This window comes from Mesobacillus sp. ABV4_180 (assembly GCF_056158485.1).
In genome coordinates this window covers 2047009-2102868 of the sequence record NZ_JBSWTJ010000001.1, presented here as the reverse complement: position 1 = coordinate 2102868, position 55860 = coordinate 2047009, and the positions used below count along the sequence as shown (strand labels likewise).

Annotated in this window: 66 protein-coding genes, 4 pseudogenes and 1 other annotated feature (2 of these 71 cut by a window edge); of the genes and pseudogenes, 19 read left to right on the top strand and 51 right to left on the bottom strand. The window is 38.9% G+C overall.

The features are described from left to right. Nucleotides 1-155, bottom strand: partial view of an ABC transporter ATP-binding protein gene (locus ACXAEA_RS10760; protein ID WP_475095875.1) — the start only. 787 nt of this gene lie to the left of the window's left edge; only the first 155 of its 942 coding nucleotides appear in the window; it begins with the start codon at nucleotides 153-155; its stop codon lies off the left edge, out of view. Between the two features lie 227 nt (nucleotides 156-382). Here ACXAEA_RS10760 and ACXAEA_RS10755 point away from each other — a divergent pair, with 227 nt between their 5' ends. Next, the gene (locus ACXAEA_RS10755; protein ID WP_475095874.1) at nucleotides 383-535 is read left to right on the top strand and encodes a YpzG family protein; all 153 of its coding nucleotides are present in this window, start codon (nucleotides 383-385) and stop codon (nucleotides 533-535) included. Between the two features lie 58 nt (nucleotides 536-593). On the opposite strand, the gene ACXAEA_RS10750 is transcribed toward ACXAEA_RS10755, so the two are convergent. The 6 genes and pseudogenes from ACXAEA_RS10750 to ACXAEA_RS10725 all read right to left on the bottom strand — a co-directional run bounded on the left by ACXAEA_RS10750 (nucleotide 594) and on the right by ACXAEA_RS10725 (nucleotide 5278). After that, entirely contained in the window at nucleotides 594-1421 is an 828-nt protein-coding gene (locus ACXAEA_RS10750; protein ID WP_475095873.1) for an undecaprenyl-diphosphate phosphatase, read from the bottom strand. 93 nt (nucleotides 1422-1514) lie between these two features. Further along, a complete protein-coding gene (locus ACXAEA_RS10745; RefSeq protein ID WP_475095872.1) occupies nucleotides 1515-1991 on the bottom strand; it encodes a GtrA family protein in 477 nt (158 codons plus the stop codon). Then, on the bottom strand, nucleotides 1945-2982 hold the full coding sequence (locus ACXAEA_RS10740) for a glycosyltransferase family 2 protein (protein ID WP_475095871.1): 1038 nt from the start codon (nucleotides 2980-2982) through the stop codon (nucleotides 1945-1947). Before ACXAEA_RS10740 ends, ACXAEA_RS10745 begins: the two co-directional genes overlap by 47 nt. An 18-nt stretch (nucleotides 2983-3000) precedes the next feature. Then, nucleotides 3001-4242, bottom strand: coding sequence for a DUF6044 family protein (locus ACXAEA_RS10735; protein ID WP_475095870.1), 1242 nt, complete (start codon nucleotides 4240-4242; stop codon nucleotides 3001-3003). 80 nt (nucleotides 4243-4322) lie between these two features. Next, a pseudogene (locus tag ACXAEA_RS10730) lies at nucleotides 4323-4622 on the bottom strand (DUF6044 family protein); the annotation flags it as partial. 119 nt (nucleotides 4623-4741) lie between these two features. Continuing rightward, on the bottom strand, nucleotides 4742-5278 hold the full coding sequence (locus tag ACXAEA_RS10725; protein WP_475098116.1) for a CBO0543 family protein: 537 nt from the start codon (nucleotides 5276-5278) through the stop codon (nucleotides 4742-4744). A 188-nt stretch (nucleotides 5279-5466) separates the two neighbouring features. Between ACXAEA_RS10725 and ACXAEA_RS10720 the strand changes: the two genes are divergently transcribed. Next, the gene (locus ACXAEA_RS10720; protein WP_475095869.1) at nucleotides 5467-6414 is read left to right on the top strand and encodes a magnesium transporter CorA family protein; all 948 of its coding nucleotides are present in this window, start codon (nucleotides 5467-5469) and stop codon (nucleotides 6412-6414) included. 111 nt (nucleotides 6415-6525) lie between these two features. Here ACXAEA_RS10720 and ACXAEA_RS10715 read toward each other — a convergent pair whose 3' ends face one another. Next, on the bottom strand, nucleotides 6526-7770 hold the full coding sequence (locus tag ACXAEA_RS10715) for an MFS transporter (protein ID WP_475095868.1): 1245 nt from the start codon (nucleotides 7768-7770) through the stop codon (nucleotides 6526-6528). Nucleotides 7771-8096: 326 nt separating this feature from the next. On the opposite strand from ACXAEA_RS10715, the gene ACXAEA_RS10710 reads away from it, so the two are divergent. Next, nucleotides 8097-9839 (top strand): AAA family ATPase, encoded by a 1743-nt coding sequence (locus ACXAEA_RS10710; RefSeq protein WP_475095867.1) that lies wholly within the window; start codon nucleotides 8097-8099, stop codon nucleotides 9837-9839. 41 nt (nucleotides 9840-9880) lie between these two features. Here ACXAEA_RS10710 and ACXAEA_RS10705 read toward each other — a convergent pair whose 3' ends face one another. The 3 genes from ACXAEA_RS10705 to ACXAEA_RS10695 form a co-directional block, all read right to left on the bottom strand. Further along, complete coding sequence (locus tag ACXAEA_RS10705; RefSeq protein WP_475095866.1) at nucleotides 9881-10708, bottom strand: STAS domain-containing protein; 828 nt, start codon at nucleotides 10706-10708, stop codon at nucleotides 9881-9883. 109 nt (nucleotides 10709-10817) lie between these two features. After that, a complete protein-coding gene (locus ACXAEA_RS10700; RefSeq protein WP_475098115.1) occupies nucleotides 10818-11096 on the bottom strand; it encodes a YkvA family protein in 279 nt (92 codons plus the stop codon). Between the two features lie 178 nt (nucleotides 11097-11274). Next, complete coding sequence (locus ACXAEA_RS10695; RefSeq protein ID WP_475098114.1) at nucleotides 11275-12039, bottom strand: MerR family transcriptional regulator; 765 nt, start codon at nucleotides 12037-12039, stop codon at nucleotides 11275-11277. Nucleotides 12040-12226: 187 nt separating this feature from the next. Between ACXAEA_RS10695 and ACXAEA_RS10690 the strand changes: the two genes are divergently transcribed. Beyond that, nucleotides 12227-12871: an alpha/beta family hydrolase gene (locus ACXAEA_RS10690; RefSeq protein WP_475095865.1), complete on the top strand. Its 645-nt coding sequence runs from the start codon at nucleotides 12227-12229 to the stop codon at nucleotides 12869-12871. 43 nt (nucleotides 12872-12914) lie between these two features. Here the strand turns inward: ACXAEA_RS10690 and ACXAEA_RS10685 are convergent, their stop codons facing one another. From ACXAEA_RS10685 to ACXAEA_RS10645, 9 genes and pseudogenes are all read right to left on the bottom strand, one after another. Further along, a complete protein-coding gene (locus ACXAEA_RS10685; protein WP_475095864.1) occupies nucleotides 12915-15203 on the bottom strand; it encodes an ATP-dependent DNA helicase in 2289 nt (762 codons plus the stop codon). Nucleotides 15204-15315: 112 nt separating this feature from the next. Next, complete coding sequence (locus ACXAEA_RS10680) at nucleotides 15316-15444, bottom strand: hypothetical protein (protein WP_475095863.1); 129 nt, start codon at nucleotides 15442-15444, stop codon at nucleotides 15316-15318. A 275-nt stretch (nucleotides 15445-15719) separates the two neighbouring features. Then, nucleotides 15720-16730 carry a tetratricopeptide repeat protein gene (locus ACXAEA_RS10675; protein WP_475098113.1) on the bottom strand — a complete coding sequence of 337 codons (1011 nt, stop codon included), beginning with the start codon at nucleotides 16728-16730 and terminating at the stop codon, nucleotides 15720-15722. A 48-nt stretch (nucleotides 16731-16778) separates the two neighbouring features. Beyond that, nucleotides 16779-16940, bottom strand: a pseudogene (locus ACXAEA_RS10670) (helix-turn-helix domain-containing protein); the annotation flags it as partial. 171 nt (nucleotides 16941-17111) lie between these two features. Beyond that, nucleotides 17112-18392, bottom strand: a complete 1281-nt coding sequence (locus ACXAEA_RS10665; protein WP_475095862.1) for a S8 family peptidase — start codon at nucleotides 18390-18392, stop codon at nucleotides 17112-17114. Nucleotides 18393-18806: 414 nt separating this feature from the next. After that, nucleotides 18807-19358: an STAS domain-containing protein gene (locus ACXAEA_RS10660; RefSeq protein ID WP_475095861.1), complete on the bottom strand. Its 552-nt coding sequence runs from the start codon at nucleotides 19356-19358 to the stop codon at nucleotides 18807-18809. 181 nt (nucleotides 19359-19539) lie between these two features. After that, on the bottom strand, nucleotides 19540-20202 hold the full coding sequence (locus tag ACXAEA_RS10655; RefSeq protein ID WP_475095860.1) for a cobalamin B12-binding domain-containing protein: 663 nt from the start codon (nucleotides 20200-20202) through the stop codon (nucleotides 19540-19542). Nucleotides 20203-20223: 21 nt separating this feature from the next. Then, a complete protein-coding gene (locus tag ACXAEA_RS10650; RefSeq protein ID WP_475095859.1) occupies nucleotides 20224-20583 on the bottom strand; it encodes a hypothetical protein in 360 nt (119 codons plus the stop codon). Further along, nucleotides 20580-20885, bottom strand: coding sequence for an antibiotic biosynthesis monooxygenase family protein (locus ACXAEA_RS10645; RefSeq protein ID WP_475095857.1), 306 nt, complete (start codon nucleotides 20883-20885; stop codon nucleotides 20580-20582). Before ACXAEA_RS10645 ends, ACXAEA_RS10650 begins: the two co-directional genes overlap by 4 nt. 169 nt (nucleotides 20886-21054) lie before the next feature. Here ACXAEA_RS10645 and ACXAEA_RS10640 point away from each other — a divergent pair, with 169 nt between their 5' ends. Beyond that, on the top strand, nucleotides 21055-21840 hold the full coding sequence (locus tag ACXAEA_RS10640) for a GNAT family N-acetyltransferase (protein ID WP_475095856.1): 786 nt from the start codon (nucleotides 21055-21057) through the stop codon (nucleotides 21838-21840). 93 nt (nucleotides 21841-21933) lie between these two features. Here the strand turns inward: ACXAEA_RS10640 and ACXAEA_RS10635 are convergent, their stop codons facing one another. Beyond that, nucleotides 21934-22959 carry a threonine aldolase family protein gene (locus tag ACXAEA_RS10635; protein ID WP_475095855.1) on the bottom strand — a complete coding sequence of 342 codons (1026 nt, stop codon included), beginning with the start codon at nucleotides 22957-22959 and terminating at the stop codon, nucleotides 21934-21936. 135 nt (nucleotides 22960-23094) lie between these two features. Here ACXAEA_RS10635 and ACXAEA_RS10630 point away from each other — a divergent pair, with 135 nt between their 5' ends. Further along, nucleotides 23095-23520: a CBS domain-containing protein gene (locus ACXAEA_RS10630; protein WP_475095854.1), complete on the top strand. Its 426-nt coding sequence runs from the start codon at nucleotides 23095-23097 to the stop codon at nucleotides 23518-23520. A gap of 50 nt (nucleotides 23521-23570) precedes the next feature. On the opposite strand, the gene ACXAEA_RS10625 is transcribed toward ACXAEA_RS10630, so the two are convergent. The 4 genes from ACXAEA_RS10625 to ACXAEA_RS10610 all read right to left on the bottom strand — a co-directional run bounded on the left by ACXAEA_RS10625 (nucleotide 23571) and on the right by ACXAEA_RS10610 (nucleotide 26165). Next, a complete protein-coding gene (locus ACXAEA_RS10625; RefSeq protein ID WP_475095853.1) occupies nucleotides 23571-24029 on the bottom strand; it encodes an STAS domain-containing protein in 459 nt (152 codons plus the stop codon). Nucleotides 24030-24169: 140 nt separating this feature from the next. After that, the gene (locus ACXAEA_RS10620) at nucleotides 24170-24307 is read right to left on the bottom strand and encodes a hypothetical protein (protein ID WP_475095852.1); all 138 of its coding nucleotides are present in this window, start codon (nucleotides 24305-24307) and stop codon (nucleotides 24170-24172) included. Between the two features lie 968 nt (nucleotides 24308-25275). Then, nucleotides 25276-25884: a hypothetical protein gene (locus ACXAEA_RS10615; protein WP_475095851.1), complete on the bottom strand. Its 609-nt coding sequence runs from the start codon at nucleotides 25882-25884 to the stop codon at nucleotides 25276-25278. A gap of 131 nt (nucleotides 25885-26015) precedes the next feature. Further along, nucleotides 26016-26165: a hypothetical protein gene (locus ACXAEA_RS10610; protein ID WP_475095850.1), complete on the bottom strand. Its 150-nt coding sequence runs from the start codon at nucleotides 26163-26165 to the stop codon at nucleotides 26016-26018. Between the two features lie 281 nt (nucleotides 26166-26446). Here ACXAEA_RS10610 and ACXAEA_RS10605 point away from each other — a divergent pair, with 281 nt between their 5' ends. Beyond that, nucleotides 26447-26581: a BA3454 family stress response protein gene (locus ACXAEA_RS10605; protein ID WP_475095849.1), complete on the top strand. Its 135-nt coding sequence runs from the start codon at nucleotides 26447-26449 to the stop codon at nucleotides 26579-26581. A gap of 97 nt (nucleotides 26582-26678) precedes the next feature. Here ACXAEA_RS10605 and gloA2 read toward each other — a convergent pair whose 3' ends face one another. The 9 genes from gloA2 to ACXAEA_RS10560 all read right to left on the bottom strand — a co-directional run bounded on the left by gloA2 (nucleotide 26679) and on the right by ACXAEA_RS10560 (nucleotide 31940). Next, a complete protein-coding gene (gene gloA2, locus ACXAEA_RS10600) occupies nucleotides 26679-27065 on the bottom strand; it encodes an SMU1112c/YaeR family gloxylase I-like metalloprotein (protein WP_475095848.1) in 387 nt (128 codons plus the stop codon). A 5-nt stretch (nucleotides 27066-27070) separates the two neighbouring features. Beyond that, complete coding sequence (locus tag ACXAEA_RS10595) at nucleotides 27071-27472, bottom strand: anti-sigma regulatory factor (RefSeq protein WP_475095847.1); 402 nt, start codon at nucleotides 27470-27472, stop codon at nucleotides 27071-27073. 4 nt (nucleotides 27473-27476) lie between these two features. After that, nucleotides 27477-27833, bottom strand: a complete 357-nt coding sequence (locus ACXAEA_RS10590; RefSeq protein WP_475095846.1) for an STAS domain-containing protein — start codon at nucleotides 27831-27833, stop codon at nucleotides 27477-27479. 252 nt (nucleotides 27834-28085) lie between these two features. After that, entirely contained in the window at nucleotides 28086-29102 is a 1017-nt protein-coding gene (locus ACXAEA_RS10585; protein WP_475095845.1) for a C40 family peptidase, read from the bottom strand. Nucleotides 29103-29474: 372 nt separating this feature from the next. Beyond that, on the bottom strand, nucleotides 29475-29903 hold the full coding sequence (locus ACXAEA_RS10580; protein WP_475095844.1) for a hypothetical protein: 429 nt from the start codon (nucleotides 29901-29903) through the stop codon (nucleotides 29475-29477). Nucleotides 29904-30012: 109 nt separating this feature from the next. Further along, a complete protein-coding gene (locus tag ACXAEA_RS10575; RefSeq protein WP_475095843.1) occupies nucleotides 30013-30873 on the bottom strand; it encodes a DUF421 domain-containing protein in 861 nt (286 codons plus the stop codon). A 12-nt stretch (nucleotides 30874-30885) separates the two neighbouring features. Then, a complete protein-coding gene (locus tag ACXAEA_RS10570; RefSeq protein ID WP_475095842.1) occupies nucleotides 30886-31089 on the bottom strand; it encodes a DUF1657 domain-containing protein in 204 nt (67 codons plus the stop codon). A 55-nt stretch (nucleotides 31090-31144) separates the two neighbouring features. Next, nucleotides 31145-31348: a DUF1657 domain-containing protein gene (locus tag ACXAEA_RS10565; protein ID WP_475095841.1), complete on the bottom strand. Its 204-nt coding sequence runs from the start codon at nucleotides 31346-31348 to the stop codon at nucleotides 31145-31147. A gap of 121 nt (nucleotides 31349-31469) precedes the next feature. Beyond that, nucleotides 31470-31940 carry a hypothetical protein gene (locus ACXAEA_RS10560; protein WP_475095840.1) on the bottom strand — a complete coding sequence of 157 codons (471 nt, stop codon included), beginning with the start codon at nucleotides 31938-31940 and terminating at the stop codon, nucleotides 31470-31472. A gap of 261 nt (nucleotides 31941-32201) precedes the next feature. Here ACXAEA_RS10560 and ACXAEA_RS10555 point away from each other — a divergent pair, with 261 nt between their 5' ends. Both ACXAEA_RS10555 and ACXAEA_RS10550 read left to right on the top strand, forming a co-directional pair. Next, nucleotides 32202-33362: a TIGR04053 family radical SAM/SPASM domain-containing protein gene (locus ACXAEA_RS10555; protein WP_475095839.1), complete on the top strand. Its 1161-nt coding sequence runs from the start codon at nucleotides 32202-32204 to the stop codon at nucleotides 33360-33362. A gap of 140 nt (nucleotides 33363-33502) precedes the next feature. Then, nucleotides 33503-33799, top strand: a complete 297-nt coding sequence (locus tag ACXAEA_RS10550; RefSeq protein ID WP_475095838.1) for a HesB/YadR/YfhF family protein — start codon at nucleotides 33503-33505, stop codon at nucleotides 33797-33799. 44 nt (nucleotides 33800-33843) lie between these two features. Here ACXAEA_RS10550 and argS read toward each other — a convergent pair whose 3' ends face one another. From argS to ACXAEA_RS10530, 4 genes are all read right to left on the bottom strand, one after another. Continuing rightward, a complete protein-coding gene (gene argS, locus ACXAEA_RS10545) occupies nucleotides 33844-35541 on the bottom strand; it encodes an arginine--tRNA ligase (protein ID WP_475095837.1) in 1698 nt (565 codons plus the stop codon). Nucleotides 35542-35584: 43 nt separating this feature from the next. Further along, nucleotides 35585-35798: a binding site (T-box leader), on the bottom strand. A 41-nt stretch (nucleotides 35799-35839) separates the two neighbouring features. Continuing rightward, nucleotides 35840-36313 carry a GNAT family N-acetyltransferase gene (locus ACXAEA_RS10540; RefSeq protein WP_475095836.1) on the bottom strand — a complete coding sequence of 158 codons (474 nt, stop codon included), beginning with the start codon at nucleotides 36311-36313 and terminating at the stop codon, nucleotides 35840-35842. 111 nt (nucleotides 36314-36424) lie between these two features. Further along, the gene (locus ACXAEA_RS10535) at nucleotides 36425-37330 is read right to left on the bottom strand and encodes a hypothetical protein (protein WP_475095835.1); all 906 of its coding nucleotides are present in this window, start codon (nucleotides 37328-37330) and stop codon (nucleotides 36425-36427) included. After that, nucleotides 37314-37859 (bottom strand): RNA polymerase sigma factor, encoded by a 546-nt coding sequence (locus ACXAEA_RS10530; protein WP_475095834.1) that lies wholly within the window; start codon nucleotides 37857-37859, stop codon nucleotides 37314-37316. Before ACXAEA_RS10530 ends, ACXAEA_RS10535 begins: the two co-directional genes overlap by 17 nt. Before the next feature lie 237 nt (nucleotides 37860-38096). Between ACXAEA_RS10530 and ACXAEA_RS10525 the strand changes: the two genes are divergently transcribed. From ACXAEA_RS10525 to ACXAEA_RS10515, 3 genes are all read left to right on the top strand, one after another. Beyond that, nucleotides 38097-38234 (top strand): hypothetical protein, encoded by a 138-nt coding sequence (locus ACXAEA_RS10525; protein ID WP_475095833.1) that lies wholly within the window; start codon nucleotides 38097-38099, stop codon nucleotides 38232-38234. A gap of 158 nt (nucleotides 38235-38392) precedes the next feature. Beyond that, nucleotides 38393-38836, top strand: a complete 444-nt coding sequence (locus tag ACXAEA_RS10520) for a hypothetical protein (RefSeq protein WP_475095832.1) — start codon at nucleotides 38393-38395, stop codon at nucleotides 38834-38836. Between the two features lie 329 nt (nucleotides 38837-39165). After that, the gene (locus tag ACXAEA_RS10515) at nucleotides 39166-39423 is read left to right on the top strand and encodes a hypothetical protein (RefSeq protein WP_475095831.1); all 258 of its coding nucleotides are present in this window, start codon (nucleotides 39166-39168) and stop codon (nucleotides 39421-39423) included. Between the two features lie 112 nt (nucleotides 39424-39535). Here ACXAEA_RS10515 and ACXAEA_RS10510 read toward each other — a convergent pair whose 3' ends face one another. Next, entirely contained in the window at nucleotides 39536-39769 is a 234-nt protein-coding gene (locus ACXAEA_RS10510; RefSeq protein ID WP_475095830.1) for a hypothetical protein, read from the bottom strand. Nucleotides 39770-40337: 568 nt separating this feature from the next. On the opposite strand from ACXAEA_RS10510, the gene ACXAEA_RS10505 reads away from it, so the two are divergent. Next, nucleotides 40338-40544, top strand: coding sequence for a YbbN family protein (locus tag ACXAEA_RS10505; protein WP_475095829.1), 207 nt, complete (start codon nucleotides 40338-40340; stop codon nucleotides 40542-40544). 64 nt (nucleotides 40545-40608) lie between these two features. On the opposite strand, the gene ACXAEA_RS10500 is transcribed toward ACXAEA_RS10505, so the two are convergent. The 3 genes from ACXAEA_RS10500 to ACXAEA_RS10490 all read right to left on the bottom strand — a co-directional run bounded on the left by ACXAEA_RS10500 (nucleotide 40609) and on the right by ACXAEA_RS10490 (nucleotide 42333). Then, nucleotides 40609-40782, bottom strand: a complete 174-nt coding sequence (locus ACXAEA_RS10500) for a hypothetical protein (protein ID WP_475095828.1) — start codon at nucleotides 40780-40782, stop codon at nucleotides 40609-40611. Between the two features lie 27 nt (nucleotides 40783-40809). Next, nucleotides 40810-41628 carry an MBL fold metallo-hydrolase gene (locus ACXAEA_RS10495; RefSeq protein WP_475095827.1) on the bottom strand — a complete coding sequence of 273 codons (819 nt, stop codon included), beginning with the start codon at nucleotides 41626-41628 and terminating at the stop codon, nucleotides 40810-40812. Between the two features lie 105 nt (nucleotides 41629-41733). Then, nucleotides 41734-42333 carry a YdcF family protein gene (locus tag ACXAEA_RS10490; RefSeq protein ID WP_475095826.1) on the bottom strand — a complete coding sequence of 200 codons (600 nt, stop codon included), beginning with the start codon at nucleotides 42331-42333 and terminating at the stop codon, nucleotides 41734-41736. A gap of 157 nt (nucleotides 42334-42490) precedes the next feature. Between ACXAEA_RS10490 and ACXAEA_RS10485 the strand changes: the two genes are divergently transcribed. After that, on the top strand, nucleotides 42491-43030 hold the full coding sequence (locus tag ACXAEA_RS10485; RefSeq protein WP_475095825.1) for a DUF3231 family protein: 540 nt from the start codon (nucleotides 42491-42493) through the stop codon (nucleotides 43028-43030). A gap of 101 nt (nucleotides 43031-43131) precedes the next feature. Here ACXAEA_RS10485 and ACXAEA_RS10480 read toward each other — a convergent pair. The 3 genes and pseudogenes from ACXAEA_RS10480 to ACXAEA_RS10470 form a co-directional block, all read right to left on the bottom strand. Beyond that, nucleotides 43132-44219 (bottom strand): annotated as a pseudogene (locus tag ACXAEA_RS10480) (transposase). 82 nt (nucleotides 44220-44301) lie between these two features. Beyond that, nucleotides 44302-45165, bottom strand: a complete 864-nt coding sequence (locus ACXAEA_RS10475; RefSeq protein ID WP_475095824.1) for a YihY/virulence factor BrkB family protein — start codon at nucleotides 45163-45165, stop codon at nucleotides 44302-44304. 198 nt (nucleotides 45166-45363) lie between these two features. After that, nucleotides 45364-46119, bottom strand: a complete 756-nt coding sequence (locus ACXAEA_RS10470; protein ID WP_475095823.1) for a TraR/DksA C4-type zinc finger protein — start codon at nucleotides 46117-46119, stop codon at nucleotides 45364-45366. 152 nt (nucleotides 46120-46271) lie between these two features. Between ACXAEA_RS10470 and ACXAEA_RS10465 the strand changes: the two genes are divergently transcribed. Continuing rightward, nucleotides 46272-47051 carry a hypothetical protein gene (locus tag ACXAEA_RS10465; protein ID WP_475095822.1) on the top strand — a complete coding sequence of 260 codons (780 nt, stop codon included), beginning with the start codon at nucleotides 46272-46274 and terminating at the stop codon, nucleotides 47049-47051. Between the two features lie 42 nt (nucleotides 47052-47093). Here the strand turns inward: ACXAEA_RS10465 and ACXAEA_RS10460 are convergent, their stop codons facing one another. The 4 genes and pseudogenes from ACXAEA_RS10460 to ACXAEA_RS10445 all read right to left on the bottom strand — a co-directional run bounded on the left by ACXAEA_RS10460 (nucleotide 47094) and on the right by ACXAEA_RS10445 (nucleotide 52621). Continuing rightward, nucleotides 47094-47858, bottom strand: a complete 765-nt coding sequence (locus tag ACXAEA_RS10460; protein ID WP_475095821.1) for a 3D domain-containing protein — start codon at nucleotides 47856-47858, stop codon at nucleotides 47094-47096. Nucleotides 47859-48155: 297 nt separating this feature from the next. Continuing rightward, the gene (gene fdhF / locus ACXAEA_RS10455) at nucleotides 48156-50033 is read right to left on the bottom strand and encodes a formate dehydrogenase subunit alpha (RefSeq protein WP_475098112.1); all 1878 of its coding nucleotides are present in this window, start codon (nucleotides 50031-50033) and stop codon (nucleotides 48156-48158) included. Between the two features lie 24 nt (nucleotides 50034-50057). Beyond that, a pseudogene (locus tag ACXAEA_RS10450) lies at nucleotides 50058-50216 on the bottom strand (hypothetical protein); the annotation flags it as partial. A 248-nt stretch (nucleotides 50217-50464) separates the two neighbouring features. After that, a complete protein-coding gene (locus ACXAEA_RS10445; RefSeq protein ID WP_475095820.1) occupies nucleotides 50465-52621 on the bottom strand; it encodes a PAS domain S-box protein in 2157 nt (718 codons plus the stop codon). Between the two features lie 308 nt (nucleotides 52622-52929). Between ACXAEA_RS10445 and yhfH the strand changes: the two genes are divergently transcribed. From yhfH to ACXAEA_RS10425, 4 genes are all read left to right on the top strand, one after another. Continuing rightward, entirely contained in the window at nucleotides 52930-53064 is a 135-nt protein-coding gene (gene yhfH / locus ACXAEA_RS10440) for a protein YhfH (RefSeq protein ID WP_475098111.1), read from the top strand. Nucleotides 53065-53169: 105 nt separating this feature from the next. Then, on the top strand, nucleotides 53170-54045 hold the full coding sequence (locus ACXAEA_RS10435; RefSeq protein WP_475095819.1) for a phosphotransferase family protein: 876 nt from the start codon (nucleotides 53170-53172) through the stop codon (nucleotides 54043-54045). 746 nt (nucleotides 54046-54791) lie between these two features. Continuing rightward, complete coding sequence (locus ACXAEA_RS10430) at nucleotides 54792-54962, top strand: hypothetical protein (protein ID WP_475095818.1); 171 nt, start codon at nucleotides 54792-54794, stop codon at nucleotides 54960-54962. Nucleotides 54963-54986: 24 nt separating this feature from the next. Beyond that, on the top strand, nucleotides 54987-55229 hold the full coding sequence (locus ACXAEA_RS10425) for a transcriptional regulator SplA domain-containing protein (RefSeq protein WP_475098110.1): 243 nt from the start codon (nucleotides 54987-54989) through the stop codon (nucleotides 55227-55229). A gap of 292 nt (nucleotides 55230-55521) precedes the next feature. Here ACXAEA_RS10425 and ACXAEA_RS10420 read toward each other — a convergent pair whose 3' ends face one another. Further along, nucleotides 55522-55725 carry a YozQ family protein gene (locus tag ACXAEA_RS10420; protein ID WP_475095817.1) on the bottom strand — a complete coding sequence of 68 codons (204 nt, stop codon included), beginning with the start codon at nucleotides 55723-55725 and terminating at the stop codon, nucleotides 55522-55524. A gap of 134 nt (nucleotides 55726-55859) precedes the next feature. After that, nucleotide 55860 carries a 1-nt sliver of an MFS transporter gene (locus ACXAEA_RS10415; protein ID WP_475095816.1) on the bottom strand. 1175 nt of this gene lie beyond the right edge of the window, so only 1 of the gene's 1176 nt is visible here; the start codon falls outside the window, past its right edge — the gene reads right to left on this strand; its stop codon straddles the right edge of the window (only 1 of its three bases is visible, at nucleotide 55860).

Sequence of the window (55860 nt, the reverse complement as noted above, 5' to 3'; positions counted from 1 at the left end):
ACAATCATCCGGATAATCGTTGTTTTACCAGCTCCATTCGGTCCGAGAAGGCCAAAAATCTCTCCTCGTTCCACTTCAAAACTGACATCATCAACAATCGTCTTCTTGCCTATTGTTTTTGTTAATGATTTTACCTCAAGGGCAAATTGCGACATAGTATCTCCTCATTTCCAAAAAAAATTGAATTTATACTTTATCATCCAAACAATAATACGATGGAAATTGTAAAAAGTTACAAAAAAAGCAAAAAAAATATTTATCAAACAGATTATCGATGGATGAAGACCTAATGTGTATATTGCCCATCGATAATACAAACTCTATAAGTGATGTTCATTTTTGAATATCAGTCGTTTCAAAAATCCCATCCTGAGGTGATTGTATGAGTTACAAAGATCAGCTGGATCCTCACTCAGAGCTTTTCCACCACACTTGGGCAAGGCGTAAGCATGCTAACTCACAAGTGAATGGTCAGACACAAGTGACCAAAAATACCATACTTGCGAGAGGTAACGCAAAAGCACACCGCTGGTAGAGGATATTTGCAAACGTAAAAAAAGGAAAAGGCTGTGATTGCCTTTTCCTTTTTCCATTTAGATGAATATAAAATAAATCAAGCCTGCCAACACAATCCGATAAATTGCAAATGGAACCAATTTAATTTTATTGATTAACTTTAAGAAGAATTTGATGAAAACCAATGCGAAAACAAATGCACTCACAAATCCTACTGCGAAAAATGGCAGAGCATCGATCGTAAAATACTCCCAATTTTTCAATAAGGAGATACCACTGGCTCCCAACATGATTGGAACGGCCATGATAAATGTAAAATCAGATGCTGCTCGGTGGCTCATGCTGAGCAAAACGCCCCCGGCAATTGTGGAGCCTGAACGTGAAAAACCTGGCCACAAGCCTAAGCATTGGAACAGCCCAACACCAAAAGCTTGTTTAAAAGTAATTTGGTCAACATCATTTGTTTTAATATTTTTCGGTTGAAGACGGTCGGCTACAATCAATAGAATCGCGCCTACAACCAAACCAATGATTACCGTTTCAACAGAAAATAAATGTTCATCGATGTAATCCTCGAACAAAACACCGGTAATACCAGCGGGAATCAAGCCGACAATCACCTTTGGCAGGCTCAATCTTCCAGTGGAATCCCCGAACGATTCTTTTTTAGTTAATCCCAGCAGGTTCATGAATCTGTCTTTAAAAACAATGACTACTGCCAAAATCGAGCCAAGCTGGATGACCACCTTAAAGGTATTAGCTACAGGTGCTGTAAATAATTCCTTAGAGTGAAGCAGAAGGTCATCCACAATAATCATATGGCCGGTAGAAGAAACCGGTGCAAATTCTGTTAACCCTTCTACTAGACCAAGAATAAATGCTACGAACAACTCCCAAAAATTCATGTATCTATTACTCCTCTGTAATTAAAATTGCATAGTGCCTCATTTCTTTTTATACTTTTTTGCCATTTTAGTCAACCAAAAAAGGAACAACTGCTAAGTTGTCCCTCTTTTAAATACAAACCATTTTTGTCCCATATAGTTCGTAAGTGTATATATTCCTGTTCCAAAAAGGATAGCTAGTGAATCCTTATTAATTGGCACTAGCGTGACAATTGAATCTGCCAGCAGGCGACTTAACGAATAAGAGAACAAATAACACGAAATAATGACTGCAGCGAACCTCGGAGCACTATGTTTTACAGATACATTGCTTTTAAAGGTAAAAAGCCTGTTCATACTAAAACTGACAACAGCGCCCACAGCATTTCCGATCGAAGTTGCCAGCCAATATGGCCAGCCAAATGCATCGATCAAAAGGAACATCATCCCTAATCCCACAAATGTATTCAAAATACCGATAAGCAAAAATTTTATAAAGGTATGGTCTAATTTTAACCATACACCCAGCTTGTACGCGAGGAGGCTAGTTGTTCTCAGATAGCTTCCGAGCTTCAAGGCCAATTGACTCATAATTGTTACCTTCCGTTTTCATCAGCATTCTTGAAACAGGCAGGTTAAATAAATCAATATCCACTACATACTTCGGCCGGCGCTTCGTTTCTTTATAGATCTTCCCGATGTATTCTCCTACGAGTCCAAGGGCGATAAGCTGCAGCCCTCCAATAAGCCAAATTGAAGTGATCAGGGATGTCCAGCCCAGCTCTGTATTGCCGAAAAATTTCAAGGCAAGAAAATAGGCTCCAAAAGCAAGGCTTACAAAAAAAGAAATACAACCGACAAGCATCACAAACCTGATCGGTGTGACCGAAAATGATGTGATTCCGTCAAATGCGAACGCAAGCATTTTTTTCAATGGATATTTAGTTTCTCCAGCTGTCCGTTCTTTTCTCTCATAATAAACGGAAGTAGAATCAAAACCGATAAGAGGCACAATTCCCCTTAAAAACATATTCGCTTCAGCAAATCGCTCAAGTTCTTCCACAGCCCTTCTGCTCATTAAACGGAAATCAGCATGGTTAAAAATGAGTTTAACACCAAGTCTGTCCATGATTTTATAAAAGCCTTCAGCTGTAAAACGCTTGAAAATCGTGTCGCTATCTCTTTTACTTCTGACTCCGTAGACTACTTCATAACCTTCATTAAATTTCTTTACCATTTCTGAAATGGCGTTCACATCATCCTGCAGGTCGGCGTCTATGGTTATTAGGCAATCTGATGCATCTTTTGCTGAGAAAAGCCCAGCGAGTAATGCGTTTTGATGTCCAACATTTCTTGAAAGCTTTAAGCCTTTAATAAAATGGCTATCAAGACTTTCTTTATAAATCAGCCGCCATGTCTGGTCCTTGCTTCCGTCATCAACAAAAAGGATTTTGCTTTTTTCTGAAACAAACAATTTGGCAATTAAGTCTTCCAGTACTGTTTTTAACTGTGAAACAGTTTCTTCTAGTACTTCTTCTTCATTGTAACAAGGGACAACGATTGTCAAAATTGGTCTATTCATTGAATACCCTCCCAGCTGCTATAAAACTTCGTAGAGGTAGATTTTCCACGCACTTGTTTTTGAGGTGAAAACTTTGTCCAGCTGGAGTTTATTCTTCTCTGCATTATCGATTGGCACTGAAGAGAAAATATAAGCTCCACCCAGCTGTTTAAACGGCTCTAAATTCAGTTCCAGATTCTTGATTCTTTTTTTTGATGTTTTTTTAAACATATAATGCTTGCCTAATTCGTCAGTGAATAAATAGCAGCGACCTCCCCACTCATCAAAATAAATGCGGATTGTTTTATTCTTCTGCAATTCATTCTCGATGATTTCCCTGAATTTATACTTATAGGTTAATGGGTAAAAGTTATTGTAAGTATCCAGCGTGTAAAATCCATTGAATTGTGCTATTGCCGGATGCAATCCGATGCTTGCCACCCGATAGCTTTCCTGTGGCTTGCCAATGTGTCTTCTAATATCATCGAACTGTTCAACGGCATAGAATTCCTTTACGCTGGGCTTTGATTGAAAAACAATCTCCTCATTGGTCAAAAGCATTAAGAACACCTGGCCTGCAACCAGAAGTGGTACTGCTTTCCGCAAGTTTACTCGCCAAAGGATATTCAAACCCGCAGCGAAAAGGATATATACCACCAATGGACGCATAAAGTGGTACCTGGCGAAATTAAATGTATCAAGGAAATGGAATCGTTCTGTCAGTGGAAGCCATCCTTTATAAAACCAAAAAGCGTACCATGCTGATAAAAGGAAATTCAACAAAAACAAGAACACAAATGCTTTTTCCTTTTTCCATAACTTTCTTTTCCAAATGAAATAAACAGCTGTCAGGATGACCGGCAAAATGATTAAGGTATGTACTGTCATCGCATGATGATGCCCCAAAATATAGTTTTTAAATGTCAGCCTTACAGAGTGCCAGAATGTCAGGCGTGCATGAAAATATTCATCTCTGCTATTCGGTTCATCATCAAATAAGAATGAGTATACAAGTCTGTAATCAGTGATTAGGTATACAAATGTCATATATCCAATCGAAATGATAAAGCGCCAGTTCCAGCCTTTTCCCCTCATTACATCACTTAGCCAAAAAATCCCCATTGCGCTAAGAAAAAAAAGAATCCTAGTACGATGCTTGAGTAAAAAGGCAAAAGCGTGAATACAAGGTAATTTACCCACGACCTTTTCCCCTGCCTTATGTTCAAGAAAGCCCAGAGAGCCAGTGGCATACCTAATGTACTCAGCATTCCAGAGGGCCAAAATGGAGTAAGCGCAAAAGCGAGGGCAGTTCCCACTCGGATTATTGCTTTTTCAGGATGTTTAACGAAGTGATCTTTTAGCAATAAATACATGCCAATAAAAGCAAAGAACCTTGTGATTGCCTGGCTGATCCCATATGCAACCATGGTCGGAAACCATACATATAGCCAGACGATGATCGAATATTCTGTCCCGAGGGCATTTCTTGGGAGTCCATTAATGACTTGTTGCAGCTCAGCCGAAACAGTTCCTGCAATCTGGCCACTCTCCGCAAGAACCTTGTACCAGGCCAAATTTGAGTCAAGATTGTCATGGACCCTAATATGCGCGTTGTCTCCTAAGATGAAATATGGGGATAGAAAGAGGGCAATTACAATCATTGCCAGTATGATGAATCGGCGCTCTTTATCCTGAAAGTAAGACAATTCAGTACACCTCAAATAACGTATTTGCTTTATTAACTTCTGCACATTACTAGAAACTATTCCTTAATTGACAATCAAATCAGTTGGTAGTCAAATATAAACAAATAAAACGTGACAAAGAATAATGAAAGGACCAATGCGGCTATTGGTTTTTTGTAATGAAGCCATAACATAGGATACATTGTGCTGTAAAAAAACCATTCCCATATCATTGACCAGCCATGTGCAAACTTAATCGCTCCGTATTTGAGGGCTAACCATTCAATGAGAATGGACAACGTAATCCATTTAAGGTAGTACCAAAATTTATTGCCTCCATCCTTAGGATAGCTCCCCAAAAACAAAATGATCATACAAGGGTAAAATATGAAAGTGTACATGGTTTCCGTAAAAAATAGGCTGATAAAGTTCTTTTCGAATTCCCATAAGTGCTTGTTCCCGATGTAGGATATATATTCATAGAAACAGCTAAATAGAGCCCAGTAATAAATGGTCGGTAAGTACTCTCTCCACTTTTGCCAATTCCCCCTTTTTATTGAAATGAAAATACCACCGGCCAGGACAGCTGCATGGAACAAGACTTCTCCCCCTTTCTTAATCAAAGGTTCCATTTTTGTTATTTGATTAACCATATTATTTCCAGTTGATTTATCTATTGTATTTTCATCTATTTAAGGATTTTTATGTATTGACTAAATTTGATAGCTTTAACTCATCATGATATTTTTTTTCAAAATGGTCATTCTACTAGTGATGAGTAAAGATTTATCAAAGTAGATTCAAGAAAGGTTGCCATCTTATGCTTCGTTATGAAAAAACAAGTAATTCCGTTGTCAAAGATCAGGCTTATATCATGCCCTCTGTTTCCGGTGATACAATCTGGCTTCATTTTGATCCTTCCAAAAAAGACAAATTTGATGAATTGATCAAAATCATGGATATTCATCCTCTAGCTAAAAAGGGATTGGAGCAATTCAGTGACATTCCAAAAATAGATGTCTTTAAAAGTGAAGCAATCATCTCACTATTTGCAATCCAGGATGATTACACTCAGGCTAAAATCACGATATTAATTGGAGATAATTATGTCATCACAAAAGAGGATGAAAATATCGACCTTTTGGCACAGCTAAGCAGGATCTTTTTAGAGCATCCGGAATATATGGAGACTTCGGGGAAAATCCTCTATCATATCTTTGATAAAGTCGCCTCTGTGGATTTAAGGATGGTCGACAGGATTGCAGATCAGATTCAATCGCTTGAACGAGAGGTGTTCGATCGGCCGTTTGCCAATGGTATTGCCCGAAGCATACATCGCTGGAAATCCTCTCTCCATGAACTCAGGCAGACAATTGAGGCGCAGGACCAAGTAATGACGGTCATCTCCAGAAACGAATTAAGATTCGTGGATGAAGACACCACTTTGTATTTCAAGGATCTAAACAATAACTATTCGAGAGTCGTTAATGCACTTGATATATTCAAAGATTCACTGAACAGCATCTTTAACCTCCAGATGACATTAAAATCAGATCATGCAAATTCAATAATGAAAACTCTGACACTTGTGAGTGCCATTTTTCTTCCGATGACCTTCATCGCAGGCCTTTATGGGATGAATTTCGAAAGGATGCCAGAATTAAAATGGCAGTTTGGTTATGCATATGCCCTTTTGCTGATGTTTGGAATCGGAGGCGCAATTGCATCCTTTTTCCGGATCAAGGGTTGGTGGGGAAAAAAGCATTAATTTATGCTTAGAGTTCAGGAACACCTAGATAGAGGAAAGTAATAAGTTAGAATTTTAAACCGCTGGAATAGAAAAAGCTGTGCTGGCATTTTTGCCAGCTCAGCTTTTAATTTAACCTTTTTCAGATAGATTTGCTTCTGCTTCAAGTACAAAAAGATTTTTCTTTGACTGAAGGAACACAATCGTGGTCAGAGAAGCTGCCAGCAATAATGCAATTGCAGAGAAACCAATGCTAACCGACTGCAGATTCAGTACTTCAGCCAAATATCCCAATAATAATGTCAAAACAATTTGGATAATTGCCTGGAAAAAAGCAAAAGCACTGCTGAATCGACCCATTAATTCAACTGGCACATTGTTCTGGAAAAACGTGGCGTATCCCGTAAATGAAAATGGTGAAAAGAAACCGATTATGATGAATCCAATGACTGCCATGGGAACTGTTTCCGATGAGGAGATATAAAACAGTAAATATCCAATGACAGACAGGAAGGATCCCATTCCCAATAGCAATCTGACTGACAGTCGATTTGCCAAGGCTGATACTGCAAATGAACCCGCTACATACCCAGCACCAGTAAGACTGACCAATAAGCCATAGTTTTTCTCCGATAATCCCACAACCTGCTGTATAAACGTTACCTCTTGTGAGTCTAAGGCAAATGAGATTAAGGTGATGAACTGGAAAAACAGGAATACGACCATAAAGGCAGCAGCAGTTTTGCCAAAAGCAATCACTGCTTTCCAATCATTCACGATCATTTTAATAGAAATTGGGTCTCTAATCTCTCCTTTGTTCAGTTCCTTATCAACATCAGGAAGGAATAAAATGGCTGCAGCACAGAAAAAGAAGGTTGCTGCATTTACGTAAATACTCGAATTAATACTACCATACATAATTAACAGTCCTGAGACGCTTGGTCCTACAAGCATGGCTCCTGAACTGGCAAAAGAAAAAATAGAGTTGAACCTTTTCCTGTTGTCTGGTGGAATCAGTTTTGTTATGTAAGTTTCTGATGTCGGCCCAAAAAATGCCCCGGCGACATTTGTTAAAAACATAATGATATAAATAGGAACAAGTGAATTGAAAAACGGAATTATTGCAATCAAGATCCCTCTGGCAATGTCGATCCAAATCATAAGACTGCGTTTATTAACCCGGTCAACCACACTGCCAGCCCAAGTATTCGTTAAAAGCACAGCCAAAGGCCTGATAATGAATAACCCGGCAATCGCTGCGGCTGAACCGGTCAATTTCAATACCAATAAGTTAATAGCAACAAAATAAATCCAGTTACCAATATTTGAAATCCCTATTCCCAAAATCAATAAAATGGGATTTTTCCAGCCCTTCAAGCAGACCCCTCCTGAGTACGAACAATAGTTGTCAGAATATTACCTTACTTATTCTCTTTTCATCCTATCTTTCCCTTCCAAAAGTTTCAAGTAGCTGTTCAATTCAAACTAGAATTTTTTTCCATTCTATCTTTTTGTCACAAATTGTTCACATTAAATTTCCCAACTTTTATAACTAAACTTGCTCTATTCCCTTATTTCATTATAATTTAAACCTTAAAATTTTTGATTTCATATATTTACCACTGCCAGTAATGCAATTTACCCGTTCATAACACCGCTTAATTACTTATAATGGTATATAGATTCGAAAAGGAGCTGAAAGAATGAATTCAAATCCGAAATTTGTTTCTAAAATCCTTCCGCTTTTTGCGGTGTTTATGGTTATATTGACAATTGGAGCGACAATTGTTGTGCAAAATACAGATGATAAAGTCTCTATGCCCTTTTCTTCCCTTGTCAAGAAGATTGAAGGCCTGGATGGAGAAAAAGCAACACTTATTGAAAAAATGGATGGAACACTTGTCCTTGAAACAAGGGAAGCTACTTTTGTTTCCCAAGTCCCTCCCGGAAGCCAAATGGTTGATAAATTAGTAGAGAAAAATAATATTAGCTATGAATATATGAATAACAGCAAATATGGGGCTTGGATCCTCGGGGGTGTCATCCTCCTGCTTATGGGTGCAGTTTTTGTGATTCAGAAGAAAACTGGCGGAATTGGCGCGGGAAATAAGATGAAGAACAGCCTATCAAAACCTGGTCCTCTTCCTTCTATTACTCTAGCTGATGTAGGCGGTCTACAGGATGAAATGAAAGAAGAGATTCATCAAGCACTATCTATCTTAAAGAACCCTGAAAAATCCGAAAAGATGGGGATTAAGCCTCCTAAAGGGATTTTATTGTACGGGCCTCCTGGAACTGGTAAAACATTGCTTGCCCAGGCAATTGCCCGTGAATTAAATGCCAATTTCTTTTCTGCCAGCGGGTCCGCTTTCAATGAAATGTTCATAGGTGTAGGAGCTTCCCGCGTTCGCAGCTTGTTCCAAAGCGCGAGAAAACAGGGTCCAGCTGTCATATTCATAGATGAAGTGGATGCACTGGCTGGAAAGCGCAAACCCCATGGCGGTGAAGAAGGCGAAAAAACATTGACTGAGTTGCTCGTCCAGCTGGACGGCGGCCATGCGAATGACGGCATACTCTTCATTGCAGCGACTAACAGGAAAGACATGCTCGATGATGCATTCCTCCGCCCTGGCCGAATCGATTTTTCTTTCAATGTCCCTCTTCCTGATACAAAAGGAAGAAGAGAAATAATTGATATCCACATTAAAGGGAAAAATATTGCCAGGGACGTTCTGGCTACTTTAGATGACCTGGCTGAAAGCACTTCTGGTTTTTCTGGCGCAGAGCTGCATTCACTATTCGAAAATGCCAGCAGACGTGCATTGAGAAATGGTCAGGATTTCATTTCCAAGGCTGATATTGATTATGCTTTGGACCGCACTATTCTTGGAAGCACGTCCCGAGCCCTTCAGGATGCTGATACAAAACGAAGAGTCGCGATTCACGAAGCAGGACATGCACTTGTTTCATCCGTTACGAAGCCTGGATCCGTCCGTAAGGCAACGATTATCCCTCGCGGTCAGGCGCTCGGATATGTTGCCCCCATCCCTAAAGAGCTTCAGCTTTCTACGCATAGTGATTTAATTGACAGGATTGCGATGATCCTTGCAGGCGGTGTAGCTGAAAGAATGTTCCTTGGCGAACATAGCATTGGAGTAAGCGGTGACGTCCAGCAGGCAAAGCAAATCATAGAGCAAATGGTAGACACTGGGCTGTTGCAGGAAGGATTCTCCCTCACCTTCAGCAAAGGCTTAAAGGAAACAAAAATGCAAGAGTTATTTGATGATGCATTAGAAAAGTCTGAAATGATTATCAACGCACACCAATTGCAGTTTGAGAACTTAGTCGAAGCCTTGCTAAAGAAAGAAACACTTGAAGGTTCAGAAGTTGATGAAATCGTTCAGGATAAGAGTGGTTTTCGAGAAGAACAATATATGTATGTTTAGTACAAGGAAAACGGCTTCCCGAAAATCGGAAAGCCGTTTTTTTATTTTCTATCGTCGAGCGCGTTGGCCAGATTATTTTTGATTTCCACTTCTTCAAACGATAGCCCAAGCTGGACTGCCGTCTGGGCAATTTCCGGTCTTATGCCTGAAAGGGTCGTTTTTACGCCAACCAGTTTCAATGCCTTCAGAAGCTGGAATATTTGATGCGCAACCATCGTATCAATCATCGCCACCCCTGACAGATCGACAAATAAATGATGGATATTCCTTTGGGCACATTGTTTCAATGTATGTTCAAGAATCATCTTTGCCCTTGTTGTATCGATGTCTCCAATCAAAGGAAGCAAACCCTGATCGTTACTTAATGAAATAACAGGTGCACTAAGCTCATTGATCATCTCCTGCTGCGCTTTAAGGACATTTTGTGAGTATTTATATGTTGCTTCAATAAATCGCAAAATGACTTCGTCGAATTCTTTAATAATGACTTCATTCCATGCATCAAGTTCTTCCCTTTGAATTTCTGAGTTAGAATCTGCAAAACGTTTAACATATTTTAGGTACTGGTTCCTGACATTTTTAAATTCCTTGATGACGTAATGGATTGGAGTATTAATGTGTTCAATGTCACTCGCAATCTCTTTGATCCATGTTTCAAAATCCTTAAAGAATTCTTCTTCTTTAGTGAATATTTCAATGAAATGAAGATGGAAATCGTGATTTTGTTCTTTTAAAGTTTCGACAATTTTTGGATCATTAGATGCATAAACTCCAGTTGTTTTTGTCTTGTCAATATTTCTATACCAATCTTCTGTCATATTCCGGGTATTTTGCTTTAAATATGTATATAATGCCTGATTTCTATGCATCGAAGTTCCTCCGCTACTTTATTCATGAAAAAAGGGTCTTGTTTCATCGCTTTCCTTGTAAAAAAATTATAACAGATTATATCGTTTTTTAAACACATGGGATGCTATTCTAACTGTCCAGTTTATGCTTTTCTTTTAATTCTGTGGGTGCCATTTTAATAATATGCTGGAAAATGATCATCAAAATCCCGACATCATCTACGATTCCAATCAAGGTTAAAAAATCAGGAATAAGATCAAAGGGCAACAGGAAATAACCAACTATTAAACCAGCAGAGGTAAGTTTTTGCTTTAGAGGGACCAGCCCAGAAGTAAAAAACTCTATTAGAAAAGGCAAAAATCTCTTCACCTTAAAGATTAGCTTAATCCTTTTGAAAAACTTCTTCATCATGACCTCTCCTATCAGGAATCTGGTTTTCTTCTATATACATTTACCCAAATAAAGGCTTTAAAACATCTTGGTTTATCCCTGACTTCTTCATTAAATACGTGTAGGTACAATAAATAGTTTCATGAATAAGAAAAGACGGAATCAAAATCTGATTCCGCTTTCGGGTACACATTCATTACTTTACCTGTTGATCGCAGTAATGATGCATTGCTTTCCTGAGGAAACCGGCAAGCCCCTCCTGATATTTATCTATGTTCTTAGTAAACCTGGAGTCATCCACATATAAATCTCCCAACCCTCGGAAGATTTCAATTGTACAATCATAATAATGATCAGTAATAAATTGGCGCCAATCTGCCACTGCCTGCTGCACTTCAGAATCTTCATGGCCCCGGTCCATACCTGCAATCACCCTTTTATAAATTTTTTCTGTTTTAGCCTGAATATTTCTCCAGTCATCTGAAGAATAGCCAGAAGTTCTCTCTTCTACTTTTTCGACTGTTTCTTTTCCATATTTCTGTTTAGCTTCTTCGCTATATTTCCTTTGATGCTCCTCAATTTCTTTCATATCAAATCCTTTGAACATATCTTTGTCAGCCATCTGCAGTCCTCCTTCTATTGAATGAAGCGTTCTTTCTACCGTCCGGATCATTTCTTCTATGCGTTTTTTCTTCGCCAAAAGCAAGTTCTTATGCCTCTTCAGAGTTTCTCTTCGATCAAAATCTGGGCGGTCAAGAATATCTTTGATTTGTTGAAGAGTAAACTCCATTTCTCTGAAAAATAAAATTTGCTGCAGCCGTTCAAGATCAGACTCAGTATACAAGCGATAGCCGTTATGCGTCGTTGACTCTGGCTCAAGCAAGCCGATCTTGTCGTAATGATGGAGAGTGCGGATGCTCACTCCAGTTATTTCTGAAACTTCTTTTACTTTGTACATAATCAAAACACCTCCATAGATAAATCGTAAACTATGACGTTACGTAAGGGTCAATAGAGATCTGTAAATTTTTTCTTCATCATTAGTTTACATAATAAAATTATGGTGTTCTAAAAAACAAATAAAAGAAAAATATTCCAAATTCATATAATTCCTGTATAATTAAGAAAACTTTAAGGAGGTCTCGCGAATGGTTAAAATCAGTAAAGATACGGTAAAAGGCTATTTAGACAAACCCGTACAGTATCAGTTATTTAAAAAGGAAAGCTATTCGGAAAATCTTGTTGTGATGCTTCCAGGCCGAGGATATACGGTTCAGGGCCCTCTTTTTCATTATTCTACCGGGGTGTATTTGAATAAAGGATATGATGTACTCCATGTTAACTATGATTACACCTCTAAAGAATCTGATTCAATGAGTCTTGAAGAACAAATTTCACAAATATCTGTGGATGTTAATTCAGTTCTGGATGAAGTGTTGCAAAATTTAACATATAAAAACCTTTTATTAATTGGTAAATCAATTGGAACCATTGCATTATCTTCCATTGTGGACAGGCAAGAGTTTTCAAATTCAAAAATTATCTGGCTCACTCCCCTCTTGCATCTTGACGTCGTTTTTGAAAAAATGCTTTCCTCTGTTCAGCCTGGTCTATGTATTATCGGAGACAAAGATCCTTGCTATGTTCCTGAAAGATTTGAGGAACTCCATTCCAGGGGGAACATGAAAAACTTATTAATACCTGATACAGAGCACAGTCTTAATTATCCTGACAACCCAATTGACTCTATTGATGTACTGAAAAGGGTAATAACAGAAGTAAGCGAATTTTAGTCTCTTAGAAGGAAGAAAAACATCCTGCTACAGCAGGATGTTTTCATGTTAATAGTGAGTAATCTTTCCATTCATCCGGCAATAAGGCCTGATATTTAGGGTGTAAGTAACGATCATCAACAAGCAAGATTGTGCCTGTGTCATCTTCTGAACGTATGAGCCTGCCGCCTGCCTGAAGAACCTTGTTCATTCCTGGATAGATGTAGGCATAATCGAACCCATTTTTCCCTGCTGAGGAGAAGTGCATTTTTACTAAATCCCTTTCATGACCAATCTGCGGGAGGCCCACACCAACTACGATCACACCGTTCAGCCGGTCTCCCTTTAGATCTACTCCCTCCGAAAAAACACCTCCAAGAACAGCAAAACCTACCAGTGATTCAGGGTTTCCGATTTTGAATGTATTTAGAAAAACATCACGTTCAAGATCTCCCATTCCTGTTCCCTGAACTATAGTACATATCTCTTTAGCTTTACCCTTCCATTCTTCCAGCACTGAATTAAGATATAAATAGGAAGGAAAGAAGATTAAATAATTTCCTGGCCTTTCTTTCACTGTATCATACAATGAATCAACAATCGGCTTGATGGATTGTTCACGATCATGGTACCTCGTTGATAGCGGCAGGATTTTAACAGTCGTCTGTTCCCTGGAAAATGGAGATGCCACCCTGACAAGATAACTTCCATCCTCACCGCCGAGCATTTCCTTATAATAATGGATTGGACTAAGGGTTGCAGAGAAGAACACCCTTGCCTTGAAATGTTTACCTGACTGTTTGATCAGGTAGGACGGGTTCAGGCAAAATTGTTTAATTTTCACTTCATTCCGCTGAATTTCTGCAAAAAGAATGTATCTTTCATCAAATAGCTTACTGATCCTAATCCAGCTCTGTGAGGCGAAATATGTTTCTAATAACAAGCCTGCATCATCACTGGTCCCTTGCAACAATTCCTGCTCAGCATGGATGATGAAGTCATTGACCAATACATTCAGCTCAGATAATTCTTCTTTAAAGACGATCGTTTTTGAAGGATCAGCTTGCTTCCTTAAGTTGATAAAGTAGTCATTGAGTCGTTTGGCGGCTTCAGAGACAGACTTTTTTTTCACTTTATAGTCTCTTTTCAGTTGTAAAAATGGTGCTTTTTCCAAAGAGGAGGAATACATGTCCCTTCCCCTGTCCACAAGGTTATGCGCCTCGTCAATCAGCAGGACAGTATGCTTTTTTTGCTCATCGAACAACCGTTTCAGGGACACCTTTGGGTCAAAAATATAATTATAATCACATATTACCGCATCAGCTGCGTAAGCAAGATCCAATGAGAACTCAAATGGACATACTTTGTGTTTAAGGGCATATTTTTCCACGCATGTACGGTCCAATATATTTTCATTCCCAAGAATGTCTAATACTGCCCCATTTATGCGATCGTAATATCCGTCTGCAAATTCACAAAACTCCTTGCTGCATTTCCCTTCTCCTGTGAAACAGACTTTATCCTTTGCGGTAATTGTGATTACCTTCATTTCAAGACCTTTATTCGCCATAAGGCAAAATGCTTCTTCACCTGTTTTTCGTGTAGTTGTCTTTGCAGTCAAATAAAAGAGCTTTTTCAAATGTCCTTCTCCGACCGCTTTGACTGATGGAAAAATAGTTGAGATCGTTTTTCCGATACCCGTTGGAGCACTTGCGAAAAGTGTTTGTCGATCCAAAATCGTCTTATATACGGATCCGGCAAGCTGTCGCTGTCCAGTTCGGTATTGGGCAAAAGGAAATTCTAATTCCTTAATGCTGGAGTCACGCTTTATTTCATGATTGCTTCGAAGTTTAGCGTAGGGGGCGTATTCACGAATCATCCAGCGGAAATGTTGATCCAGTTCTGCACGTGTTCTAGTACGTCTGAATTTTTTTATGTCTCCAGTAGATTTTTGTACATAAGTCAACTGGATGTCAATACATTCTATATCGTGATCGTGAATGTACATATAGCCATAACACTCCGCTTGAGCCCAGTGAGTGGGATTGGTATTTTCTTCTATGTAATCAAGATCGAGTGAGGTGGATTTAATTTCATCAATCGTTACATGCTCATCAGATAAGAGCAGACCATCACATCTGCCTTCGATAAAAAAATGCATGCCATCGTATTCTATTTCTGTTTTGAGGAACACTTCGCTCTCGTCAGTTTCTCCATATGTTTCCTGGACTTCACGATGAATCCTTGAACCTTCAGTGAAAGAAGTGGCTGTCCTGAATCCTGATTCGATGCTGCCACTGCTGTAAACATACTCAGCCAAAGCTCGGACAGGAATCTTAATTTCATATCCCATTTCTCCCACCTGCTCTCAAAAGTATATAAATCAATTATAGTACATACGTTCTGTAAATGCTATTAGAATAAAAAATCCGTCCCAGATGTCCTGGAACGGATTCATATTATTATTACCAATGGCGTGTATTTTCAAGTAAACTGTCAATCTCAATTGGGTTCAGTGCAAAAATCATATCTTCATTGGAGATTTCCATTGTCTCTTCCAACAGATCGTCAATATTCATGCTAATCGCTCCCATACCGAACCTCCTCGTATATTCAGCCATAAACGTCATTACGTCCGGCTTCGTGACATAGTTCGTTCATTATATGAGGGTTCTGGGGGTCTTTTAACACCATTATAATTTTCCCAAGTTTTTAAATTAGAAGTTTCTGTTCATAAATGGACTATTCGGGAAAAAGTTTGAATCAAATACAAAAAAAGACCAAATGGCCTTTTTTTGTTTTTATCTCACACTGGAGGCTGAATTGGTGGGTTGCTTGAGCGTCTTTTAATCATTTTTTATATCCCCTTTCAATTGATTTTTTCAATATATTTTACAGCTTCATCAAACCTGCCTATGTTTCTATAGTGATTTGAAATAAGCTTATAAAAACCAATTAATTCTTCACTCCTGCCGTCGCTTTCCTCAAGGTAAGGGATTACCTTTGATTCCGTATAAGCGACCGACCTCTCTGGAGATTCAAGTGATATTAAATGATAGTTAGCAAGGATTCTATACTTTCGGTTATCTAAATCCTTGGCTAATTGGTAAACTTCCTGAAAAACTTCCTTAGCAGAATCAGTTTGATTCATTTCCATGTATATTTCACCCATAGAATACAAGGTTATTAGATAATGAGTCGTATTTTGTGCTTGAAGAGTTATACTTTTCTCAAAAAACACGATCGCTTCTTCGTTATTATGTAACTTCTTCTGAAGATAACCCATATTGTGATAGATTTCCGGAAGAAGTTTTTTCTCCTTAAGGATCTCTGCATTACGGATTAAATGTTTGAAACAATCCAATGCTTCATCATAAATTTTAGAAGAAGTATAATTTATCCCCAGAAGCATGAGTACATGTAATATTCTTTTAAAATTATGATCCATCATAAATTCTTGCAGTGCCATCTTTCCAAAGTGTATAGCAAATCCCGCTTCTTCAAGTGAACTTTTTGCAAGGGCCCTATGATAAAGCAGTTCCCCTTTTGAAATTTCGATCTTATCATTTTTTCCGATCGAATTCAGCAACTCATCCGCTTTTTTATAAGATCCCTTCTTTAATAACCATACAGCATTAAGATAGGAAAATAAAGCCAATTGAGGTTGGGAAAATATTTTCTTCTGCTTATTCATAAGTTCAGATTGTTTCTGTGCTTCCGGAATCATCCCTTTAAATAATAAGTATCTATATTTCGTAAGTTCATATGTATACAGGTAACTGGTGAATGGAATAATTCCTTCGAATTCCTGAAGCTTTGCCATTGCAGCGTCTGCTTCATCATTTAAATAATAATCTATTTTTTCATTAAGTTCGTTCATAAGTGGTTGGATCTGTTCTACATTATCTGTAAGAGTGGAAATATTGACCTCCAATCGCCCGAGCAATAACCCGATGGTTTCCTGATTGGCTTCCTTCGAAGTTGCTTCAATTTTGCTTAAATGCGGCACTGAACATATGCCGTTCGCCAGCTCTTTTTGTGTCATGCCTTTTTGAGTTCGATAAAATTTAATTAAAGGACCAAATTGCATATACCCACCTGCCTTTTTCTTATTAATCTACCATTATTTGAAATTAAATAAACACGACTAAAGGCCTATTTTTAAAAAATTCTGCATTTTGAGACTAATGTAATTTCTGAAATAAAGCCACCCGGATCAATCAACCCGGATGGCTGGCAATGTTGTGGGCTAGACTTTATGTTATTTTACTCGCGGGAATCCGAATCCAGAAGCATAGTCGTCACCTGTTGCTGCTCCTGTTCCACCTTTAATATCATAAAGTTTGGCGCGCCTTTGAATTTCAGAACGAAGCTGTGCATTGCTCCAGGACTTATTGGAAGACCATAGTTTCGCTGCAAGTCCGGAAATATGAGGAGTCGCCATTGAAGTACCACTCATCGTTGTGTAGTTTCCATCTACCGCAGTCGAATAAATTCCGCCACCAGGAGCGGATACTTCAACATCTTTTTCTTGGATATAGTAGTCGCCGTCTGTATTAGGGTTACCACGAGAAGAGAAGTTTGATACTCTATGTGTCCCGTTGACAAAGGCATTATCAAGTGATGCAACAGCAATCGCATTTGTAAGAGCTCCTGGGTAGCCAATTGTGTTTGCATTTGGACCGCTGTTTCCTGCTGCTGCTACAACCAATGCACCTTTGCTGTATGCATAATCAACAGCGCTTGCAATCATTGAATCCTTTCCGCTTGAACCTAAAGACATTGAAATAACGACCTTTGTTCCTGTACGAACACCTTCATCAGCAGCATGGCGGATGGCACCAGCGATATCATCAGAATATCCAGAACCATTGTCACCTAGGACTTTATAGCCCCAAAGCTCTGCTTGCGGAGCCACTCCATAAATGCCCGCTCCATCATATCCTCCATTCGCAACGGCTGTTCCGGCAACATGTGTGCCATGGCCCTGTCTGTCAGTACATGAACCGTTCACCATTGAAGATGAAGTCTGAGTAAAATCCTTACATTGCTCCACATTATCAGTCAAATCGATGTGGTTCCTGTTAATTCCCGTATCAAGTACGGCAACCTTAATTCCGTCACCGCCAGATGTTGCTTGAACATTATTGTCATTATAAATCGCTTGAATGCCCCATGGTGTCTGGTCGGAAGGATAGGATGCCTGGACTGTATAATCGCCCTTCCCTTTTCCATTTCCGTTGCCTTCAACTCGGGCATCGATTGAATGTTTCTCAACCTTTGAAACTTTTAAATTTTTGTTATTCAATAATGCCTGGTACTGTTTGCTGTTTACTTCAGTTGTGAATCCCTGACCACCAAAATCCCAACGCTTCCCGTACTGATCTTTCATCTTTGCTTGTTCGGAACTCGGACCTTGAATCAAAACTCGATAAGTATCCTGGCTTTCTGTTGCGCCTGCACCGAAAGCCCCTGTTGCAAACATGGAAACACCCATTGCCAAACTAAGTACTGCAGATCCGAGTATTCTTTTCTTCTTCATCCTTTTGCTCCTCTCACCCTTTAAAATAGTGCAGCTTGCTGGCTGCGTGTTTAGTATATTTCAAATTTTCTGCCTATATCAACTGCTAACCATGCTTCAATCATTGGGAAAAAAGTAGTAGTTAAAATCAGTAATAATTAGGATTTTGAAGTTATGTGCCACAAAATTTTCCAGTGAATGTAAAATGTAAATGGTAAAAAAATGCGGTTTACTTCTATAAAAATAGTGATGACATAATCTACTGGGAAATTCGATAAATGAAAAAGTTGCTGGAAATAAATGTGTTAATTTTATTGGGAAACCAGCTAATTTTCTTCAGGAAATTGGGTTATTTCGCTGCTGTTTGCTAACCCCTTTTTAGCTCAATTCCATCTTTAAAATAAAAAAACACTACGATTTTTCATCGAAGTGTTCTTAAAGATATTTACTAAATGCCTTGCTAAGGCTATTTAAAAACGGCACATCTAATCTGGATTTCGTGTTGTTCAAATAGAATGCATGGTTTGGTTTTATGCCGATAATACTTGGAGAAAGACCCATTAACTGAAGTTCCTTAACTAAAGAATAGAAAGCTTTTACTCCTTCATTCGTTAACTCACCAACACCATTAAAATCAAACAGAATATGGGTGTAGCCGCCATCCTGTGATTTTTGCAGGACTCTTCTTTCATTTTGGGAGATCAATTGATGATCCAAATGGCCAAAAAGAGGAACCAGTGCTGAAGACTTTGTTAATTTAATGAAAGGACAGGAAAGATTTTTTATCTCATTTAATGTCTTCTCAACCTGTTCTTTTTTTTCTAGAAGCTCTAGATTGGTTTCAGCCAGTCGGAGGCGGTGTTTCTCAACGATACCTTCAAGCTCTGTCAGTCTATGGTCTTTTTCAATGCATATGACATGGCCTTCCCCGCCATTCCATGTAATGCTTATATCCATGAGTGCGTAAGGCGTCTCTTTCGTTTTCATAATTAATTCGCCTTCTGTCCGTATTTTTAAACAGGAAAACAGATTTTTCATCTTCTCATGGCTTTCCCAATCCACAAGATCAGGAAAATGATCATAAATATGAAACAGTTCTGCACTTCTATCTGAATATGCAAGAATAGTATAATTTTGATCAATTAGAAAATAAGGTTGAGGCAAATATTTATGTTCCGACACTCTTTTTCACTCCATTAGGATGACAGTCAAGCCAGTTTTTAATGTCCTCCAGATTTTTAATGAATTTTGTACGTTCTGAACCATGGCGGGAAAATTCGTATTTTTCAAGAAGTCTTCCTCCAACAATGATTTCTGGTCTGTTTGGCAGCTTTTCAAGTTCTTTTATATATGGGGACAAGTATTCAGCATGATAAAGAATTGAAAAAGAAAGGCAGATTACATCCGGCTTCCATTCCAAAGCTGCTTTTTTTACGTAATCAAGAGGAAGATTGGGACCATGAAATCGCGTTTCCCATCCGTACTCATTAAACAATTGGCTGGACATCTTTAATCCCAGATAATGCTGCTCTTTTTCAACGCAAAGAAACATGGCTTTCTTTCCTAAAGATGCAATTGGTAAATCCTTGCCTTTTTGCCAATGATAACGCCCAAGCAGAAAATCACAAGTAGAGGTTGCGAGGTGTTCATCGGCAACGGTGATTTTATTCGTCTCCCACAAATATCCGATATGCCTCATTGCACATGTTATAATTTGATCGTAAATATAGAGGCTGCCACTGCCGTTAAGCATTTCTTCTTCAATCAGTGCCCAGGCAGCATCCTGGTTTCCTTCAAGCAAATACCCTGCTAATTCAATTGCTTTGTGCATTGTCGCGACACCTCAGTTCTATCAGTCATCCTGCCCATGTTTTAAAGAGAATATCGCACTTTCGAGAATGGAAATAAACGAGGTCAGATACTCTTCCTTTTCTTTCATTAAAGCAACTTTCAATTTTTCAAAATTATCTACTAGATGTTCAGTCTTCATACCTCTTGAAGTGAGGATTCCATCCAGCCAATGTGCGTAATCAATGAAGTATTTTTCCTCATTCAAAGCTGCTGCTGATTGAAGATGTTTTAAATGATGTTCATTATCCTCCCGGCATTTTTGCCGGCCACGCTCTCCATATTTCTCGAGCAAAATTGGATACTCCTTGTAAATCGCTTCGGTCACTTCATCGATAATATGAATCATGGTTAGCTCGTTCATTCCGCCACCACCTTGTATCTGTCAACTTTAGGCCGGATTGAAGCAAGTTCCTGGTCAGGATAATTTTTTTCCAATTCATGTACTTTTCGATATGCGTCGCTTGTAATGTATTTTAAGTAATGGTCCTTAGAATCCCAGCTGATCTGCACAGTTAATTGGGAAGGGGTTTGTTCGTTTTGGAGCAATTGAAATGAAATGAACCCTTCATATTCGTCTACTAATCTTGATCTTTTTTGATAGATTCCAATCACTTCATCGATTTTTCCTTCAGGTACGCTCACTGTCGAATGAACGATATACATCTCTCATCTCCCCCTTCTCTTCCAAAACACTTAGTTCAATTATACATTTCTAGTATACATGTATCAAATAAGCGATTTTCACAGTGAATAAATAACAAATAAAAAAATCTTGAATAATCATAGGAATTAAAATATGATACTAAAAAGCTAATGAAAGGGAGAAAATGGTATGATCAGAAAACTAAATAATATGGATCATGAGTATGTGATGAAGTTCTTAAGCACCGAACCTTCAATAAATTTATTTATTATCGGTGATATCGAGGCATTCGGATATGATTCGGATTTCCAGGATTTGTGGGGGATGTTTAATGATCAAAATGAATTAACAGCTGTATTACTTCGATTCCATAACTCATTCATTCCATATACGAAGAACAACCGTTTACCGGTAGATGAATTCACCAAGATTATGAAAGAATACCCTGACAAAATCTTTTTGTCAGGCAAAAGTGAACTTGTTGCCCAATTCGAGGATATACCGGTTCTGGATCTTGGCAAAAAACAAGTGACGTACTTTGCCGAATGTACTGCAGAAATAACGATCAACTATACAGAATTGAAAGTCAGGGAAGCAACTATTGATGATGTGGAACGAATCATCGATCTAAGAGCAGGAATTAGCGAATTTCATCTTAATCCAAATGCAAAAGAAATGCTGACTCGTTCCATTGAAACAGGGACGGGCAGAACATATTTCCTTGAGGAAGATGGTCAAATGGTGGCATCCGCATCGACAGCAGCGGAAAATTCAATGTCAGCGATGATTGTTGGAGTCTGCACACACAGAGATTATCGGCGCAGAGGACTAGCGACTACGGTAATGGAGAAACTTTTCAATGATGTTATGAATGAAGGAAAGCTTCTATGCTTGTTTTATGACAATCCCGAAGCTGGCCGTATTTATAAAAGGCTTGGTTTTAAAGATATAGGAATGTGGACGATGTACAGATAAGAAAAGCTCCAGCGCCTTTGACCAGTCGCTGGAGCTTTCCATTTACATAAGTGAATAATTTTCAAGACAAAAAATCTGGATGTCATTCAGCTATTAATGTTTTGCAGTTCTTGCAATTGCGTCGATAGCCTGCTTGATCTGTTCCTCTGTTACATCATAATGAGTGACAAATCTTACATATGTAGGTCCGAATGTCCCTGCGATGACGCCTTCTCCCCGTAGCTGGTTCACAAAAATGTCGGATGTAATATTAAGACCTGACACATCTGCAACGACAATATTGGTTTCTGGATGCTTGGCGAGCGCCATTCGTGGAATCGATTCGATTGCTTCAGCCAAAATCCTTGCATTCCGCTGATCTTCTCCAAGTCTGTCCTTCATTTTTGTGAGCGCGATCAGTCCAGGTCCTGCAATGACACCTGCTTGTCTCATCCCTCCGCCAAGGCGTTTTCTCCACTTCCGGGCACGATCGATAAATTCATTGCTCCCTGCAATAATGGATCCGACTGGCGCACCAAGACCTTTTGATAGGCAAATCTGCACGGTGTCAGTATGTTTGGCGAATTCGATTACGTCAATACCCGCAGCAGCAGCCGCATTAAAAAGTCTTGCACCATCCAGATGCACAGGTATATTATTGGCCTGTCCAATATTGTAGATAGCTTCCATGTTGTCAAGAGGAATGACTGCCCCTCCTGCCCTATTGTGTGTATTTTCAAGGCAAATGAGCCCTGTCTCAGGAAAATGGATGTCATCTGTCCTGAGCGCATTTAAAACATCCTTGGGTTCCATGGCTCCACGGTTACCTGGAATCGTTCTTGTCTGGACACCTGCAAGAGCGGCTACAGCTCCTGACTCATAATAAAAGATATGAGATTCTGCTTCCAATAACAATTCCTGACCAGGGCGACAATGGGTCAGCACTGCGATTTGATTTCCTTGAGTGCCGCTTGTAACAAACAAACCGGCTTGTTTCCCGAGAATTTCTGCGGCTGTCTCCTCAAGTTCTTTCACGGTTGGGTCCTCCTGGTAGACATCGTCCCCAACTTCAGCGTTATACATTGCCTTTCGCATTTCTTCTGTCGGTTTTGTAACAGTATCACTTCTTAAATCAATCATTGACATACCCACCTAACCCAATAAAAATTTTTCTTTTTATTTATTCTACCAACTACACCTGCAAAAAACTAACAGTTTTACTTTTTGATACTTCGGGTATTTCATTCCATATGAACTTATTAAGGAGGCTTTACAATGGATATTGGAAAAGTGATGACTAAAGAAGTAGAGTTTTGCAGTCCTGATACACCGTTACATGAAGTAGCGGCAAAAATGAAAGAACTTGATGTTGGTGTCATTCCTATTTGCGAAGGCGATCAATTAACAGGATTAGCTACAGACCGGGACATCGTCCTAAAAGCTGTTGCACAAAATACATCTCTGGACACCCCCATTTCAGAAGTAATGACAACAGACCCTGTTCGCGGTACTGTCCATATGACAGCTCAGGAAGCTGCTGACCTAATGGCAGATGTTCAAATCCGAAGGCTGCCAATCGTGGAGGACGGGAAGTTAATTGGTATTGTATCACTTGGAGACTTGGCCGTGACAGAGAAACTCGATGATGAAGCAGGACAGGCACTGGAGGAAATTTCAACCCCATCAGAACCTGAAAAATAAAAGACACAACCCTCCGTTTGTTTGCTCTCGGAGGGTTTTGTCTTTTGTATTTATATTTTCCTGAATTCCAGCCTGTTTTCCTTCATCAGGTATTGAAGCGCAGATTGAAAAGTTGAAAATGTCTGGGCATCCAATATTATTCCATCCAGAACCATACGCTTGACTAGCTCAGTATTCATGCCAACAAAGAATGTCCTTACACCCATCAATGACATGGAAGATGCCATTAGCTGCAGCTCACGCCCGATTTCTTCCAGGCAAACATCCTCTACTCTTTCACCTGTAATATCTGTAAGATCGATAATTGCTGTTTCGATTTCTTTGTTATGAATATAATTCAACAGCTTTACACGAATTTTGTCGAACCGCTCAGCACGGATCAAACCGGTAATAGGCACCAAAATTGTGTGCGGTATGATTGAAGGTATGACTGGTGCTGACATCTCTGAAATGATGGTTTCATACTCTTTTATTTTTTGCTCGAGTTCCTTTATTCTCTCTGTTTCCAAAGCAAGCAGTGCCTCCCCTAAAATGCAGCCATTTTTCTTTTTCTATAATACCCTTCCCTGAAAAATTTGTATAGAAATATAAAAACCACTCCTAAGATAGAAGCAGTTCAGGCATTTTATATATGTAGTTCGATCACCATTTAGTTAATTATGCTGATTAAATGCATAATTTCCTCATAGATTTGGTCTTGATAGTCATCGTCACAGCATCTATTAAAGTCGTCAATTAAACGGCCAAGTTCTTTCAAAAATATCAATTTTTCTTCTTCATTGATCATGGCAAAATTCTCCTTAATAGGACAAAAGTCGCGTATGTGGTTAATTTATCATAAATATTTTTTTTATTCAATTGAAAACATCCACTGCTGTCCTATTATATTTTGTAAATATGGAGAAACTATGCATTATATTTGTTGAATTAGAAAGGAGTACATATGTTAGTGAATATTGTCAGGCTTGGGATGGTGCTTCTATCCTGGTCTACTTTGTTATTGTATCCAAAACGTGCATTTAAGCTATTTTTGCCTGTCACACTCTTTGTAACTGGCCTCGTTTCCATCCTGTTATTGTTATCAACTCCGTATAAGTTATGGAGAGTTTCAGGGGGACTCGGCACCAAGATTTTCAATGATCTCAGTTTTACTTTAGGTCCCTTTTTTGTTGCGAATCTCTGGATCTTTCGATTGGCATACGGGAGCATTTGGCAGTATTTAGGGATAAACCTTGTAATTGATTTCATATTAGCTTTTCCAGTAAGTAATCTTTTCAAAAAAATGAATGTATACAGGCTTGATCGATTACAGCCTCTTTATTTTTTTAGCGTGATATACTCATTTGCCATCCTGGCATATTGTTTTCAATATTTTTTTAGAGAATCCAGACGATAGTTGTAGTTGTTATGGATTTGCTACAACAAAAATAGAGGGTCTCCCAAAAAAGTATAACTTTTTGGCACCCTCTTTATTTTTTGGTCGGATTGTAAAAATTGTCCGTTGATTTCCGTTCCAGGAGCTTCGCTTTCCGAGGGGCCGGGGGCTGAACCTCCTCGCCGCCGTTGGCGTCTGCGGGGACTCACCTGTCCAGATGAGCCCGCAGGACATTGATTTTGCTTCCTCGAACCTGCTCACGCACGATGGAAATGTGTTAGCATTTTCGGAGGAGTCTTCGTGCCTTTCACTCCAATCAACTCAGGTTTCTAAATTTATTTTTAAATGCAACGAATTTACTCGACCTTTTGAGTCAGCCTCTATTCTTCTTCTGCTGTAACTTCAACATATATAAGCTCTAGACCTTTTGTGTTCTCTAAGTAATCAATTACTGGATCGATTTCGTTACGCAGCTTTGGTGATAATGGAAGCTCAATTTTCTCATTACTATATGTAAAGATGAGTTTTTCCGGTATTAAGGTTCCACCCTCTTTTTTGTTGATTTGTTTCATTTCTGTGATCTCATCCCAGGAGTATTCTGTTTTTTCAATTTCCCATAATTCGTCGTAGTATAGACCGCTTTTGTCCATGTAATAATAATTGTCAAGGCTTAAGTAGATACCTGCAGCAAATATGAAGAATGTAACGATTGAAATTGATAAAATATTCATTCTTCTTTTCCTGGAATCTTCAGTCTTAAAAAGATAAACAGCTAAGATGATCAATAATACAGGAATAATCAGGAACATCGCTACCATTGCTATGTAGGATGACATCGGACTGTCAAAAAACCAGTGCGATTTGTTTAAATAGAATGATTGATGAATAAAACTAACGATAAATATCCCTATTGGTATGGATGCAAAGAACAGGATCACAGCAGATGTAATCAGCATGCTTCCCGCACGGTCAGCATTATGTACGCTCAAATTGAATATTCCCCTTTTCTGATTTCTTTATATTTCAATAATTTATATTCGACAAGGAGTAAATATTTTCCTTCTGAAAAATAAAATAGACCACCTTCATATGAAGGTGGTCTAAATAAACTGTTTACATTTTATTTCTTTAAATTTTCCTTGTCTTTCAACCGGTTTTGCTGGTCGGGAACCCTTCCTTGATTCTTAAACTCATCAATATTCTTTTCATTCCCTAACTTTTCACGTTCATAATCAGCAAGGCTTTTCGTATTCTCGTTGTCATTTAACATTATGTTCCCCTCCTTAACAAGGTATGGTTGTCTTTTCCCAAATAAAAGCCTGGTAAACATTAATCGGCCGTTGCTGAAACTGAACAATCATTTGTTTCAATTTTAGTACTATGGTTTAGTTTTTAAACAATAAGTCATTACTGTCTTTCTTTGAAGTTATTACGAGCAATAAAATAAATTTAAAAAACAGCAAGTACTCAATGTTTACTTCTTCCTTCATGTTGGTAATATCAATAACACGGAATTCATCAAGTAAAACAGTAAGAAAGGATTGTGCGAAAATGAGAGAAGTTACGGTAACTGTAGACCTAAAGGGGAAAAATTATTTAACGAATGTAATCGCGGACCGCGATACAACAGAGGAAGAAATCCTGGATATGGCTCGCAAACAAGTGATGAAGCAATGGACAATCTAAATAAATTTAAGGATGTTCCTAAGTTTGAGGAACATCCTTTTTTTATGAAAGTAAAAAATAAATTCCGGCGGAGAAATGAAAATGAGGTAAAGATTAATCAATCTTCGTATAATTCAATGGGCAAGCCATCTGGATCCGCAAAAAAAGTAAATTGCTTTTGTGTCAATTGATCAACTCGTATCGGCTCAACATCAATTCCTAATGATTTTAGATAATCGACAGAAGAGGCCAGGTTATGTACGGAAAACGCGAGATGCCTGAGACCAGCTGCTTCAGGGTAACTTGGGCGATCTGGAACCTCCGAAAACGAGAAGAGTTCGATTTGGCAATGTGTTCCTACTGCTAAATCCAATTTAAATGATTCGCGCTCTTCTCGATAACTTTCAGAAATCACCTTAAGCCCGAGGACATTTACGTAAAAATCTTTTGATTTTTCATAATCGGAACAGATTATTGCAATATGATGGAGCTTATTAAGGTTCATTTCAATCACCTTGCCCATTTGCTAATCGTGATTGTAGTCCCTGTCCCCGGCATTGAATCAATATCAAAAGTATCCATTAGCCTTTTTACGCCTGGAAGACCTGCTCCAAGGCCGCCAGATGTAGAATAGCCGTCTTGCAAGACCATCCGGATATCGCTGATTCCTGGCCCCTGGTCTGAGGCCGAAATCTGGATTCCTCTTCTTCCTGCTTCCTCCAGGACACTAATCGTAATCTGACCAGTACCGGCGTATAGATAGATATTTCTTGCAAGCTCAGAAATAGCTGTCGTGATTCTTGCCTGGTCCACACTCCCAAACTGAAGATCTTTCGAAACTTCCCGTCCCTTCTGGCGAGCAAGCACTATATCAAATTCATTATTTATATTTATTACTATAGGTCCTGTCATATGGCTAACCCTCTAACAACTGGCTTAATATCGTAATTCCTTGTTCGAGATCCAGAGCTGTTTGGACATTTTCCAAAGTAATGCCTAATTCAATCAAAGTAATCGCCACTGCTGGCTGGATTCCTGTCAACACGGCTTTAGTTCCCATCAGGCTGGTCATGACAATGACATCACCTAACACTTTAGCAATGAAAGAATCAATCATGTCAACAGAAGTTAAGTCAATTACGACACCTTTTGCTCCAGTATCTTTTATTTTATTTAGAAGATCCTCTTGAAAAGTCAATACTGTCTGGTCATCAAGCTCAACTTGTATTGATACCAATAAATAATCCTTTAATTTTAATATAGGAATTCTCACTTCACATATGCCTCCAAATCATTAGACTCACCAGAATTCACTATGTACAAATAAATTCACACCCAGATGTGGACATCCTTACACTTGCACTTTAGCAAATAACATTTTAATTGGATTATACGCTAAAAACAGAGAAGTTTACAAATTAAAAGTTGCTTTAAATTATATGAAATGATTTAATAGAAAAATTATAAAAACCTCCAAAAAGGAGGTTTTAAATAGCGCGCGCTGGGTAAAGGTTAAAAAGCTGTATTAAAACGTTGTTTTTGCACCAAGATAGCGTGGCTTCCAATAAGAATTCTTCATGTCACTGATTTCTACACCTCTTGACGAACCAGCATGAATAAACTTACCGTCGCCAAGATAAATACCGGCATGAGATGGACCTGGTTTATAAGTTTCAAAGAATACTAAATCCCCTGCACGTGGAGATGAAATCGATTTTGTTGCATCCCAAATAGATGCCACTGTACGCGGAATTGAAATTCCAACTTTCGCGTACACATAATGTAGATAACCGGAGCAATCAAAACCGGATGGTGTGCTTCCTGCCCAGACATAAGGAACTCCAATATACTTTTTCGCTTCAGTGATCAATGCGTTAACCTTTGATGTAGAAGCATAAGTTGCTACTAATTGAGTATTAGGAGCAGAAACATTAGTTGCAACTGGTGATGAAGCAGTTCCTGCAAGTTTAAGGACTTGTCCCGGAAAAATAAGGTCAGATGTTAGGTTGTTGATAGATTTCAATTGTAAAAGCGATAAATTATGGCGAGCAGCAATGGTAGACAGATTGTCACCACTCCGGACTGTATAAGTGCTTGAAGAGCTTGCTGGTGCTGAAGATGATGTAGAAGCAGCAGAACCAGATACCTTCAATCTTTGTCCGGGATAGATCACATCGGATGTTAAACCGTTTAACGATTTAAGACCGCTAATAGACATTCCATAGGATTTTGATATTCCCCATAAAGTATCGCCTGACTTTACCATATAAGTAGAATCAGATGAGCTAACGTTAGCATTTGTTGCAGTTGTGTGACTGTGAGGTGCGAGAACCGATAGTTTTTGATTTACATAGATAATAGAGCTTGAAAGATTATTCCAATTTTGAATATCCTTAACACCTACATTATATGTTTGTGAAAGCTTCCATAAAGAATCTCCTGATTGAACAGTGTGAAATTTTTCATGTGCGCTTGCAGATCCATTGAAAGAAGTAAATAAAAATCCGGCCGTTGCAGCCACTGTCAAAAGTTGTTTTTTCATGTTAGAGCAACTCCTTTGATTTCGCTTACTAGATAATAGTAAAATTTCCTAAACTAGTTTTGAATCGATAAATAATGGTTTGTGAGGAATAGTTTTCCTTTGGTAAAAATACCGTTTTCATGCAAAAAAGAGCCTAAACCTTATATTAATAGGGTTTATAGGCTCTTTTTTCCTGTAAAATTGATATATCTGTAACATTATTGAAATATAAGCTTAATCTTGCTGTAACCTATAAAATAAAATCTCTCTACGTATGTAATAAAGGAAACAAGTGAAAATAGTCCTGATTTTATGATAGAAGAGAAAATATTATAAAGAAGCGGAATTTACAAGACGAAAACGAAACAGCCCGCAGTTGCGGGCTGTTTCGCTTTAAAGATTCGTTTTAATCAATTTGTTTGCCAGTTCATCAACTTGCTGTGGATTGCTTGTTGATTTAGCTGCTGACGCAATTTGGCTGATGATTTGGCCGCTTCCGGGGTTTGTAGAACTAGTTGAATGAAGTCCTGACCCGTTTTTTGAAGCACCATCACTCAAGCCCGATGTGATTTCTTTCGCAAATTCGGTGATTCCTGCAGCCATTGGCTTATTGAAAGCTGTTTGTGTATTTGAATTTTGGAAAAGCTGCCTCATTCCGCCCATTCTGTTACGGAAGACATAAGCGGCTGCAGCGCTTGCTACAACACCCATTAACGAATAGGCCATGGAGCGATTTCTCTTCCGTTTGTATCCGAACGTTTTCATTATATCTTGAGGAAGGTTTGACCTCATCAATGTTGAAATCCAAGCGGATCTATTCATTTGGCAGCACCCCTTTTTAATTTAGAGAAGCATCTAACATACCTCTCCATCAATTAGTATTTGGTTTCTGCCTTACGATATACCGGTAAAAGATTACAACATATACTCTCTAATCATTCAGGAACGGCTTAACTTTTTGAATAGCTGTTTCCAGTTTAATTGCGTTCTGGCTATACATTTTCCTTGCTTCAGCTCTATCTGTTTCTAAAGCGAATAACTCCAGATCAGCCTGGCATTTATTCAGCATGGCAAGCAGGAGCTTTCGAGGTTTAGGAGTAGGTATCTGTAATTGATCATCATATATATCAACTGTCAATTGGCCATAGGAATCCACCTGCCCAAGAAAAACGTTGTCCAATGTCACACCCAGATTCGCTAATTCAATATCGAGCCACCCTCTGTTTTTCCCTACAGCTGCTAATTGATCATTCAGTACATTCCCATCCATTATGACTGTGTGGGTTTCTTTTTCGGGTGCAACCTGTAAATTCAAGTCTTTTGCCGTGATTGGCTGCAATTCTTTTTTGAGCAGGACACTTAAGTCCCCTTTTGGTTCTAGGACTGCGAATTCAACATCAGCTGTTTTAAAGACATTCTTCTGCCTCAAGAGAGAGTTCAATTCATCAATCGTATATTTTTCTTTTTTCAGGTTTTCCTCTAAAATCTTTCCATCTTTTATTAAAATCGTAGCGTTTCCTTCAATTAAATCGCGAAATTTCTTGCTTTTTATTCCTATCAAGTCATGTGCATATGTAAAAACTCCAAATATTGTAACGGCTAAAACACCATGAAACATATTACCATCCAGCCCCATGATGACTTCGCCTGCAATACTCCCAATCGTTATTCCAGATACATATTCAAAAAAAGACAACTCCGCCAATTGCTTTTTCCCGCCTAGCTTTGTTATGGCAAACAATGTAACCAAAAACAAGACTGACGATATGAGTATATGCGTCCAATCATTCATTTTCCGACACCTCTACCCTTTATATTGAGGTTCTTCTATTTCAAGCTGAATTTTTCGATTTTCCAGATCAGATTTAATTTCATTGATCACAAGCATCGTTTCATGGAATATCTTGCTAGCTTCAGGTACTGTCGTATTTAAAGCCAAAGATGATAATTGTGCTTCTATTCCTTTGATTGTCGATAAGGTTTGGTTCACATTTGCTGCAACAGTCAATTTATCTCACCTTTCCATATAGGAAAAGGGCGGGTTCCCCCTGCCCTCCCAGTTCTTATTGTTTATATTGTGGTTCTTCTTGTTCAATTTCCTGCAATCGTGGCTGGATGCTATCAATGATTGCCTGTGTTTGTTGAGCAGCGGATTGGTACAACTGTTTTGCTTGCTGATTTTCTGTTCCAAGTGCAAAAGTCTCCAAACTTGCCTGAGCACTTTTTAGACCAGCGAGTGTTTGTTTTACTTGAGCTCCAACTGTCATTATGGTCCCTTCTTTCTAAGAAAATTAATACTATTTTAGTATGGCTGTGATAAAAAGAAATATTCCTGTTTGTTCAGCAAAAAGAAAGCCATTGGGACCAATACCAATGGCTGTTATGTATTCATTCCAGGTCATCTTTGACAATAATCCTTGTATTATAAAGAGCATATCCATTTTTCCATTTAGCCCGTATTTCCATTGCATAATCGCCTGATGCAATGCTTGTGTCCTGAACATCTAATGGATGTCCGTTCAATCCTTTATAAACTAGTTTGCCGGTATCAATATCCCATAAATAGCACTGGACGGAAATAGGTAATTGTTTGAATGCCAATTTTATTTCATCATAATCTGCGATGACAATAGGTGAATCCTTTTTTGCTAAAGCAACCGGTTCGAATTCAGTGTCATCAGCAGCTGTTCTGCCCCACTTTTTCATAATGAACATAACCGGTTCAATCTGGACAGCCCTTTTCTCAACAACCACTTCCAGTAATGATGGTTTTGGTTTATAAAGACTATAGGCTCCCCAGCCAAGGATACAAAGTAATATTGATAAAGTCAGAAAGCCCCATTTTACTGATTTCCTCACTTCACATCCCTCATTTCACCAATGGCAAATGGTTCCGATAAAATAGACGGATTAAAAATAGAGGAGGTTTCAAAATTTAGTATTAATTTTTTCAATTTATTCGTTAAATAGTACATCGGGATGTTTGTATAAATCCTATGTAAAATAATCGCTTATATAATTTTTTGAAATGTAGGTTTTCTGTAACATTCCTTACATGCAAAATATCCGGCCAATTTTATACTTATCTTATAAATCTAGATAAAGTATGGTGAATTTGAAATGCAAGGAATTGTAAGTAGAGCAAATACAGGGTATCATTCTGATGGAATCGATTTTAATGAAAATCCCTATATTGTTATTTGGGAGGTAACAAGGGCTTGCATGCTAAAATGTGTGCATTGCCGGGCGGATGCGCAAAATAAACCCGATCCAATGGAATTGTCACCTGATGAGGGTTTGCGGTTAATCGATCAAATTTACGAAATGAATAATCCTATGCTTGTTTTTACAGGCGGTGACTGCATGATGCGTGAGGATTTGTTTGACCTTGCTGATTATGCAGTCAAAAAAGGGATGCGCGTTTCAATGACTCCAAGTGCGACTGATAATGTGACGAAAGAGAAGATGGAAAAGGCAAAGGAAGTTGGCCTTTCCAGATGGGCGTTCAGCCTCGATGGTCCTTCACCTGAGATTCATGATTACTTTCGTGGAACTCCAGGTTCATTTGACCTGACAATTGAAAAAGTTAAGTATATAAATGAATTGAATATGCCATTACAGCTTAACACGGTCATTTCACGGTACAACTATGAACATCTTGAACAAATGGCTGAACTTATGAAAGAGCTGAAGGTGGTAATGTGGTACATATTCCTGCTGGTTCCTACAGGCCGAGGTCAGCTTGATGCGTGCCTCAATTTAGCTGAACATGAAAAAGTGTTCAAATGGCTTTACGAGCTGAGCAAAACTGCTCCATATGATATAAAAACGACTGCAGCACAGCATTACAGACGTGTGGTATTCCAACAAAAAGCACGTGAAAATATGGTGAATAAAGGTGAAATCCGATACGAAGACACATTGACCAAAAACATGGCTTCCGTCTTTGATGGCTTGAAACGTGCTCCTAAGGGAGTAAATGACGGGAATGGATTTGTTTTCATATCCCATACTGGTGACGTCATGCCATCAGGACTGCTGCCGTTGGTTGGTGGAAATATACGCCAAAAACCTCTGGCAGAAATCTATCGCAAATCACCATTGTTCAAAGATTTGCGAAGTCCTGACAAGTATAAGGGTAAGTGTGGTGTATGTGAATTCCGTTATGTTTGTGGTGGGTCCCGCTCAAGAACATTTGCGGTAACAGGTGACTATATGGGCAGCGAACCATTCTGTGTCTATATACCTGAAGCAATGCGAAAGAAGGAAAAAAGATTATAAACAATGGAAGGCAGCCTCTTTATATGGGGCTGTTATTTAATTTTTGACACTTTAATGACATTGGAATTACTGTGACATAAAGCACGGAATTCTGCATTTATAAAGTTTTACAATTAAATCAACGAAAGGATGGTGCAAAGATGACAATCTTGATTGATCAACACGCATACAAATGGTTTGAAAAGGAATTTGATACTCCAAAGCCGTTTTTCATCCGCTTATATCCTCAATACGCAGGGTTTGGATGCAAGAACAAAGGCTATAGCCTTGCATTTTCACTCGAAGCCCCCGCCATTGCCGCTCAGCAGCAAGAGATTGATGGGATTACATTTTTTGTAGAATCGAATGATACTTGGTTCTTTGAAGACACAGACTTGGAAATCAAATACAGCGATAGTGCTGGAGAAATTTTTGCTGATTATAAGGAGCATCATTAAATCCAAAACTGAGCCCCTGGATTAAACCAGAGGCTCTTTATTCATCACATTTCCTTCGGCGCTTTTATTCCCAGCAGTCTCAAGCCTTCTTCCAGCACGATACTTACCGAATGCACCAGCGCCAGACGTGATTGTTTTTCAGCATTTTCCTCAAGTATCCTCACTTCACCGTAATATTTATTAAAGGATTGGGCCAGATCCAATATATATTTTGCAATTCGAGAGGGGTCATACTTTTCGGCTGCACCTTTTACAACTTCCTTAAAAGCTAATAGTTCGGTTATGACTGGCCACTCTGCTGATCCTTCGAGGTTAATTTGCTCATATTTTCCATCAAACGCCGCTTTACGTAAAATGGATTGTGCACGTGCATTTGTGTATTGGATATACGGCCCGGTTTCCCCTTCCACCTTTAACATTTCTTCCAGGGAAAACTCTATATCGTTCATACGGAAATTTTTCAGGTCGTGGAACATAATTGCACCTGTACCGACCATCTTTGCGGTTTCTTCCTTATCTGATAAATGAGGGTTCTTTTGTTCTATATTCTTTTTAGCCAATTGAATGGAATCTGTTAGTACATCTTCAAGCAGGACGACCTTCCCTTTTCGGGTGGACATTTTTTTGCCATCCTTCAGCATCATGCCAAAAGGAATGTGGATGATGTCTTCCGCCCATTTGTTCCCCATTTTCTTCAAAACGGCTTTCAGCTGTTTAAAATGAAGGCTTTGTTCATTTCCAACTACATACAATGATTTCGTGAAATCATACTTCTCTAGCCTGTACTTAGCGGCAGCCAAATCACGGGTTGCGTACAATGTTGCTCCATCCGATTTTTTTATCAGGCAAGGAGGAAGCTCAGCTTCATCGAGATTGACTACATGCGCTCCATCCGATTCTTCCAGAAGTCCTTTATCTTTGAGCAATTCCACGATCACATCCATTTTTTCATTATAAAACGCTTCTCCTGCATAGGAATCGAACTGAATGCCCATTAAATCATAAATTTTCTTGAATTCCAGCAAGGATTCTTCCCTGAACCATTCCCATAGTTGAAGAGCTTCATCATCTCCATTTTCAAGTCGTCTAAACCAGTCCCGTCCTTCTTGTTCAAGTTCTGGCTGGCTTTCAGCCGCTTCATGAAAACGGATATAAAGCGATAGCAGCTCCTTGATCGGATTTTCTTTGACTTTATCCTCTGCTCCCCAAAGTTGATAAGCTGTGATCAACTTGCCGAATTGAGTTCCCCAATCCCCTAAATGATTTATTTTCACAATTTCGTAGCCACACTTTTCCAATATTAAGGAAAGTGAATTTCCAATCACTGTTGAACGAAGATGGCCCATTGAAAATGGCTTCGCAATATTAGGTGAAGACAAATCAATCGTGATTGTTCTGCCTTTTCCTAATTGTAGATTGCCGTACGAATGGCTATACTCCAGTATTTCTGACAAAACTTCTTTTGATGTCCTCGATTTGTTCAAGAATGCATTGACATAGCCTCCTTCTGCCTCGATTCTTTCAAATGAATCACCATCTACAATCTGTAATTGACTGCTTAATTCCTCGGAAATCTTACCAGGAGGCTTTCTCATAATCCTGGCAAGCTGGAAGCATGGGAAGGCTAAGTCTCCCTGATTTAAAAACCTTGGTTTCTCAATCAAGCGTTCAATTTCTTTAAAAGATAGGATTCCCTCAAGTTTTGAAGCGAGTTTTTCGGCAAATATTTTGACGTAATCCATTACTAAACCCCCTTGTGAAAAATAAAAAACTCCCGTCTCTATAAAAAGAGACGAGAGTTTAAGCCCGCGGTACCACTCTAATTGTTCCAAACAAGGAACCTGCTTTCATTGATAACGGAAGTCATTTCCGGCCTGCCCTACTCTATTCAGGAAGCATCTCAAAAGTGCGTTTCATCATTCTGTAGCACCAGGCTTCCACCGGCCCTGGCTCGCTGTCGCAAACAAAGAATAACTACTCTCTTTATCATCGATTAGATATTTTTACCATTATATACAACAGTTAATGGAAATTCAACAACTATTTTCTGATAAGTGATGAATCAAATTCCTGTATGGTTCTATTCCTTTCATCCAAACTTTCAATGTAATTTCCGTCAGTATACTCTCCAATTATTTTACGCCAAAAATTCCTGGCAGGTTCATTTTTTTCCACCTGCGTGATGCTCCATTTACCCGGGAACTGATCAAACAATTTATTCGCCGCCATTTTACCAAAACCTTTTCGGTAAAATTTCCTTAATACGAAAAATTCAAGGATAACATTTGGCTCACCGCGCTCTACCATTGCAAACCCTGCAAGCTCATCATCATGCATAATAAAATACGCAAACAAATCGGAATCAGTCCAATATGGCTTTAAATCAAACGGAGCATAGCTTCCATATTCCTCAAGCCTGATTTCCTGGAAAACAGTGAATTCATAAATGTAAAATTGAATTAAATTATGGAGTGTGGTTTCGTCCTCCGGCTGAACACGTACAAGATTGATCACATACATACCCCTTTTATAACAAATAATAGATTATCCTTGAAGAATTATTCACCGCAACCATGAGAAATCCTTTTTTTATGAGCAAAAAAAGAGATACCAGCCGGCATCTCTTTAATCCTCCCTATTTGGGTATGAATACAAATAAGTGATTTCTTTTTCTTTGATTGCAATCTTAACAATTTCTAAACCATTCGCTGATTCAAAAATTTGAAATGACCCCTCAGCATTTTTTTGCTTCCATTGTCCAGAAGACTTAATTTTCTCAAGGTATTCTTTATAGCTTTCCACCCCCCCTTGTTTCCAGTGGTATTTCTCTGTGTTCCCTGAAATCTCGACTGGAGTCAGTCCGACTGGATATGGGAGAAAACCATAGCCATGTGTGACGTAAAGCTGGGATTCATGCTTGTATGGTATAGTTTTTTTAAAATCTAAAGACGCTATGATCTGGAAGATATCAGCATATTCCAGTCTGGGATAATCAAAACTAAAGTGCATCGTTTGCTGGCCGATATCCACAAAAAAATGGTAGCGGAGACTTACATCCATCATTTTTACATGTTCGATGTACAACATTGTTGGATAAGGAAAGTTCTCCATTTCCTTGGCAGTATTCATTGGCCTGGAATTGATGATTTTCTCCTTCTCTGTGACAGTGACGGACTCTGAAAACCCTACAGGATCTGACTCTCCTTCTTCGAAAAAATCATAGCCATTAACCCTTTTTTTGCTATACACTTTCTCTAAATCCCAAGTGAAACTGTATCGATTAACGCTTGATTGAACAGTTCTTTCATCAGTTTGATCATGATTTTGCAGCTGAAATAACAGTCCAGCAGATATGAATAAAAACAAGGCGGTAAGTACAAAGCTTTTAACCTCAAAAAGTTTGTTTTTCACCTTTGTCACAGGTTTAGTCCGAATCGAAGACCTGATGCGGTTTCTCATTCTATTGCTTTGTTCCACTTCTGGCGCTAGCTTTTTCATCAATTTCCAATGATCATCAGATTGTTTGTTCATGTTGACCGCCTCCCTCCAATGGATCCATTTTTCTCAAGGCAGTTAATCCTCTGGACAATGTTTTTCTTACTTTCACTTCAGACCAGCCGAGGATTTCAGCGATTTCCTTTGTAGAAAGTTCTTCAATCTTTTTTAACGTAATCACAAGGCGGTAATCGGGTTTTAGCTTTTGGATTGCTTCAAGGGTTTTCTTTATCGAATCCCGGTGTATAACAAACTGTTCCATATCGAATGAAGATTGAATATCTTGTTCTCCTGAAAATATGGATAAAATTCGTCTTCTTTTCCTCCTGCGGATTTCATCAATAACAAGATGTCTTGCAATGCTGAAAAGCCAGGTTTTCACATTTCCTCTGTCGTCCCTCCGATCGTATGAGGTGTACGCACGCAAGAAAGTATCATGTACAAGATCCTCGCAGAGTTGTTGGTCTCCAATCATATAAAAAATGAACCGATAAATGTCTTTATAATAGGTTTCATACCATTCCATAACCTGTTGTTCTTTTTGATATTCAGTTATATCCCCCACCTCATTTCCTCTCCTATAATAAGTCGGATCATATTTAAAATTGTGACAGTTCATTATCGATTTTTTTAAAAAAATGTTCCTTTTTTCTTTAATTTAGTAAAAACTCTTTTTTTTAAAAAGGGCAGCCCGACTTTATAAATCTATGATACAAGCTGATGCTCGTCCGTTTTTTTTTCATATGATGTTGTTGTAAGGTTCGGATCTTACCTATCTTCTAAAATGGAAGGGGGTGGAGAGATGCTTATTACTGCGATCGTTGTGCTGTTGCTAGCAATTGCTTTAGTCATTGCAATCTTGCTTGGGCAGGATGCTTTAGTTGATGTACTTTTCAACTGCATTGGCGAAGTTATTGCTACTGAAAACGGTGCTGCTTAATCTCGATGAAAGATTTGACAGCTGAATCCCCTTACAGTCTCCCTGGCTATACCGGTATTGGCCCGGGAGATTCACTATTTTCTAGACAATGCGAAACCCATCAAAATTCATAATGATTAATTGAAAGAAACAAAATATTTAGAAAGGATGATATTGAATTGAAAGATGAGAAGATGAAGAAAAATCAAGATAGTTCGAAGAAAGACCTGTCTTTGAATGAAATTTTCAATTTCGCTCAGGTCTTGTTAAAGAAATCGGAAAATGATAGCAAGGGACATTCAGACAAAAATGGCCAGCCCAACATTGCTGAACAACTTAAAAATATCCCGATTGATTCCCTGCTTTCAAAAGCTCAGAGTTTAATTTCCCCCTCGACTATATCCTTGCTTTCAAAGTCGGTCAATGCTGTTGAAAAAAATGAAAAGAATAAAGAAACAACATCGACATCACATGTTAAACAGGACCTTGAACAATTGTCAGCAGAGATATCCCATGTAAAAGAAACACTGGCACAAACTCAAAATATTTTAAACGAAAAAGATTTACAATTGAAAAACCTTCAGATGGATATTCAACACCTAAAGCGGCGAAGAAGACGATAAAAGATTAAGGATACTACTGATTAGTTTAATGCTTTTATTGTTCAAAGTATTTAGAAATTTACAAAATTGTATACCAACAGCAAAAAAACAGCTGCAAATGGACAGCTGTTTTATGTTCCAACACTTTTGGAAGAATCATTTAACAATGTAAATGACTTCTTGCTCACTACATTCTTTTCAGGGATTAACGGGGATATGGATTTATATTGATCATCAGGAATCGAGGTCGGATGATCAATGGAAAAATTCTTTTAAACTTCTTTTTTCATCATATTAAGTAAATTAATTAAGAAAAAGAAACAGAATAATGTACTGAGGAGGATCCATGGATGAAACCTCAGTACTCTGAAATTTTGGGCAATCAATCCTGCCCACTCATTAGAAAGTGTTTCTGGCAGTGTAGTATCTCCGATGAAGATTCCCTGCTCCGTTTGCCCGCCAAGAAATGCATTGAATATTCCAAGCTGCATCAGGATAATCACAGTACTAAAGAGTTGCTGGACAACGAGGAGAAGGCCAAAAGATTTAAAAAAAAGGCCACAGGTGTCTTGCGAATATATGCCAATTTCCAGCCCCCATCAATTTAGATGTGATAACGAACGATTGTTTTATTATCTGGCCAATTAACTCTATAGTCGATATGACCAGTGAAGGGAAAGCAATGATTGTCAGAACCCCGATTTGATAGGATGTAACGATCTAGACAGAGATTCCTGTAAAGTGTTCTGTGACAGGTCCCATCAGGAATAAAGCGATAATCAACATTGGAATGTAACGGAACCCCAGGAAGAAATACTGAAAATAAACTTTAGCTTTTGGAATCCACAATGCAATGATCACCCCAACTAATACTCCCAGAAAAACTCTCAAAGCTGTAATCGTGAACGCGGCAAGGATCGTAAACTTCATGCCATACACATTGATCAGCACCATATCCTGACCATTTCGGTCCGTTCCAAAAGGGTGTTCTAATGTGGGGGGCTTAGGCGCGCGGCCGATAATATTGGCGTTTTCGTCATAAAAGAATAGTTCTGCATCGTAATCCTTGGGTCCCCTAAAGGGATAAGCTATTCGACAAAAAAATGGAAAAACCTTGTAAAAAATAAAAAAAACGACCTCCTTTTCGAAGAGAGTCGCTTCTAGTTTTGCCTTATTTTGCTTAAATGACCAAGATCAAACTGCCGACACTTGTTTGAATTTCTCCTTTTACACTATCTTAAACGCCGTAAAAGAAATTTAGCACTTTGCTTTCATAATCAATACCTTATCGAATCAATGATATAGCATTATACCCAATCTCCTTTTTTTAGTATGATAAAAGGACAAGGGGTATCCTAACTGTAATTGGGTATCAGTAAATTGAGGAGATGTTTTTACATTGAAAGAATTGATGTCTATTGAAGAAGTAAATGGCCTGATTAATGATCATGAATTAAGCTTTATTTATGTTTTGACAGATAGCTGAAGCGTCTGCCATGGTTTGCTTCCTCAGGTTGAGGAAGTGCTGGAGAATTTTCCGAAAATCGAAACGGGACTGGTGAACGCCGGAAAGGTAGAGGAGATCGCGGGTTTCCTGATGGCCTTCACGGTGCCGGTTCTTGTCCTATATGCAGATGGACGGGAATATTTAAGAGAGGCAAGGTTCGTTCAGGTCGAAAAATTAAGGGAAGATCTCTCGAGGATATATGAAGGATTTTACGGAGAATGAGAGGAGCCTGTATTTATCACAGGCTCCTTATGGTTTATAGGTCCCATCATCCAATGAACATTGGTCACATACCGCCATCAGAGTGCTTGTTGTCCCCCATCATATAGTTCGAACTATCACCAGGTTTGGCGTGAGGGTGTGTAATTTTAGCAGGATCATTATTATTTTTCTTCCGCTGATGGTCAATGACGAGGGCGAAACCTAATATGCCAAGAATGACAAAGAATAGCCAGGTCAATGTCAGCCCCCCTTTTGGAAAAAGTTTTTATATCCTATTCGAATATTTGCCTTCCAATGCATCGATATACCTTTTTGCCGATCTTTGGACGGATTGATGAGCTTGTTTTTTTATCACTCTGTGAAAGGCGTTATAAAGTGTTTCGAATTGTAGATCATTTACTTTTGCAGCCATATCTTTTACCTGAATGGCTGGCAAAGGAATGAGATTCGGATAGCTGTACATAAAACTCACCCACTGTCGGTCTGCGACAACCTGAACAATGTCACCAGTGAGGAGGATTCCCTGCTCATTTTTCCAGTGTAAAACGGTACCACCCTCAAAATGGCCGCCGAGCCGATGCAGCGTAAGGCCCTTATCAACCTCGAGGGAATCTCCTGACCAGAAAATAATTCGCTCACTGGACCTGGTCACCCACTCCTTGTCATCCTCATGAATGTAAATGACAGCATTGAATCTCTCAGCCCATTCAACTTGTGTTGAATAATAATGAGGGTGTGATAAGGCAATGGCATCAATTCCGCCTAATTGATTGATTTCTTCGACCGTTTTTTCGTCAATATAGGTAATGCAATCCCACAAAAGGTTGTATCCTCTGTTCTGCACTAAATATGCAGTCTGACCAATCGCAAATGATGGTGCTGTTGTGATACTGTGCAAGCCGATCTCTTCTGTCATTATTGTATTAGTATATAGCCCCGATTCAATCATCTGATTCAATGTGGTCCACGATTGTCCTTCAGGGTTAATATATTGTCTTTCATCAGTGCAGATTGGACAAAACTCTGGTATTGCTCCTGTTTTTTCATATTGTACCCCACATGTACTGCAAATGAAATGGTTCATTCTCGACACCTTCCAAAGTCCTTTGATACCTTAAGTTTATTGGAATTAACCAAAGAACAAATCGTAGGGATGTTGTGTTTCCTCTCATACTTTAGACTGAGAATATTACAGCTCACCATCCATCAAACCGCCGATACGAATGTATTCAATTATTTTTCTCGCCTCCGTTTCAGCTCTCTTCCTCCCAAGTTCAGTTAAAAACCAATTATCTTTCCGTGTGTGTAGGTCGTCGCCTGGACATTGGCTAAACTGAATCCAATCAGGCATATAGGTTTTAAAAGTCAACAAAGACCTTCGCATATGATAAGTAGTGGTGACAATTAAAAGACGCTTAATATTGTGCAATTCAAAGTATCGATCGAGTACCAGTGAAGATGCAAGAATGTTTTCCTTCGTGCTTAATGAGATGTCTTCAATTAAGATATCTTCTTCCGGCATCCCTTGCTCAACGGCTTTTTTCTTCAATAAATGTGACTCGGGCAAGTCTGTCCCAGGCCAGGTAACTCCCCCGGAAAAAAGGATTTTCTCAGCCCTTCCGGCATTGTATAACTGCATTCCGATTGGCAGCCTGTATTGAATCGCCTTGCTGCTGCCTAACACGACAATACAATCCCCATTAACCTGATCATCAGAAATATTTTCATACAATAAGTTAGAAATTTGTTCATCTGTAAGTGTTTTTGGATTTAATTCGGAAATTTTCATTTATCACACCTCGAGCATCATTGAAATTCTTACGTTTTACTTAACATTCTCCATTCACAGGCCTTCACCTTCTTTTTCCAAATTTATGGAGGTATTTTCAACGGCATATGATGCAAAATAACAATCGTGGTCAATTTCCTTTCATAAGGAGAAAAATATGAACATAGAAACGATAAGGAGTGCGATTATGGGAATTTTAAGCGGAAATCCTAAAGATGAACCGATGCATTATGGAGAAGTGTTTGGTACATGGACCCATCTTTCTGTGAATCATGGACTTATCGCCGGATATCAGACTTTTGTCAATCATATTGGTGATGAGGATCTTAAAAAGCTAGTTCAAGAAGCAATTGAGGCGATGAAGGAAGAAAATCGTCAGGTTGAGGATTTACTAAAAACAAATGGGATTGGACTTCCTCCTGCACCGCCAGAACGTCCGATTGCTCACTTAGAAGACATACCACCAGGAGCAAGATTCAGTGATCCTGAAATCGCAGCTGCAGTTTCAAAGGATGTTGCTGAAGGTTTAGTTTCTGCCAGCACAATGATCGGACAATCGATCAGGGAAGATATTGCTTTAATGTATGGTCAATTCCATATGGCCAAAGCACAATTTGGTGCCAAAATGCTCAAATTAAATAAAACAAAGGGATGGCTTGTTCCACCTCCATTGCAGGTAAAATCTACAGAAAGTTAATCGCACAACTATTCGTTACTAGGAAAAAGGTAGTAACAATGAAAAAACAGCAGAATCGAATTAAATCGTGAAGTGACCCCATAATGTGAGACAGGTTATTCTTAGGCAGCTTGGAGGGCATGATTCCGGTATTGTACTGGACTCATGTCTTTTAGTTTTGCCTTTATTCTCTTATGGTTATAGTATTTTATATACTGATTGAGCTCTTGTTTAAAATGCTCAATACTATTAAATTCGGTGTAATACAGAAATTCTGATTTTAAAATGCCAAAAAAGTTCTCAATTACCGCATTAGCGTAACAGTTTCCCTTACGGGACATACTCTGTGTGATGCTATTTTTCTTTAATTTAAGTTGGTATTTGGAGCAACCTTGCATTCTTCTCCTTTATAGGAACGATATTTCTTCATCCGGACCATACATTTCAATTCGAGGTCCTTCATAATTCTTTGTACTTTTTTATGGTTTACTTTATGACCACGATTGTGTAATTCATCTCTGATACGACGGTATCCATAACGGCCCTTATGCTCATCATAAATCTCTTGAATAAGCGTTTTTAATTCAGCGTCCCGGGCTTATCCAATTGTTGAACCCTATAAAAATAAGTACTGCGGGGAATACCAGCTTCAATAGTGACTTGACCGAAAATTCTTGCCTTAACTCATAGACTACTTGCGCTTTGTCTTGTTTGGTGATTTTTCCTTGTTTTGAACTAAGGCACTCAACTTTTTTAAATAGGCATTTTCCATTCGAAGGCGTTCCACTTCAGCTTGAAGTGATTCAACATAACCTTCCTCATTCTGTTTTTGAGTATTCTTCCTATCATCTTTCTTCATTGATGGACGCCCCTTTTTCTTTAGTTTCAGGGCGTCTATTCCTTCCATCTCAAACTGTTTATGCCACTTTAAAAGTGAAGAAGGCTCTGGAATATTAAAGATCGCAGCTGTTTCCCTAACAGACGTCCCGTTTTCAATCATATATTCTAGTACTTCCAGTTTATCTTCAACAGAATAAGTTGTATATCGTTTTTCAAAAGCTTGTTCTCCATGGTGTTGATATTGTTGAATCCAATTAAAGAAAACCCCGTGGTTAACTCCAATATCCTTCGCAATTGTTTGATGTCCTTCTGTTCCATTAATATACCTTTTTACAGCTTGTATTTTCTCCTCAGCAGTAAATCTAGCCATAATAAAAACTGCACCTCCAGATGTTAGCCTATGTGTCTAACATCTGGGGTGCAGTTCAATTTTTCTGCTGTTTTTTTGTGTGTTACCCTCTTGCTGATGCTGTGGTTTTATCTTCAAACGTTTCTTCGCCTGTCTTATCCCTGTGGTAAATTGCGTTGATTTCACCGCCAAGAACGAGTGCCAGGCCTGTAAGGAATAACCATAACATGAGAACGATGACGCCTCCCAGGCTTCCATAAGTTGCAGAATAATTTCCAAAATTGCTGACATAAAATGAAAATCCGAGAGAGATCAGCTGCCAAACCACTGTTGCAAAAACTGCTCCAGGAATTACGTGTTTAAAAGGATAATGCTTATTTGGAGCGATTTTATACAACCCGGCAATTACCGCTACCATGATAACAAAGGCCACTATCCATCGAACGATGCTGAAGATTACTTCAAATTGCGTTGGAATATGGATAAACGACTGAATGCCGTCTAAAATGACTTTACCGAACACCGGCAGTAATAGCGCAACTACAAATGCAAGGATCAACCCGATTGTTAGCATGATCGATACGAGCCTTGCTTTAATGAAAGATCTCGTTTCTTCTACATCAAAAGCGATGTTCATTGCTTTTATGAACGCATTCATTCCATTTGAAGCAGACCAGATTGTACCGATGATCCCGAATGTCAGCAATCCGCCGTTCCGCTCACTGACCAGCTTTATTACATTATCCCTGAGCAATTGTGCAGATTCTGATGGAAGCAACTTATTTATTACATCAATCGCCTTTTGAGGATCAATGTTTAAATATGGAACAATTGCAATCAACAGGATCAGCATTGGAAACAAAGCCAACATATAGTAGTATGCTTGCTGAGCAGCCAGCCCTGTTGCCCTGTCTTTCTTCAACTCATCAAACAGGGTTTTCCCATAATGAATTATTTTTTCTTTCACCTAAAACTCACCTCTCGTTGTCTTCCAGTATGCTTGTCTTTTCCCCGTCCCGAGAGATTTTAATCATGATAAATTAATCCAGTATGTATTTTGTTCCTAGTTCTCATTCAGTGCAAAAACGATCGCTGATTTATGGCCATCAAGACTTCCCAAGCAAAAGGCCACTCCTTATATAAAGAATGGCCTGTTGCATTTTGTTTACTTGTCATCTTCAACGTACGGGTCATGCTCGAAAGCTGGCAGGTCTCCGAACGAAGTCATGATTCCTTCCTGATCCAATTCGTCCTCATATTTTTCATGTTGTTTATTGGGATACACAGTGATTTGCTTACCTGTAATATCATTTCCAACAAAGTTTTCGAAGTCCTCAACGTAACCGACATTTTCTTCCGATTCAATATATGTGTCATTATAATGATTCTGTGGCGTAACGAAATCAGAAGGTGTCTCTGATGTTCCCCAGCTTGAAACCTCCTGCCAGGAATCCTCGGCATCATATGCAACATTTTCATCTTTATTATCCAAATCGAACTTGCCAAAAGGAGGCATCAGTACTCCCTCTTCAATTGGTCTGTTATGTGACACTGTGCGGTCAGGTGTATGGTCAATACAGTATGTTGTTTCTGGTACAGCTTCAAGACGTTCACGAGGTATTTCCCTGCTGCAAATTTCACATTTGCCGTATGTTCCTTCGTTTATTGCCTGTAACGCTTTATTAATATTCTTAATTTGGTATTCCACATGTTCATTCAGAGCAATGTCTTTTTCCCGTTCATATAACTCAGTAGCATCATCAGCCGGGTGATTATCATAACTCGAAAGCTCGCCCGTGGATTCATGTCCATGTCCACTCCTTAAACCGAAGTGATCATTTCCTTCTAAATGTGATTCAAGGTCTTTTTTATTTTTGAGAAGCTCTGCCTTGAATGCCGACAGCTGCTCATTTGTAAGCATATCAGCTGCTCCTTTCTAAAAAGCGGTTTTTCTTAGCTTGCTGCAATCCGCCTCATTTAATAAAAGGTAATAAGTGTAATCTTTCCCGCAAGTACCACTTTTTCAGGGGGAGTCATAGGATATATGACAACTAATAACAAGGAGTGATGCCTATGTCGCTTTTCGTCAACGGATATATTTCACCCCAGATTTATAAAAAGACCGAGATTGATGCTGACAACAGCAATCAGGATAAATTCCATCTTAACTATCTGCAGGAAGTTTTACTCGAACAACAGAAACTGAATGAAGAATTGACTGGGAGTGTATCGCAGTTTGATACTACCTTGCAGCTGGCACGCAATGAACAATATAATCAGTTTCGCGAATTAGTTTCTTTTTTAGCGAAACAGGAAAATTTATCAGAAAAGGTTATGGTGAATTTCTCTGAACAAAAAGAAACCACTTCTGAAATCGATGGTAAGTTAGCTAAAATCGAAATGCTGCATGAACAGTTTGCTAAAAATTTCATAAGTAAAGAGCTGATCAGCCAGGCAATCCTTGACCAGCTTGCCTGCCAGGAATTGATGATTCAGGATTTGAATAGAAAGATTCTCGAGTATGAGGATGTTACTAACGCACTGGTTGTTCAGGCCAAGAAACAGGAAGAGCTTCAAGATATGATGGCAAAACACACTGACCTTCAGGGAGTTTTCCATGAAACAATTATGGAAAGACTCGGCAAGCAGGAGGCGGTAGGTGAAACGATTACAGGGCAGCTAAGCGAATTAAAGACATCTTTATCGACTAAAGCAAATGCCGTCCTTGAGAAAATCGAAGAACAGTATTCTAAAATCACTCAGTTTTTCTTAAGTATTATCATGCCCAATTTAACGCAAAAGAAAATAATCAAAGGAAAAACGTTTAAGACTAAAATAAAAAAGGAAGAATAAAAAAAAGCATTGGCAGTCTTTTGCCAATGCTTTTCAGAACCATTAATCTAAAATTATAACCTTTACTTGTTTTCTTCCCCATTGAATGGCATCGCTTTGTTCAGGAATAAAGACATCGATTCTGTTGCCTTTGATTGCGCCGCCAGTATCTTCCGCAGTTGCATATCCATAGCCCTCTACATAGACTTTTGAACCCAATGGGATCACGGAAGGATCAACTGCAATTACTTTCGAATCCGGATTAGCATTAAGGTCGACGCCTGTTTTTGTAATTCCAGAGCAGCCTTCACAACTAGCTGTATAAGCCGTGGCTTCAACCGTGATTTGGTTTGAAGAAGCAGCAGGCTTGGACGCTGCAGGAGTTGCTGTAACTTGTTTAGCTGGTGCAGATGCAGGTGTCGCAACCGGTGTTGCGGAAGGTTTTGCTGTTTTCGCCTTCATTTCAGCTGGCATATTCGTGTACACTGCCAGGCTCATTCCTGGATGGATAAGGTCGGATGATAGTTTATTCCATTCTTTAAGTTCATTCACAGAAACTCCATATGCTTTTGCAATATTCCAGAGTGTATCCCCTTTTCTGACTTGTGCATACTTAATAGGAGATACTTCTAGTAAGTCGTTCGGATGAATAACATCACTTTTAAGATTATTCCATTTTTTGATAGATTCGACGGATACGCCGTATTCCTTTGAAAGACCCCATAGTGTATCTCCCTTATGTACGACGATTTCCTCTGCCTGTGCTTGGATGCCGGCAGCTCCAGAAATTGCCGCAGCAGCAACCAATGATAATAATGATTTTTTCATTTGTTTGCCTCCCATCGGCTAATTTTTATCACGTGAATTATCGTAACATAGAATTTCCAGAGAAAAAGAACAGGCACATTTAAATTGGATTACGAGAATAACAGAATTATAACGGGAACATGTCATATTATCAGAAAATTCTGTTATATTATTACTATAGTATGAATAATTTCTATCTTTTTTGAAAATTATTCTATCTTTTTCATATGCGCCCATTATTTCCCTTTTTATTTTTGATAGGCCAAAACCGAAATAAAGAAAAAAACAGCCAAAACCTCAATTGAGGTTTTGGCTGTTTCAAGCAATGGTTTCAATTCTCACGGCACAAGCTTTAAACTCTGCTGTCCCTGAAATTGGGTCGTATTCATTCAACGTCAGAACATTGGTTGGAACCTCTGACCAGTGGAAACTCATGAATACCAGACCTGGAACAACTTGTTCTGTTATTTTTGCTTTAACAGTCAAAGATCCGCGTCTCGAACTTACCCTTACTAAATCCCCGTCAGCGATTTTCATGCGTAAAGCATCATCAGGATGGATATCAAGCGTTTCCTCAGTCTGTTTTATTTTTACTCCTGGTGCATAGTGGCGAGTCTGTGTATGAGTATTGTACGACTCATACCGTCTTCCTGTTGTAAGAGTGAAAGGATATTGTTCATCCGGCTGTTCCAGTGGAGGTGTAAATTCAACCGGAACAAAGCTTGAGCGTCTTTCGTTTTCTGCGTCCTCATGGAATCTTTCATGGAGGATCTTTGTTCCAGGATGAGATTCATCCGGGCATGGGTAATGAATGCCATACTCAGTCTCTAATCGTCCGTAAGAAATGCCGCCATACATTTCCCAGGCGAGACTCCTGACTTCATCCCAAATCTGTTCACTCGAAACATAATCCATTGGGAAGCCCATTCTTTTCGATAGCTCACATAGGATTTCCCAATCTTCCTTCACTCCAGGTTGTGCATTAACCGCAGTGCGAACTCGCTGAATTCTTCTGTCAGTGTTTGTATAGGTGCCATCAACCTCGCCCCATGACTTGGCAGGCAGGACTACATCGGCCATCTCGGCTGTTTCTGTCATGAAAATATCCTGGACGATCAGTAATTCAAGTTTCTCCAGCAAACTCCTCGTGTGATTCATGTGAACATCAGCAAGAAGCGGATTTTCTCCGATACAATACAAGGCTTTGATTTCACCAGTCTCGATTTTATCAAAAGTCCTCGTCTGAGTATCGCCGACTTTTTGGCTGATGTCTGTATTCCAGGCCTTCTCAAAACGAGATCTGTATTCATCGTTCAACAGACTGACAGCACCGGTAAGCTGATTTGGCAAACAACCCATATCCCCTGCACCCTGAACGTTGTTTTGACCCCTCAGCGGCATAATGCCAGACCCTTTTTTGCCGATATGCCCGGTTAGGAGTGCCAGATTGGCAATATCAAATACATTGTTCACACCACAATGGTGCTCAGTAATGCCAAGTGTATAGGCAATCATTGATTTGTCAGATGCAGCATACATTCTTGCTGCTTCTATTATATCATCTTCATTAAGGCCGGTTATTTTAGCAGCAAACTCAGGTGTATACCTTTCAACTTTACTATACAATGCATCAAAATCTTCTGTATGCCTACTGATGAAACCCTTGTCATATAAACCTTCTGTGATAATCACTCTGATCATTGCGTTAATTAGTGCAATATCAGTTCCTACATCAATTTGCAGGTGTTTATGCGCGAATTTGACCATATCAATCTTTCTCGGGTCTATGACAATGACTTTGAGACCGCCTTTAATCGCTTTTTTAATACGGTTCCCGATAATCGGGTGCGCTTCAGTAGTATTAGATCCCATCAATAAGAGAACTTCTGCTTCGTCAATATCTTCAAGAGTGTTAGTAGGGAAACCGCTTCCAAAAACAGTCGCCAGACCGGCGACACTAGGAGCGTGTCAGGTTCGATTGCAGCCATCAATATTATTGCTTCCGATGGCAGTCCTCATAAATTTTTGCGTCACATAATTGGACTCATTTGTAGTGCGTGCACATGCGAACATGGAAATTGCATCTGGTCCGAAAGAATTTTTAATCTCAAGCAGACGAGATGCAATGTAATCGTATGCTTCTTCCCAGGTTGCTTTCACTAGCTTTCCTGCTTTTCTGATCATTGGGGTATTCAGTCTTTCTGGCGCATGGACATATTGGTAGGCAAATGCCCCTTTTACACAAGTCTGTCCTTTATTAACAGGTGCTTCCTTATCTCCTCTGATTTTCAAGATCTTATTATCTTCTACTTCCAGAATCAGTCCGCAGCCAGTTCCGCAATAACCACAGACAGTCTTGATCTGTTTATTAGATGTCATACGTTCCCCTCCGGCAATTATTTTATATAAATCTTCCTTACTACCATAGTAGTCTAAATTTTCACAGCGATGTTGAAAAAACAAAAGAATTTTTTGTCGTAATTCCAACATTTTTTCGACAAAATCCGCTTTGAAGGAATCCCCCAAATTTGACTCTTTCCATTTTCAGTGAAGCAGAATGGTAATTAGGTAGATTAGCACACATAAAAAAATAAGGCAGGTCAATCCCGCCTTATTCTTGAATGATGTTATGCAATTTTCGTTGGCAGCATGATCTTAAATGTAGTTCCCTTATTTTGCTCACTTTCGATATAGACCTTGCCGTTGTGGCTTTCGATGATTTTGAAGCTGACCATGAGGCCGAGGCCGTTTCCATTTTTCTTAGTTGTGTAGAAAGGCTCACCGATTTTCTTGAGTGTTTCTGGCGGGATTCCCACTCCGGTATCCTGGATGGAGATTATTACATTGTCATCCTGGACCTCTGTTTTCACGCGTAAGTCTCCGCCATCAGGCATGGCTTCAATACCATTCTTGATAAAATTCAAGAATACTTGCTTAAGGCGGTTCTCATCACACTCGATTTGGACGATTTCCTCTGATACGTCAAATTCAAGTTTGACATTCCTTTTCCTTGCTTCAAATTTAAGCATTGAAACTACGTTTTGGACAATCGGTATGATGTTATTTTCTTCGAGCTCTACTGACTTAGGCTTGGCAAGTACCATGAACTCTTCAACAATGTTATTGACTCTGTCTATTTCATCAAGAATGATATCTATGAATTCTTTTCGCTGCGGATCGATTTCATCCAGTTGAAGAAACTCTGCGTAACCCTTCATGGATGTCAGCGGATTCCTGATTTCATGGGCTACACCAGCAGCAAGCTGGCCGACAGCGGCAAGCTTATCCTGACGGTGAAGCATCTCTTCGGATTTTTTCTTTTCTGTTATATCATTTCTGATTGCAAGGTATTGATAAGGTTTCCCGTTTTCATTCAAGAATGGAATGATGGTTGTATCTACCCAGTAATAGGAACCATCTTTTGCCCGGTTTCGGATTTCTCCCTTCCAGACCTGTCCTGAGCCAATCGTTTTCCAAAGGTTTTTAAAGAATTCTTTTGAATGCAAACCTGAATTTAAAAGGCTGTGATCCTTGCCGATCAATTCTTCCCTGCTATACTTCGAAATTTCACAGAACTTATCATTAACGCTTTTGATCATTCCCTTTTCATCAGTAAAAGCCACAATGGAAGATTGGTCGAGTGCAAATTTAATATCACTTACCTCTTTCATGGTTTCCTTCAGGTTGGCCTCCGCCTGTTTCCTTTGGGTAATATCTGAACGGATCGATACATATTGATATGGCCTCCCCTTGCTGCTCAAGAAGGGAACAATTGTGGTATGGACCCAATAGTAGGAACCGTCCTTCGCCTTATTCCGGATTTCACCTTTCCAGACACTACCTGAACCAATGGTTTTCCACATGTTCTTGAAAAAATCCTTTGAATGTAAGCCAGAGTTCAGAATTGAATGGTTTTCCCCTAATAACTCGGCTTCACTATATTTGGAGATTTCGACGAACTTATCATTGACATAAGTGATATTCCCTTTTGGATCTGTAATCGCTACAATTGCAGATGCATTCAAAGCATCCGTTATATCCTTAAGGTTCGTGTCAGAAACCGCCAGCCTCTTGCTGATCAAAGCGCTTGACCCGATCAAGCCCGCAAGAATCAGCACAGAAACGAAAATGATCAAATAACTGATCAATGATTCTGGAATTCCAGTTTGGGCGGCAGTACCATTACTATTAATAGTAGATGCTCTCGTTAGAAGAAAATGGCCTTCAACAATTGCTGCTGTTACAACAAGAGCACTTAAAGGCTTGATCCACCCATGACTGCCCTGTGTAAAACTCTTTGAAAAAAACAGCATCCAGAATGAAAAATAAAAGGATGCAAATACAAGAGCAATAGCAACGATTAGAATTGCCGGCTGATAACTGAAATCCACTTTCATCGAGTACATTCCCAGAATATGGACTGCAAGTACTGCCAGAGTCATGAAAAAGCTGCCTGCTAACAAGTTTGCCTTATTAACGGTCTTCCCTGTCAGGATATAAAAGGCAATGGCTGTAAAAGATATCACCAAAATGATCGATAAAATGGTAATAGGTATTTGGTAAGAAACTGACCCATGAAGGTTCATGGCAAGCATACCAAAGAAATTCATGACCCAGATTCCGATCCCCAAAGAGAAAGTTCCCCCTAAGAAGAGAAAACGCTTATTACGATCTGATGATTTAATCAGACTAAATAAATCGAGTGCAGTATAGGATGACATAACTGTCAATAAAATGGCGACAAGCAAAAGAATTGGATTAAAGGATAATTCAGGATTATCCATTTTGCATCATTCCCTAATTAAAGATTTCATTTCGATTGTAAGTTAAAAAGATAAAGAATAAAAGAGGTAAATAAATAATTTGTAATAAGTTTGTCATTTTCAGCTATTGACATAATAAGTAAAATCACAAATTCCTCATGCTAAAACAAGGAACTCCATTCTACGTATTCCACTTTGGATTGATGGGACAGGAAAAAACACCTATTTTTAAAATTTTCTAAAAAAGTCTACACAATTATTTTTTTTGTTTATACTGTACTATAACAGGTTATATAATATTTAAATTGTACTATAAAAAGGGGGGGTTAATTATGATGAGTCCAGTTGAATTTTTTCGTAATTTACCAAAGAAGGTTTGTCCAGAATGCGGTGAAGGTATGCAAGAGCAAGCAGAATCATACTTAATGGAATGCGATCGTTGTTTATCTAAAAGGGAAGAATAAAAAATACAGGCATCCTATTAGGATGCCTGTATTTTTTATTCTTCTTGCAGACAACTGTTCAAAAAAATCCTATAATTTTCCTATAACACTTATGAGGAGAAAATTATGGACAAGAACAGTCTGATAAGACGCATAAAAGAGATCTATCCCAGTCTTGAGGTGGATATGACAGAAATGAATATGTTCGGGCAAAACAACCATGTCATCATCATTAATAACATGCTGGTCTTCCGTTTCCCTAAATACGATAATGGAGTAATCAGCATGTTGAAAGAAGTGGAGATATTAAATCTAATAAAAACAAAAATTACTGTACCAATTCCTATTCCGGTTTTCATTTCCCTTGACGATACTAAGCCTTGCAAAGCTTTTGCTGGTTATAGAATGCTGAAGGGCAGTCCTCTGTGGAAGGATGAACTTTTTAGCACTAAGGAAGCTGATAGAATGAAGATTGCACAACAGCTAACGCTATTTCTGAAAGAGATCCATTCGATTCCACACGAATCAGTAAGTACACACATAAATCAAGAATCATCAGATCCAATTGATGATGTCAATACACTTTATACCAAATTCAAAAACAAAGTCTATCCATACATGAGTGTGGATTCAAGAAATTCAGTTTCTTGCCAATTTGAATCATTCATGGATAATTGGAGAAAGCAAAAGATTATCCCTGCTCTGATTCACGGCGACTTCGGTGCATCCAATATATTATGGGATGCGGAAACTGCGAAAATAACAGGTATCATCGATTTCGGTGGTTCAAGGGTTGGTGACCCGGCGTCCGACTTTGCAGGGTTGCTCTCAAGTTACGGAGAGGAATTCTTCAACCACTGTATTAATCTTTATCCTGATGGAAAAAGCATAGCAGAGAGAGTTAAATTTTACCGAAGTACGTTTGCCCTTCAAGAAGCGCTGCACGGAATTGAAAATAATGACGAACAAGCTTTCAAGAACGGGATCCGTTCCTATCTGTAAAAAAAAGAAGCTCGACTGCGAGCTTCTTTTTTTAACATCTTAGGAGACCCAACCAGCATCAGCCCAAAACATTTTGGAGCTATTGAGTTGTATAATTCTCTTCCTATAGCCGATGTGTGTTTGTTCCGCATTAAAGGTGTCATTTCATAAAAAGGTATGACCTGATTTTATGAAGACCCTTTACAAACACATTTTTCGGTATAATCACCGAGAGACTCATTATTCCCTTAATTTATAAGCAGTTTTTCCATTCGCAACATTTAAAAGTTTACCAGGGACCTTTACAGTTTCTTCCCATCATTTTTTGGGATACTCAATTCCAAATACTGTCCTGACTGAAACAGTATTCTTTTGGAGAGAAGCTTCTTTTCAGCGTACCACTTTTGAGTAGGCTGAATGTCTGCTCTTCGCCACCTGAAATGATTCACAGTAAAGACTTTCGATTGTCCTCGGTGTGAAAATTAAAAATGGGGTTTCCAAAATGTTGGCGAATTTCTGAAATTGCTTACAAACAATTTAGGAATAAACCTTTCCTTCGTTCACTACGGAACGAACACATTTGGTTGAGCCTCCTAAGATGTTAATCAATTTCTTTTTACACTTTTATTATACCACCGGCAAAACAATGTAAACCCTTACATTTATGTCTATTCGGTGACAATATCACTCTTTGCCAGTCTGCCAAAAACTGCGCATACTCTATTCGGACAATACAGAAACTACCTTTATTGAGGGGGTGAAAATCTTTGGAAAATAAGTTAAATGAAGTCACATCGACTGAAAAAACTATAAAATCTTCATATATACCTAACCAAAGATTCGTACCCGGAGGTTCTGTTGATGAGCACCGGGATATTGAAGCAGGAAATATAATATTGACAGGAGACGAAATAAAACAGCAGAACGAGAACTTATAACGAAATGAGGTTTTTCTTTTGGAAATGATTGACCCAAAAAATCTAAAATCTGGCGATGAGGTTTTTGTGATATACAGAAATCCACATGTACCTACAGTTTCAAATATTAAGGCAGCAGAAATTGTTCAACATCCAAAAGATCCGAACTCACTGGCATTGTTTTTAAATGAGACTTTTCACGTCATTGAAGATGATGATGCTATCTTTGCTACGCAAGACGCAGCAGAAAAAGCTTATTTAGATGTAATGGATCCATATCAGACATAAGCCCCCTGAGTTCTACAAATAAATTAAGGCTCATTCCGACTTAGTTTTACTAATGTCCCGAAGGGGTAAATTATGAATGCTAGCCAATTTTTCAGAGGAGGGATCGCGGATGAAAGTACTGTCAGCATCTTCTAAACTCGTTATTGGCTCTGCATTTGAAGGAGGATTTGTCTATCTAAAGAAAGGCACCCTTACCCCCAACAAAGTGGTCAGACGCGGAAAGCTTTAAATCGACAAATTCTCCTTGGAAGAAGAAAAGCACATCGTGGATGTGCTTTTCTTCATTTCTCTATTATTGGTATCCTCTGTTATCCAATACTTCGTTATTTCTTGACGATCGTTCGCTTTTAGAGCCAATTTCGCCTTCCATATAACTATCACTAGCCTGCTCATGTGTCATCGCTAGTCCGTTTGAAAGCTCATCTTCCCGTTTGTAATCAGAAGTTTCGTACATGCGGCCTGCAAGGTCAGTGCTTATGTTTTTCTCTTTACTCATGCTAAGTCCCTCCTTTCGTTTACTCGAATTATTTTTTGATTCCGGAGCAAAATCCATACTCTGTTCTCGTTAAAGTTTTTATACAGCATTAAGTACACTATAGAAAAACCCCCTTTAGGAAAAGGGGGGTTACAT

Excerpts from the sequence above, each read along its gene's own strand:
- ACXAEA_RS10755 (WP_475095874.1), top strand. The coding sequence starts at position 383 with ATGAGTTACAAAGATCAGCTGGATCCTCACTCAGAGCTTTTCCACCAC.
- ACXAEA_RS10750 (WP_475095873.1), bottom strand. The coding sequence starts at position 1,421 with ATGAATTTTTGGGAGTTGTTCGTAGCATTTATTCTTGGTCTAGTAGAA.
- ACXAEA_RS10745 (WP_475095872.1), bottom strand. The coding sequence starts at position 1,991 with ATGAGTCAATTGGCCTTGAAGCTCGGAAGCTATCTGAGAACAACTAGC.
- ACXAEA_RS10740 (WP_475095871.1), bottom strand. The coding sequence starts at position 2,982 with ATGAATAGACCAATTTTGACAATCGTTGTCCCTTGTTACAATGAAGAA.
- ACXAEA_RS10725 (WP_475098116.1), bottom strand. The coding sequence starts at position 5,278 with ATGGAACCTTTGATTAAGAAAGGGGGAGAAGTCTTGTTCCATGCAGCT.
- ACXAEA_RS10720 (WP_475095869.1), top strand. The coding sequence starts at position 5,467 with ATGCTTCGTTATGAAAAAACAAGTAATTCCGTTGTCAAAGATCAGGCT.
- ACXAEA_RS10710 (WP_475095867.1), top strand. The coding sequence starts at position 8,097 with ATGAATTCAAATCCGAAATTTGTTTCTAAAATCCTTCCGCTTTTTGCG.
- ACXAEA_RS10705 (WP_475095866.1), bottom strand. The coding sequence starts at position 10,708 with ATGCATAGAAATCAGGCATTATATACATATTTAAAGCAAAATACCCGG.
- ACXAEA_RS10700 (WP_475098115.1), bottom strand. The coding sequence starts at position 11,096 with ATGAAGAAGTTTTTCAAAAGGATTAAGCTAATCTTTAAGGTGAAGAGA.
- ACXAEA_RS10690 (WP_475095865.1), top strand. The coding sequence starts at position 12,227 with ATGGTTAAAATCAGTAAAGATACGGTAAAAGGCTATTTAGACAAACCC.
- ACXAEA_RS10685 (WP_475095864.1), bottom strand. The coding sequence starts at position 15,203 with ATGGGATATGAAATTAAGATTCCTGTCCGAGCTTTGGCTGAGTATGTT.
- ACXAEA_RS10680 (WP_475095863.1), bottom strand. The coding sequence starts at position 15,444 with ATGGGAGCGATTAGCATGAATATTGACGATCTGTTGGAAGAGACAATG.
- ACXAEA_RS10675 (WP_475098113.1), bottom strand. The coding sequence starts at position 16,730 with ATGAACGAACTTAATGAAAAAATAGATTATTATTTAAATGATGAAGCA.
- ACXAEA_RS10665 (WP_475095862.1), bottom strand. The coding sequence starts at position 18,392 with ATGAAGAAGAAAAGAATACTCGGATCTGCAGTACTTAGTTTGGCAATG.
- ACXAEA_RS10660 (WP_475095861.1), bottom strand. The coding sequence starts at position 19,358 with ATGAAAACGAAAGAGACGCCTTACGCACTCATGGATATAAGCATTACA.
- ACXAEA_RS10655 (WP_475095860.1), bottom strand. The coding sequence starts at position 20,202 with ATGCACAAAGCAATTGAATTAGCAGGGTATTTGCTTGAAGGAAACCAG.
- ACXAEA_RS10650 (WP_475095859.1), bottom strand. The coding sequence starts at position 20,583 with ATGAACGAGCTAACCATGATTCATATTATCGATGAAGTGACCGAAGCG.
- ACXAEA_RS10645 (WP_475095857.1), bottom strand. The coding sequence starts at position 20,885 with ATGTATATCGTTCATTCGACAGTGAGCGTACCTGAAGGAAAAATCGAT.
- ACXAEA_RS10640 (WP_475095856.1), top strand. The coding sequence starts at position 21,055 with ATGATCAGAAAACTAAATAATATGGATCATGAGTATGTGATGAAGTTC.
- ACXAEA_RS10635 (WP_475095855.1), bottom strand. The coding sequence starts at position 22,959 with ATGATTGATTTAAGAAGTGATACTGTTACAAAACCGACAGAAGAAATG.
- ACXAEA_RS10630 (WP_475095854.1), top strand. The coding sequence starts at position 23,095 with ATGGATATTGGAAAAGTGATGACTAAAGAAGTAGAGTTTTGCAGTCCT.
- ACXAEA_RS10620 (WP_475095852.1), bottom strand. The coding sequence starts at position 24,307 with ATGATCAATGAAGAAGAAAAATTGATATTTTTGAAAGAACTTGGCCGT.
- ACXAEA_RS10610 (WP_475095850.1), bottom strand. The coding sequence starts at position 26,165 with ATGTTAAATGACAACGAGAATACGAAAAGCCTTGCTGATTATGAACGT.
- ACXAEA_RS10605 (WP_475095849.1), top strand. The coding sequence starts at position 26,447 with ATGAGAGAAGTTACGGTAACTGTAGACCTAAAGGGGAAAAATTATTTA.
- gloA2 (WP_475095848.1), bottom strand. The coding sequence starts at position 27,065 with ATGAACCTTAATAAGCTCCATCATATTGCAATAATCTGTTCCGATTAT.
- ACXAEA_RS10595 (WP_475095847.1), bottom strand. The coding sequence starts at position 27,472 with ATGACAGGACCTATAGTAATAAATATAAATAATGAATTTGATATAGTG.
- ACXAEA_RS10585 (WP_475095845.1), bottom strand. The coding sequence starts at position 29,102 with ATGAAAAAACAACTTTTGACAGTGGCTGCAACGGCCGGATTTTTATTT.
- ACXAEA_RS10580 (WP_475095844.1), bottom strand. The coding sequence starts at position 29,903 with ATGAATAGATCCGCTTGGATTTCAACATTGATGAGGTCAAACCTTCCT.
- ACXAEA_RS10575 (WP_475095843.1), bottom strand. The coding sequence starts at position 30,873 with ATGAATGATTGGACGCATATACTCATATCGTCAGTCTTGTTTTTGGTT.
- ACXAEA_RS10565 (WP_475095841.1), bottom strand. The coding sequence starts at position 31,348 with ATGACAGTTGGAGCTCAAGTAAAACAAACACTCGCTGGTCTAAAAAGT.
- ACXAEA_RS10555 (WP_475095839.1), top strand. The coding sequence starts at position 32,202 with ATGCAAGGAATTGTAAGTAGAGCAAATACAGGGTATCATTCTGATGGA.
- ACXAEA_RS10550 (WP_475095838.1), top strand. The coding sequence starts at position 33,503 with ATGACAATCTTGATTGATCAACACGCATACAAATGGTTTGAAAAGGAA.
- argS (WP_475095837.1), bottom strand. The coding sequence starts at position 35,541 with ATGGATTACGTCAAAATATTTGCCGAAAAACTCGCTTCAAAACTTGAG.
- ACXAEA_RS10535 (WP_475095835.1), bottom strand. The coding sequence starts at position 37,330 with ATGAACAAACAATCTGATGATCATTGGAAATTGATGAAAAAGCTAGCG.
- ACXAEA_RS10525 (WP_475095833.1), top strand. The coding sequence starts at position 38,097 with ATGCTTATTACTGCGATCGTTGTGCTGTTGCTAGCAATTGCTTTAGTC.
- ACXAEA_RS10515 (WP_475095831.1), top strand. The coding sequence starts at position 39,166 with ATGAAACCTCAGTACTCTGAAATTTTGGGCAATCAATCCTGCCCACTC.
- ACXAEA_RS10510 (WP_475095830.1), bottom strand. The coding sequence starts at position 39,769 with ATGGTGCTGATCAATGTGTATGGCATGAAGTTTACGATCCTTGCCGCG.
- ACXAEA_RS10495 (WP_475095827.1), bottom strand. The coding sequence starts at position 41,628 with ATGAACCATTTCATTTGCAGTACATGTGGGGTACAATATGAAAAAACA.
- ACXAEA_RS10490 (WP_475095826.1), bottom strand. The coding sequence starts at position 42,333 with ATGAAAATTTCCGAATTAAATCCAAAAACACTTACAGATGAACAAATT.
- ACXAEA_RS10485 (WP_475095825.1), top strand. The coding sequence starts at position 42,491 with ATGAACATAGAAACGATAAGGAGTGCGATTATGGGAATTTTAAGCGGA.
- ACXAEA_RS10470 (WP_475095823.1), bottom strand. The coding sequence starts at position 46,119 with ATGCTTACAAATGAGCAGCTGTCGGCATTCAAGGCAGAGCTTCTCAAA.
- ACXAEA_RS10465 (WP_475095822.1), top strand. The coding sequence starts at position 46,272 with ATGTCGCTTTTCGTCAACGGATATATTTCACCCCAGATTTATAAAAAG.
- ACXAEA_RS10460 (WP_475095821.1), bottom strand. The coding sequence starts at position 47,858 with ATGAAAAAATCATTATTATCATTGGTTGCTGCTGCGGCAATTTCTGGA.
- ACXAEA_RS10445 (WP_475095820.1), bottom strand. The coding sequence starts at position 52,621 with ATGGATAATCCTGAATTATCCTTTAATCCAATTCTTTTGCTTGTCGCC.
- ACXAEA_RS10435 (WP_475095819.1), top strand. The coding sequence starts at position 53,170 with ATGGACAAGAACAGTCTGATAAGACGCATAAAAGAGATCTATCCCAGT.
- ACXAEA_RS10425 (WP_475098110.1), top strand. The coding sequence starts at position 54,987 with ATGATTGACCCAAAAAATCTAAAATCTGGCGATGAGGTTTTTGTGATA.
- ACXAEA_RS10420 (WP_475095817.1), bottom strand. The coding sequence starts at position 55,725 with ATGAGTAAAGAGAAAAACATAAGCACTGACCTTGCAGGCCGCATGTAC.